The 56023-nt window shown below is 74.4% G+C and carries 55 protein-coding genes and 2 pseudogenes (1 of these 57 cut by a window edge); 31 read left to right on the forward strand and 26 right to left on the reverse strand.

From position 1 onward, the window contains the following. Window positions 1-338: pseudogene (locus ACLFMI_RS03775) on the reverse strand (threonine synthase); the annotation flags it as partial. A gap of 207 nt (window positions 339-545) precedes the next feature. Here ACLFMI_RS03775 and ACLFMI_RS03780 point away from each other — a divergent pair. The 12 genes and pseudogenes from ACLFMI_RS03780 (at window position 546) to ACLFMI_RS03835 (ending at window position 13923) form a co-directional block, all read left to right on the forward strand. Continuing rightward, window positions 546-1118 carry a cupin domain-containing protein gene (locus ACLFMI_RS03780; protein ID WP_410946309.1) on the forward strand — a complete coding sequence of 191 codons (573 nt, stop codon included), beginning with the start codon at window positions 546-548 and terminating at the stop codon, window positions 1116-1118. A gap of 90 nt (window positions 1119-1208) precedes the next feature. Beyond that, a complete protein-coding gene (locus ACLFMI_RS03785) occupies window positions 1209-1649 on the forward strand; it encodes a hypothetical protein (RefSeq protein ID WP_410946310.1) in 441 nt (146 codons plus the stop codon). A gap of 8 nt (window positions 1650-1657) precedes the next feature. Next, entirely contained in the window at window positions 1658-2569 is a 912-nt protein-coding gene (locus ACLFMI_RS03790) for a DNA-formamidopyrimidine glycosylase family protein (protein ID WP_410946311.1), read from the forward strand. After that, entirely contained in the window at window positions 2570-3826 is a 1257-nt protein-coding gene (locus ACLFMI_RS03795) for a sensor histidine kinase (RefSeq protein WP_410946312.1), read from the forward strand. A gap of 101 nt (window positions 3827-3927) precedes the next feature. Continuing rightward, complete coding sequence (locus ACLFMI_RS03800; protein ID WP_410946313.1) at window positions 3928-4809, forward strand: S49 family peptidase; 882 nt, start codon at window positions 3928-3930, stop codon at window positions 4807-4809. A 174-nt stretch (window positions 4810-4983) separates the two neighbouring features. Then, complete coding sequence (locus tag ACLFMI_RS03805) at window positions 4984-5868, forward strand: LytR/AlgR family response regulator transcription factor (protein ID WP_410946314.1); 885 nt, start codon at window positions 4984-4986, stop codon at window positions 5866-5868. A 368-nt stretch (window positions 5869-6236) separates the two neighbouring features. Beyond that, window positions 6237-7847: a hypothetical protein gene (locus tag ACLFMI_RS03810; protein ID WP_410946315.1), complete on the forward strand. Its 1611-nt coding sequence runs from the start codon at window positions 6237-6239 to the stop codon at window positions 7845-7847. A 7-nt stretch (window positions 7848-7854) separates the two neighbouring features. Continuing rightward, window positions 7855-9612: a sodium/solute symporter gene (locus ACLFMI_RS03815; protein WP_410946316.1), complete on the forward strand. Its 1758-nt coding sequence runs from the start codon at window positions 7855-7857 to the stop codon at window positions 9610-9612. Window positions 9613-9829: 217 nt separating this feature from the next. Next, a complete protein-coding gene (locus ACLFMI_RS03820; RefSeq protein ID WP_410946317.1) occupies window positions 9830-10165 on the forward strand; it encodes a DUF485 domain-containing protein in 336 nt (111 codons plus the stop codon). After that, window positions 10162-11778: pseudogene (locus ACLFMI_RS03825) on the forward strand (solute symporter family protein); the annotation flags it as partial. The gene ACLFMI_RS03820 and the pseudogene ACLFMI_RS03825, both read left to right, overlap by 4 nt. 707 nt (window positions 11779-12485) lie before the next feature. After that, a complete protein-coding gene (locus ACLFMI_RS03830) occupies window positions 12486-12815 on the forward strand; it encodes a rhodanese-like domain-containing protein (RefSeq protein WP_410946318.1) in 330 nt (109 codons plus the stop codon). 7 nt (window positions 12816-12822) lie between these two features. After that, on the forward strand, window positions 12823-13923 hold the full coding sequence (locus tag ACLFMI_RS03835) for a DUF4328 domain-containing protein (protein WP_410946319.1): 1101 nt from the start codon (window positions 12823-12825) through the stop codon (window positions 13921-13923). A 692-nt stretch (window positions 13924-14615) separates the two neighbouring features. Here the strand turns inward: ACLFMI_RS03835 and ACLFMI_RS03840 are convergent. From ACLFMI_RS03840 to ACLFMI_RS03850, 3 genes are all read right to left on the reverse strand, one after another. Then, window positions 14616-15044, reverse strand: a complete 429-nt coding sequence (locus ACLFMI_RS03840; protein ID WP_410946320.1) for a hypothetical protein — start codon at window positions 15042-15044, stop codon at window positions 14616-14618. 139 nt (window positions 15045-15183) lie between these two features. Next, window positions 15184-16119, reverse strand: a complete 936-nt coding sequence (locus ACLFMI_RS03845; RefSeq protein WP_410946321.1) for a hypothetical protein — start codon at window positions 16117-16119, stop codon at window positions 15184-15186. A 160-nt stretch (window positions 16120-16279) separates the two neighbouring features. Continuing rightward, the gene (locus ACLFMI_RS03850) at window positions 16280-17569 is read right to left on the reverse strand and encodes a cytochrome P450 (protein ID WP_410946322.1); all 1290 of its coding nucleotides are present in this window, start codon (window positions 17567-17569) and stop codon (window positions 16280-16282) included. Window positions 17570-17589: 20 nt separating this feature from the next. On the opposite strand from ACLFMI_RS03850, the gene ACLFMI_RS03855 reads away from it, so the two are divergent. Continuing rightward, entirely contained in the window at window positions 17590-18522 is a 933-nt protein-coding gene (locus ACLFMI_RS03855; RefSeq protein ID WP_410946323.1) for a DUF5926 family protein, read from the forward strand. Window positions 18523-18604: 82 nt separating this feature from the next. On the opposite strand, the gene ACLFMI_RS03860 is transcribed toward ACLFMI_RS03855, so the two are convergent. Continuing rightward, complete coding sequence (locus ACLFMI_RS03860) at window positions 18605-19141, reverse strand: ferritin (protein ID WP_410946324.1); 537 nt, start codon at window positions 19139-19141, stop codon at window positions 18605-18607. Window positions 19142-19261: 120 nt separating this feature from the next. Next, window positions 19262-20107 (reverse strand): CPBP family intramembrane glutamic endopeptidase, encoded by an 846-nt coding sequence (locus ACLFMI_RS03865; RefSeq protein WP_410946325.1) that lies wholly within the window; start codon window positions 20105-20107, stop codon window positions 19262-19264. Window positions 20108-20174: 67 nt separating this feature from the next. Between ACLFMI_RS03865 and ACLFMI_RS03870 the strand changes: the two genes are divergently transcribed. Both ACLFMI_RS03870 and ACLFMI_RS03875 read left to right on the forward strand, forming a co-directional pair. Continuing rightward, window positions 20175-20822, forward strand: a complete 648-nt coding sequence (locus ACLFMI_RS03870; RefSeq protein WP_410946326.1) for a hypothetical protein — start codon at window positions 20175-20177, stop codon at window positions 20820-20822. Further along, complete coding sequence (locus tag ACLFMI_RS03875) at window positions 20819-21142, forward strand: DUF3817 domain-containing protein (RefSeq protein WP_410946327.1); 324 nt, start codon at window positions 20819-20821, stop codon at window positions 21140-21142. The genes ACLFMI_RS03870 and ACLFMI_RS03875 overlap by 4 nt, the downstream gene beginning before the upstream one ends. A 10-nt stretch (window positions 21143-21152) precedes the next feature. Here the strand turns inward: ACLFMI_RS03875 and ACLFMI_RS03880 are convergent, their stop codons facing one another. Further along, the gene (locus tag ACLFMI_RS03880; protein WP_410946328.1) at window positions 21153-21923 is read right to left on the reverse strand and encodes a DUF2470 domain-containing protein; all 771 of its coding nucleotides are present in this window, start codon (window positions 21921-21923) and stop codon (window positions 21153-21155) included. Between the two features lie 154 nt (window positions 21924-22077). Here ACLFMI_RS03880 and ACLFMI_RS03885 point away from each other — a divergent pair, with 154 nt between their 5' ends. The 3 genes from ACLFMI_RS03885 to ACLFMI_RS03895 are packed head-to-tail and all read left to right on the forward strand — an operon-like array spanning window position 22078 to window position 24720. After that, a complete protein-coding gene (locus ACLFMI_RS03885) occupies window positions 22078-22986 on the forward strand; it encodes a hypothetical protein (RefSeq protein ID WP_410946329.1) in 909 nt (302 codons plus the stop codon). A gap of 1 nt (window position 22987) precedes the next feature. Continuing rightward, window positions 22988-23965, forward strand: coding sequence for a prephenate dehydratase (gene pheA / locus ACLFMI_RS03890; RefSeq protein ID WP_410946330.1), 978 nt, complete (start codon window positions 22988-22990; stop codon window positions 23963-23965). After that, window positions 23962-24720 carry a histidine phosphatase family protein gene (locus ACLFMI_RS03895; protein ID WP_410946331.1) on the forward strand — a complete coding sequence of 253 codons (759 nt, stop codon included), beginning with the start codon at window positions 23962-23964 and terminating at the stop codon, window positions 24718-24720. Before pheA ends, ACLFMI_RS03895 begins: the two co-directional genes overlap by 4 nt. Before the next feature lie 56 nt (window positions 24721-24776). Here the strand turns inward: ACLFMI_RS03895 and ACLFMI_RS03900 are convergent, their stop codons facing one another. Further along, a complete protein-coding gene (locus ACLFMI_RS03900; RefSeq protein WP_410946332.1) occupies window positions 24777-25127 on the reverse strand; it encodes a metallopeptidase family protein in 351 nt (116 codons plus the stop codon). Between the two features lie 10 nt (window positions 25128-25137). After that, on the reverse strand, window positions 25138-26589 hold the full coding sequence (locus tag ACLFMI_RS03905) for a septum formation family protein (RefSeq protein ID WP_410946333.1): 1452 nt from the start codon (window positions 26587-26589) through the stop codon (window positions 25138-25140). A 267-nt stretch (window positions 26590-26856) separates the two neighbouring features. Between ACLFMI_RS03905 and ACLFMI_RS03910 the strand changes: the two genes are divergently transcribed. Genes ACLFMI_RS03910 through ACLFMI_RS03920 form a run of 3 tightly spaced genes read left to right on the forward strand, consistent with a single transcriptional unit; the run spans window position 26857 to window position 29206 of the window. Continuing rightward, window positions 26857-27525 (forward strand): hypothetical protein, encoded by a 669-nt coding sequence (locus ACLFMI_RS03910; RefSeq protein WP_410946334.1) that lies wholly within the window; start codon window positions 26857-26859, stop codon window positions 27523-27525. Between the two features lie 3 nt (window positions 27526-27528). Next, window positions 27529-28704: a glutathionylspermidine synthase family protein gene (locus ACLFMI_RS03915; RefSeq protein ID WP_410946335.1), complete on the forward strand. Its 1176-nt coding sequence runs from the start codon at window positions 27529-27531 to the stop codon at window positions 28702-28704. 49 nt (window positions 28705-28753) lie between these two features. Next, window positions 28754-29206, forward strand: coding sequence for a DUF350 domain-containing protein (locus tag ACLFMI_RS03920; protein ID WP_410946336.1), 453 nt, complete (start codon window positions 28754-28756; stop codon window positions 29204-29206). A gap of 72 nt (window positions 29207-29278) precedes the next feature. Here the strand turns inward: ACLFMI_RS03920 and ACLFMI_RS03925 are convergent, their stop codons facing one another. Both ACLFMI_RS03925 and ACLFMI_RS03930 read right to left on the reverse strand, forming a co-directional pair. Next, complete coding sequence (locus tag ACLFMI_RS03925) at window positions 29279-29917, reverse strand: endonuclease (protein ID WP_410946337.1); 639 nt, start codon at window positions 29915-29917, stop codon at window positions 29279-29281. 95 nt (window positions 29918-30012) lie between these two features. Beyond that, window positions 30013-31140 carry a nucleotide disphospho-sugar-binding domain-containing protein gene (locus tag ACLFMI_RS03930; RefSeq protein WP_410946338.1) on the reverse strand — a complete coding sequence of 376 codons (1128 nt, stop codon included), beginning with the start codon at window positions 31138-31140 and terminating at the stop codon, window positions 30013-30015. A gap of 65 nt (window positions 31141-31205) precedes the next feature. Here ACLFMI_RS03930 and ACLFMI_RS03935 point away from each other — a divergent pair, with 65 nt between their 5' ends. The 3 genes from ACLFMI_RS03935 (at window position 31206) to ACLFMI_RS03945 (ending at window position 34131) form a co-directional block, all read left to right on the forward strand. Beyond that, a complete protein-coding gene (locus ACLFMI_RS03935) occupies window positions 31206-32057 on the forward strand; it encodes an HAD family hydrolase (protein WP_410946339.1) in 852 nt (283 codons plus the stop codon). Window positions 32058-32285: 228 nt separating this feature from the next. Next, complete coding sequence (locus ACLFMI_RS03940; protein WP_410946340.1) at window positions 32286-32894, forward strand: phosphatase PAP2 family protein; 609 nt, start codon at window positions 32286-32288, stop codon at window positions 32892-32894. A 232-nt stretch (window positions 32895-33126) separates the two neighbouring features. After that, window positions 33127-34131: a decaprenyl-phosphate phosphoribosyltransferase gene (locus ACLFMI_RS03945; protein WP_410946618.1), complete on the forward strand. Its 1005-nt coding sequence runs from the start codon at window positions 33127-33129 to the stop codon at window positions 34129-34131. Between the two features lie 68 nt (window positions 34132-34199). Here ACLFMI_RS03945 and ACLFMI_RS03950 read toward each other — a convergent pair whose 3' ends face one another. The 4 genes from ACLFMI_RS03950 to ACLFMI_RS03965 all read right to left on the reverse strand — a co-directional run bounded on the left by ACLFMI_RS03950 (window position 34200) and on the right by ACLFMI_RS03965 (window position 38587). Beyond that, window positions 34200-35147 carry an NAD-dependent epimerase/dehydratase family protein gene (locus tag ACLFMI_RS03950; RefSeq protein WP_410946341.1) on the reverse strand — a complete coding sequence of 316 codons (948 nt, stop codon included), beginning with the start codon at window positions 35145-35147 and terminating at the stop codon, window positions 34200-34202. A gap of 93 nt (window positions 35148-35240) precedes the next feature. Beyond that, the gene (locus ACLFMI_RS03955) at window positions 35241-37286 is read right to left on the reverse strand and encodes a DUF6541 family protein (RefSeq protein ID WP_410946342.1); all 2046 of its coding nucleotides are present in this window, start codon (window positions 37284-37286) and stop codon (window positions 35241-35243) included. A gap of 144 nt (window positions 37287-37430) precedes the next feature. Beyond that, window positions 37431-37916, reverse strand: a complete 486-nt coding sequence (locus ACLFMI_RS03960) for a DUF2304 domain-containing protein (protein WP_410946343.1) — start codon at window positions 37914-37916, stop codon at window positions 37431-37433. Further along, complete coding sequence (locus ACLFMI_RS03965) at window positions 37913-38587, reverse strand: glycosyltransferase family 2 protein (protein WP_410946344.1); 675 nt, start codon at window positions 38585-38587, stop codon at window positions 37913-37915. The genes ACLFMI_RS03960 and ACLFMI_RS03965 overlap by 4 nt, the downstream gene beginning before the upstream one ends. Before the next feature lie 146 nt (window positions 38588-38733). On the opposite strand from ACLFMI_RS03965, the gene ACLFMI_RS03970 reads away from it, so the two are divergent. Genes ACLFMI_RS03970 through ACLFMI_RS03980 form a run of 3 tightly spaced genes read left to right on the forward strand, consistent with a single transcriptional unit; the run spans window position 38734 to window position 42311 of the window. Then, complete coding sequence (locus tag ACLFMI_RS03970) at window positions 38734-39735, forward strand: putative sugar O-methyltransferase (protein ID WP_410946345.1); 1002 nt, start codon at window positions 38734-38736, stop codon at window positions 39733-39735. 25 nt (window positions 39736-39760) lie between these two features. Continuing rightward, on the forward strand, window positions 39761-40819 hold the full coding sequence (gene pseI / locus ACLFMI_RS03975; protein WP_410946346.1) for a pseudaminic acid synthase: 1059 nt from the start codon (window positions 39761-39763) through the stop codon (window positions 40817-40819). Window positions 40820-40853: 34 nt separating this feature from the next. Further along, the gene (locus ACLFMI_RS03980; RefSeq protein ID WP_410946347.1) at window positions 40854-42311 is read left to right on the forward strand and encodes a hypothetical protein; all 1458 of its coding nucleotides are present in this window, start codon (window positions 40854-40856) and stop codon (window positions 42309-42311) included. Between the two features lie 137 nt (window positions 42312-42448). On the opposite strand, the gene ACLFMI_RS03985 is transcribed toward ACLFMI_RS03980, so the two are convergent. From ACLFMI_RS03985 to ACLFMI_RS04030, 10 genes are all read right to left on the reverse strand, one after another. Then, window positions 42449-42853, reverse strand: coding sequence for a PIN domain-containing protein (locus ACLFMI_RS03985; protein ID WP_410946348.1), 405 nt, complete (start codon window positions 42851-42853; stop codon window positions 42449-42451). A gap of 3 nt (window positions 42854-42856) precedes the next feature. Continuing rightward, complete coding sequence (locus ACLFMI_RS03990; RefSeq protein WP_410946349.1) at window positions 42857-43135, reverse strand: type II toxin-antitoxin system Phd/YefM family antitoxin; 279 nt, start codon at window positions 43133-43135, stop codon at window positions 42857-42859. Between the two features lie 140 nt (window positions 43136-43275). Then, window positions 43276-43581 (reverse strand): PIN domain-containing protein, encoded by a 306-nt coding sequence (locus tag ACLFMI_RS03995; RefSeq protein WP_410946350.1) that lies wholly within the window; start codon window positions 43579-43581, stop codon window positions 43276-43278. Between the two features lie 176 nt (window positions 43582-43757). Then, a complete protein-coding gene (locus ACLFMI_RS04000) occupies window positions 43758-44411 on the reverse strand; it encodes an energy-coupling factor transporter transmembrane component T family protein (RefSeq protein WP_410946351.1) in 654 nt (217 codons plus the stop codon). A gap of 13 nt (window positions 44412-44424) precedes the next feature. Next, window positions 44425-45099 (reverse strand): energy-coupling factor ABC transporter ATP-binding protein, encoded by a 675-nt coding sequence (locus ACLFMI_RS04005; protein WP_410946352.1) that lies wholly within the window; start codon window positions 45097-45099, stop codon window positions 44425-44427. Further along, window positions 45096-46199: a thiolase family protein gene (locus ACLFMI_RS04010; RefSeq protein WP_410946353.1), complete on the reverse strand. Its 1104-nt coding sequence runs from the start codon at window positions 46197-46199 to the stop codon at window positions 45096-45098. Before ACLFMI_RS04010 ends, ACLFMI_RS04005 begins: the two co-directional genes overlap by 4 nt. After that, window positions 46196-47518, reverse strand: a complete 1323-nt coding sequence (locus tag ACLFMI_RS04015; protein ID WP_410946354.1) for a class I adenylate-forming enzyme family protein — start codon at window positions 47516-47518, stop codon at window positions 46196-46198. Before ACLFMI_RS04015 ends, ACLFMI_RS04010 begins: the two co-directional genes overlap by 4 nt. A 95-nt stretch (window positions 47519-47613) precedes the next feature. Next, entirely contained in the window at window positions 47614-48195 is a 582-nt protein-coding gene (locus ACLFMI_RS04020) for a biotin transporter BioY (protein WP_410946355.1), read from the reverse strand. A gap of 356 nt (window positions 48196-48551) precedes the next feature. Further along, window positions 48552-50144 (reverse strand): GNAT family N-acetyltransferase, encoded by a 1593-nt coding sequence (locus ACLFMI_RS04025; RefSeq protein WP_410946356.1) that lies wholly within the window; start codon window positions 50142-50144, stop codon window positions 48552-48554. 19 nt (window positions 50145-50163) lie between these two features. Next, window positions 50164-50889: a cytidylyltransferase domain-containing protein gene (locus tag ACLFMI_RS04030; RefSeq protein ID WP_410946357.1), complete on the reverse strand. Its 726-nt coding sequence runs from the start codon at window positions 50887-50889 to the stop codon at window positions 50164-50166. A gap of 83 nt (window positions 50890-50972) precedes the next feature. On the opposite strand from ACLFMI_RS04030, the gene pseB reads away from it, so the two are divergent. From pseB to ACLFMI_RS04045, 3 genes are read left to right on the forward strand one after another with little or no spacing between them, the layout of a single operon-like run. Then, window positions 50973-51956 (forward strand): UDP-N-acetylglucosamine 4,6-dehydratase (inverting), encoded by a 984-nt coding sequence (pseB, locus tag ACLFMI_RS04035; RefSeq protein ID WP_410946358.1) that lies wholly within the window; start codon window positions 50973-50975, stop codon window positions 51954-51956. Continuing rightward, entirely contained in the window at window positions 51956-53089 is a 1134-nt protein-coding gene (locus ACLFMI_RS04040) for a DegT/DnrJ/EryC1/StrS family aminotransferase (protein ID WP_410946359.1), read from the forward strand. The genes pseB and ACLFMI_RS04040 overlap by 1 nt, the downstream gene beginning before the upstream one ends. A gap of 5 nt (window positions 53090-53094) precedes the next feature. After that, window positions 53095-54513, forward strand: coding sequence for a lipopolysaccharide biosynthesis protein (locus ACLFMI_RS04045; protein ID WP_410946360.1), 1419 nt, complete (start codon window positions 53095-53097; stop codon window positions 54511-54513). A gap of 43 nt (window positions 54514-54556) precedes the next feature. On the opposite strand, the gene ACLFMI_RS04050 is transcribed toward ACLFMI_RS04045, so the two are convergent. Further along, window positions 54557-55639, reverse strand: a complete 1083-nt coding sequence (locus ACLFMI_RS04050) for a hypothetical protein (RefSeq protein WP_410946361.1) — start codon at window positions 55637-55639, stop codon at window positions 54557-54559. Window positions 55640-55709: 70 nt separating this feature from the next. Here ACLFMI_RS04050 and ACLFMI_RS04055 point away from each other — a divergent pair, with 70 nt between their 5' ends. Beyond that, window positions 55710-56023 carry the 5' portion of a glycosyltransferase family 2 protein gene (locus tag ACLFMI_RS04055; protein WP_410946362.1) on the forward strand. 592 nt of this gene lie beyond the right edge of the window, so 314 of the gene's 906 nt are visible here — the first part of the coding sequence; it begins with the start codon at window positions 55710-55712; the stop codon falls past the right edge of the window.

Genomic DNA, 56023 nt, shown 5'->3' on the forward strand with positions numbered 1-56023 from the left:
GGGACCAGGCCCTCGTCCTTCAGCAACAGGTTCGGCAGGCCCAGCCGCCGACCGGCCCGGGCGAGCGGCAGCAGTGGTGTCATGCCCTCGCCCATCGTCACAACGTGCGCGGGATCCCGGACCGGCAACACCTCGTGGTAGCGCCAGAGGTCCGGCGGCCGGGCGGCGATCTGCTCGCGGGTCACGGTGTCCCGGGCACGCTCCAGGTCGTAGCGGGCGAGCAGCGGGGCGCCGGCGGGCGAGGTGCCCTGCACGACGTCCGCGTCGCGCGGGGTGGCTTCGCGGGAGCACTCGAGGTGGGACAGCGTGGAGAACGGCGTCGGGTACGAGTCGTGCACCCGCACAGGTGATCCCGACCCGTGGCGTCGTGCAAGTCAGGACACCGCCCGGGGGATGCGCATCCCGCTGCCGACGGTGTCGCCGCCCGCCGCGCGCCACGGCGGCTGACCTCGAACTTCATCAACTCCGATCACCCGGCTCCCGCTGGCGTGGTGAGTGCCCACTAGCGTGCGGCCCGATCCGCCGCGCTCCCCGGGAGGACCACAGTGCCGAACCGTTCCCGCCGTGCCGTGCGCCCGTCCGGGGTGGTGCTGCTGGTGGCGGCCGCCGCCCTGCTCGCCGGGTGCGCCCAGCCGGACCAGCTCGGCCACCAGGGCCCCGACGACGACGCCCCGGCCACCGCGCCCGCCGAGCCGGCCGCCCCCGGGGGTCCCTCGGGTCCGGAGGCCCCCACGGCCACCGCGTTGCCCGGCGTCCCGGGCGCGCCGGTCGCCCAGGCCGGGTCGGACGCACGCGGCACCGTCGACCGGCCCGTCGAGATCAGCACGCCCGGCCCGGCCGAGCTGCTGGTACGCACCGAGGTGCTGCAGCCCGGCCAGGGCACCGGCTGGGTCCGGCACCCCGGCAGCGTGGTCTCTGCCGTCCGGTCCGGGACGGTGACCGTGCAGCGCGCCGGCCGCTGCGAGCCGGAGGGCTTCGGCGCCGGGCAGGCGTTCTTCCTCGGTGACGGCGAGCCGAACGAGCTGCGCAACGACGGCGCCGAGCCGGTCGTGCTCACCCGTTCCGAGCTGCTGGCGCCCGGCAGCCCCGAGCGCGAGCCGGTCGAGCCCGCCTGCTGATCGGCTGCCGCGCCCGGCGCGCGGACCCTCGGTTCCGCCGGACGGCTGTGGGATCATCGGTCGGGCTACGGGGCAGGGGAGCGGAAACCGATGGCGACGAAGACGGTCATCGCGGCGGACAACCGCGAGTGGCAGGTGCAGCGACACGTCGAGTGGACGACACCGGCTGTCGGCGACGAGTTCGAGCACGACGTCGACGGCGGCCGCGGCGCCGTCGTGCTCATCCTGACCACGCTAGCGTTCTTCTGGGTCATGGTGGTGATCTGGAGGCCGGATGGCGTGGTCTTCCCCTGGTTCTACTGGCTCATCGTCATCGTCGGGGTGGGGTTCTTCCCGGGCCGCTGGCTGCTGCGCCGCCCGTTCACGATCGTCGCGAAGACCCAGGGCGGCTACGACCTGCCTGCCGAGCACTGGAGCGGGATGGTGCGCGGGCTGTCGTCGGCCCGCGAGGAGACCCGGGTGGTCGTACGGAGCCTGAAGAACCGGTCGACCCCCGGCCACGCGGACAGCCCGCTCCAGCCGATCAACTAGGAGTCGCGGTGCCGGAACTGCCCGAGGTCGAGGCGCTGGTCCACCACCTGCGCGAGCACGCCGTGTACCGCCCGGTGGCGCGGGTGGACCTGGCGTCGATGAGCGCGCTGAAGACGTTCGACCCGGCGGTGTCCGCGCTGACCGGACGGGTGCTGACCGGGGCGTCCCGGTTCGGGAAGTTCCTGTCCGTCGATCTCGCCGCGCGGAGCGCAGGCGGAGCGCGCATCGGCGGCGACCGCCCGGAGCCGCCCGCCCTGCACCTGGTCATCCACCTGTCCCGGGCCGGCTGGCTGCGCTGGCACGAGCAGGCCTCGGCCACCCCGCCGAAGCCCGGCCGGGGCCCGCTGCAGCTGCGGGTGCATCTCGACGCCGTCGGCGGGCCCGGGTTCGACCTCACCGAGGCCGGCACCCAGAAGCGCCTCGCCGTGTACCTCGTGACCGATCCGGCGCAGGTTCCGGGCGTCGCCCGGTTGGGCCCGGACGCCCTGGAGCTGTCCCGGGCCGGGCTGGACGAGCTGCTGGCCGGCGACACCCGCCGGCTCAAGACCGTGCTCACCGACCAGCGCACCGTGGCCGGGATCGGCAACGCCTACTCGGACGAGATCCTGCACACCGCGCGGCTGTCCCCGTACGCCACCGCCGCCCGGCTCGGCGAGGCGCAGCGCGACGCCCTTGCCGGCGCGGTGCACGCGGTGCTCACCGACGCCGTCGAGCGCTCGGTCGGGCAGGGCGCGGCGACGTTGAAGGGGGAGAAGCGGTCCGGCCTGCGGGTACACGCGCGCACCGGCCTGCCGTGCCCGGTCTGCGGCGACACCGTCCGCGAGGTCTCGTTCGCGGAAAGATCGTTCCAGTACTGTCCGACCTGCCAGACCGGTGGCAAACCGCTCGCCGACCGGCGGCTGTCCCGGTTGGTGAGGTAGGTGCAGGTGGTACTCGCGCAGCGTGCCGTGCGGGCACGGGCTGCGGCAGACGGCACGGTGACGATCGACCCGTCGCTGATCCTTCCGATCGTGGTCGGCGTCGTCTTGCTGACGGTCGCGGGGTTCGCGTTGTGGTGGCGGCGCAACCGCCGCGACAACATGGTCTCCCCGCTGGCCAAGGCCACGTTCTCGGCGCTGCACACGGTGGCGCTGGCCGCTCCGGTGCTGCGCGAGGGGCTGTCCGCCCGCTCGGCGTCGCAGGCGCTGCCCTACCTGCGCCAGCTGCTGGAGACCACGGCGATGGCGATGACCGACTCCCGGGGCACCGTCCTGGGCTGGGACGGCAGCGCCGACCAGCACCAGCAGGACGTCCAGACGCTCGCCGACACCGTCGTGAAGACGGGCCGGATGGAGCTGATGAGCCACACCTCGATCAAGTGCAACCAGCCCGGCTGCGAGGTGCGCGGGATCGTCGTGGTGCCGTTGGAGAGCGACGGGACCATCATCGGCACGCTGGCCGCGCTCACCCCGACCACCGCCGGGCCACCGGTGCTGCGGGCCACCGGCGAGGTCGCCCGGTACGTGTCGAGCCAGCTGGAGCTGGCCGAGCTGGACGACTCCCGGGCCCGGCTGAACCGGGCCGAGGTGCGGGCGCTGCGCGCGCAGATCTCGCCGCACTTCGTCTACAACGCGCTGACCACGATCGCGTCGTTCATCCGGACCGACCCGGCCCGGGCCCGCGAGCTGCTCATCGAGTTCGCCGACTTCACCCGGTACTCGTTCCGCGCCGCAGGCGAGTACACGACGCTCAGCGACGAGCTCAACAACATCGAGCGCTACGTGCGGCTGGAGAAGGCCCGGTTCGGCAACCGGCTCAACATCCAGCTGCAGATCGACCCGGAGGTGCAGAACGTCGTCCTGCCGTTCCTGGCGCTGCAGCCGCTGGTGGAGAACGCGGTGCGGCACGGGTTGTCCGGCAAGCCGAACGGCGGCACCGTCACCATCCGGGCGGAGAACGCCGGGTCCGAGTGCGTGATCGTGGTCGAGGACGACGGCGTCGGCATGGACCCGGCCCGGCTGGGCGAGGACCTCGACGACGCCCACCTGTCCGGCGCGCACGTCGGGCTCGGCAACGTCGACGACCGGATGCGGTCGGCGTTCGGCGACAACTTCGGCCTCGTCGTCGACACCGGAGTCGGCGTAGGTATGAAGATCACGCTTCGGGTACCGAAGTTCCGGGCCGGAATCCGGGCCTGAGCCGGCCGGGCACTGCTCCGCGCGGGTGACGACGGTTCCCACGCACTGTGCCGTTCCGGTTCCCCGCCGTCACACAGCGCTCCCGCGTACGGTGGTTGGGCATGGATGTCCTGCGTATTCCCTCCGCGGTGACCGCGCGACTGCCCGGCAGGCTCGGTGAGACCGTCGGAGCGGCGTCCTCCGTGGTCTCCGTGGTCCGGATGCAGGGCGTGATCAGCGCGCAGGCCGCGCCGGTGCCCCGCCAGGTCATCAACGCCGCGTCGGTGGACAAGACACTCGAGCGGGCCTTCGCGCCCGACCGGCTGGCCGCCGTCGCACTCGTGATCAACTCTCCGGGCGGCTCGCCGACCCAGTCCCAGCTGATCGGGGACCGGATCCGCGGCCTGGCCGACGAGACCGGCGTCCCGGTGCTGGCCTTCTGCGAGGACGTCGCCGCGTCCGGCGGCTACTGGCTGGCCTGCGCCGCGGACGAGATCTACGCCTGCACCACCTCGATCGTGGGCTCGATCGGCGTCGTCAGTTCCGGGTTCGGGCTGGACGGCCTGATCGAGAAGTGGGGGGTCAGCCGCCGGCTGCACACCGCGGGCGGGTCGAAGTCGCGACTGGATCCGTTCCTGCCGGAGAAGGCCGAGGACGTCGCCTGGCTGACCGGCCTGCAGGAGCAGTTGCACGAGCGGTTCACGGGCTGGGTCCGGGAGCGGCGGGGCGACCGGCTGGCGACCGGCACCGACCTGTTCGACGGCGAGGTGTGGCTCGGCGAGCGGGCGCGCGAGCTCGGGCTGGTCGACGGGATCGGCACCGCCCGAGAGGTACTGAACGAACGCTTCCCGGACGCCCAGCAGCACCCGGTCGAGCAGCGCCGGCCGCTGCTGGCCCGGCTCGGTGCGGGCGGTGCGGCCTCGGCCACCGGACCGGGGGACGTCGCGCGGGAGCTGTTCGGGGTCGTGGAGGCGAAGGCCGCATGGGCCCGCTTCGGCTTGTGAGCCGGTCCGTCGTGGACGACCCGGCGGCGGGTGCCCCGCGTGTCCGGACGGTCACCGATCCGGTTCGTGCCCTGGCACTCCGGGCGCTCGCGCGTCACCATGGTCGCGGCGCCGGGCGATCATCGATATCGATGGGCTTCCCGGTCCCGAGCCCGGAAGCAGGATGAGGAGATCGTGGACAGCAACGACACCACTCGCGGACTGGTCGTGCTCGCGGTGGACGACGAGCAGCCCGCGCTCGAGGAGATGGCATTCCTGCTGAGGGAGGACCCGCGGGTCGCGCGGGTCTACACGGCGGGGGAGGCCACCGAGGCCCTGCGCATCCTGCACGGCAGCCGGTCCGGTTCGGTCCCCGCCGGGCAACCGGCCGGCGCGGCGGGCGGGATGCCCGGCGCCGGTGCGGAGGTCGCCGAACAGGCCGACATCGATGTCGTGTTCCTCGACATCCGGATGCCCGGGCTGGACGGCATGGAGCTGGCCCGCGTCGTGAAGGGGATGGCGTCCCGGCCGGCGATCGTGTTCGTCACCGCGCACGACGACCGCGCCGTCGACGCCTACGAGGTCGGCGCCGTCGACTACCTGCTCAAGCCGCTGCGCACCGAGCGACTCTCCGCGGCGCTGGACCGGATCGTCGCGGCCCGCAGCCAGAGTGCCGTCGAACCGATCCGCGAGGACGGCGGCGGTGCCGGCGGCGGGGACGACGAGGTCATCCCGGTCGAGCTCGCCGGGACGACGAAGCTCGTCCCGCGTTCGGCCGTGCGCTTCGTCGAGGCCCAGGGCGACTACGCCCGGCTGCACACCACCGAGGGCAGCCACCTGGTCCGGATACCGCTGTCGGTGCTGGAGGACCGATGGCGGGACGCCGGTTTCGTGCGCATCCACCGCTCGTACCTGGTCGCGCTGCCCCTGGTCACCGAGCTGCGGCTGGCCGGGTCCGGGTACGTGGTGCGGATCGGGTCCGGCCCGGAGACCGCCGAGCTGCCGGTCAGTCGCCGGCACACCCGTGAGTTGAAGGATCGGCTGGTCCGGGCGACGAAGCAGGCGTGGAGCCAGAGGTGAACAGGCCCACCGGCGGCGTTCAGCCGTCGGTGCGGCCCGCGCCCGAGGAACGGCACGACCACCCCGGGCCCGCGGGCCCGGACGACACCGGGGCGCCGCACCAGCGCTCCGGTGCGGCCCCGTCGAACGGCGCGGTTCCGGACCGCGGGGCGTCGGCCGGCACGAGTTCGAACGGCACGGCTCCGAACGGCTCTGCTCGGGACGGTACCGCTCCGAACGGCACTGCTCCGAACGGCACCGCTCCGAACGGCACCGCCGGCGACGGGCCTGATCCCGGACCGCACGGGCGCCGGCCGTCGGACGGGACGCCCGCGGCGGTCCCACCGCGCCCGCGGAGCCCGTCCTCCGGTCCCACTCCCACCGGCTCCATGTCCACCGGCAACACTCCCACCGGCCACACTCCCACCGGCTCCGCTCCTACCGGGGCCGCGGACACCCCGGAACCGGAGCGCGGGACCGGACGCCGTGCCCGGCGGGGCGCGGACACCGACGGCGGCTCCACCTGGCTGCAGGACGAGATCCGGCGCCGGGTCGCCGACGGGGCCGGTGGCAGCGGCCGGCACGCCCGGGTCGATCCCGCCGCCGGGGGCGGCACGGCCGCCCCCGATGCCCCGGCCCGGCCCGACGAGCAGGACGAGACCACTCCGGCCACTCCGGCCACTCCGGTCGCTCCCACCGGGCCCGCCGCGCCTGCCGGGTCCGCCACATCGGCCGCCCCGGTCGGGCCTGCCGGGTCCTCCGCCCCGCCGGCCGCTCCCGCCGGACCCGCTCCCGCCGGGCATGCTCCCGCCGGGCCCGCTCCCGTCGACGACCCGGACGACGATGCGCCGGCCCTCCCGGTCCGGCGCCCGCGCCCGGCCCGCCCGCGCCCGGACGTCGTCCCGGACCCGTACGCGCCCGAGGGACTGCGCCCCGGTGGCTCCGCCGCCCGGCCGACCGGCCCCGGCCCGTCGGACACCGGCAAGCAGTGGCCCCCGGCCCCCGGCTCGTCGGCCGGTCTGCCCCGCCGCACCCCCGGCGCGACGTCCTGGCCGGCCCCGTCCCCCGCGCCGTCCTCCGTGCCGTCTCCCTCGCCGTCGTCGTCCTGGGAGGTGGACCGGGCCGCCCTGCTCGGCGGTCCGGCCGCCGCCGCCCCCGCGACCCCGAGCGAACCGGCCGAGGCCGAGGCGCCCCCGGAGACCCGGCCCGTCCCGACCCGCTGGACCGCGACCGGCCGCCGCGCGCCCGCCGTCCCGGACACCGCGTTCCCGGCGCCCGCTGTTCCCGGCGACCCGCGCCGGAGCGACGACCCGGACGGCCCGGGCGACGGCCGCGATCACCACGGCCCAGATCACGACGACCTCGACGATGACGATCTCGATGAGGACGATCTCGACGAGGACGACCTCGACGATCTCGACCCACACGCGGAGCTGCGCGGTCCGGCGGCCGAGCGCACCGAGGTCCTCTGGCGGGCCCCGGATCTGGACGACCCCCCGGTCGCCCCGGCACCGGCCCCGGAACCCGGCGGCCCCGGGCCCGCCCCGTACACCGGTGCCCGGCCCCGCCGGTTCGCCGCCGCCCCGACCGACGCGCCCGTCGCCGCCGAGGGCGCCGAGCCGGAGGCCGCGGACGAGGCGGGGGGCGGCCGGGTCCGCATCGTGCTGTCCGAACGCCGGTCGACCGCGCACTCGTCGCGCGGGCTGTCGGACGTCCAGGACCCCGGACCGGTCGGGACGCTGCTGCGCAACTCCCTGGTCCGCAACCAGCTCGCGCTCGCCCTGCGGGTCTGCGTGGTCGCGCTGGTCGGGCTCGGCCTGCCGCCCGCGCTGTTCGTCGCGTTCCCGGTGCTCGGCGGGCTGTCGGTGCTCGGGATCAGGCTGCCGTGGCTGCTACTCGGCGGGCTGGTCTACCCGTTCCTGCTCGGCCTGGGCTGGTGGTACGTGACGTCCGCGGAGGCCGTCGAGCAGGAGTTCGCCGAGGACGTGACCGACCGGTGATCGTGCGATGAGCCTGACCGCGATCGTCTCGCTGGTCGCGATCGTGCTGGTCGCCGTGGTGTCCGCGGTGATCGGCTCGATCGGTCACCGGACCCGCCTGACCAGCGACTTCCTGGTCGCGTCCCGGTCGGTGGGATCCCGGATGAACGCGAGTGCGATCTCCGGCGAGTACCTGTCCGCCGCCTCGTTCCTGGGCATCGCCGGGCTGATCCTGATCCAGGGCGTCGACGCGCTCTGGTACGCCGTCGGCTACACCGCGGGCTACCTCGCGCTGCTGTTGTTCGTCGCCGCGCCGCTGCGCCGGTCCGGCGCCTACACCGTGCCGGACTTCGCCGACGCGCGGCTCGCCTCGCCCGCGCTGCGCCGGGTCTGCGCTGCCGTCGTCATCCTGATCTGCTGGCTCTACCTGTTGCCGCAGCTGCAGGGCGCCGGTCTCACCCTCGCCATCGTCACCGGCCTGCCGGACTGGATCGGGTCGGGCGCGGCCGGGCTGATCGTGGTGCTGACCGTGGCGCTGGGCGGGATGCGGTCGGTGACCTTCGTGCAGGCGTTCCAGTACTGGTTCAAGCTCACCGTGCTCGCCGTGCCGGTGATCATCGGTCTGGCCGTCTGGATGGGCGACACGCACACCTTCGCCCGCAGCGAACCGCCCGAGTTCCGCGAGCCGACCACCGTCTCGGTCGAGACGCCGGCGGTCCTTCAGGTGCGGCTGTCCGCCGACGTCGTCGCCCGCGGGACCGTCGACGGTCAGCCGGTGGACGGCCCGCTGCGCTGGGTCGCCGGCAGCACGCATGCCGTGGACTCCGGCACCGAGCTGGACTTCGCCGCCGGCGAGCCGGTCCCGGTGACCAGCGGGGCCCCCACCGACGACGAGAGCTGGCTGCGTCCGTTCTCCGGGTCGGAGCCGCACCAGGTGCTGGCCACCTACTCGCTGCTGCTGGCGACGTTCCTCGGCACGATGGGGCTGCCGCACGTGCTCGGCCGCTTCTACACCAACTCCGACGGCCGGGCCGCACGCCGCAGCGCCGTCATCGTGCTGGCGATGCTCGGCGGCTTCTACATCCTGGTGACGCTGCTGGGCGTGCTGTCCCGGGTCTACACCCCGCAACTGCTGGTCAGCGGGCGCAGTGACGCCGCGGTCCTGCTGCTGCCGACCGCGATCCTGGGCGACGGCCTGCTGGGCGCGCTGGTCGGCGGTCTGGTCGCGGCCGGGGCCTGGGCCGCGTTCCTGTCCACCGCGTCCGGGCTGCTGGTGAGCCTGGCCAGCGTGGTGTCCACCGACGTGCTCCCCAAGCGGGGCCGGATGGCGGGGAGGTTCCCGACGGCCACCGTGCTGGCCGGCATCCCGCCGACGGTGGTGGCGCTGATCCCGACCGGGCTCAACTTCGCCGAGGCCGTCGCGCTGGTCTTCGCGGTCGCCGCGTCCACCTTCTGCCCGCTGCTGGTCCTGGGTATCTGGTGGCGCGGGCTGACCGACGTCGGCGCGATCGTCGGCGTCCTGGTCGGCGGGGTGGTCTCGGCCGGTGCCGTGGCCGTCTACCTGACCGGTGTGCGTGCGGCGACGCTCGGGCCCGGCGGGGCCTCGGTGGACGTCCTGCTCTATCGTCCGGCGATCGTGAGCGTCCCCCTGGCGTTCCTGGTGATGGTCGTGGTCAGCAGGCTCACCCGGGCGCGCCGCCCCGCGGACGCGGGACAGGTGCTGCTGCGGCTCCACGCACCCGAACGGCTGGGCCTGATGCGGGATCGATTGGAGGATTCGGCCTGATCGGAGTAGCGCATTACTCACTCGGAGTGACTGAAGCAGCGCACCGGTTGGGCCGTATCGGGTGTCTTCCCGCCGGTCGGCCCACTGACGCGTCCCCCCTGCGGGACCCGGTCGTTGACACAGGGACGCTTTGTCCGGCGACCCGGCGTGGTCCCCGGACCGCGGCACGCCCGCCTCCCCATCCGCAGTACCGTCGAAAGGACCGGTGAACGGCGCCATGAGCAGCCCCGCCGAGCGCTCGACCGGGACCGTCTACCAGCAGGTGCAGGCCAGCCCGGAGTTTCGGGCGTTCCGTTCCCGGCTGCGTCGCTACGTGTTCCCGATGACGGCGATCTTCCTGGCCTGGTACCTCGCCTTCATCGGGCTGGCGAGCTACGCACCGGAGTTCATGTCGATCCGGGTATCCGGGACGATCACCGTCGGCCTGCTGATCGGACTCGGCCAGTTCGTGAGCACCTTCCTGATCACCACGCTGTACGTGCGCTTCGCCGACCGTGAGATCGACGGTCCTGCTGCCGAGCTGCGCGAGCGCGTCGAGGAGGCCCGGGCATGAGCATCACCGGACCCACGGCCACCGGACCCGCCCCAGGCACCGTGCTCGCGCAGGCCGAGTCGGTCGGCAGCGTGACCGCGAACCTCGGCTTTTTCCTGCTGTTCGTGCTGGTCACCCTCGTGGTCGTGCTCCGGGTGGGCCGGACCAACACCACCCGGTCCGACTACTACACCGGTGGGCACTCGTTCACCGGCCCGCAGAACGGCACCGCCATCGCCGGGGACTTCCTCTCCGCGGCATCGTTCCTGGGCATCGCCGGGGCCATCGCGCTCTACGGCTACGACGGGTTCCTCTACTCGATCGGCTTCCTGGTCGGCTGGCTGATGGCGCTGCTGCTGGTCGCCGAGCTGCTGCGGAACACCGGCCGGTTCACGATGGGCGACGTGCTGGCGTTCCGGATGCGCCAGCGCCCGGTCCGCGCGGCGGCGGCCACCTCCACCCTGGTGGTGTCGCTGTTCTACCTGATCGCGCAGATGGCCGGGGCCGGCGGACTGATCTCGCTGCTGCTGCAGATCCCGAAGGACGACTCGTTCTCGCAGGCGCTGGTGATCGTCGTCGTCGGCGGGCTGATGATCGTCTACGTGCTGTTCGGCGGCATGAAGGGCACCACCTGGGTGCAGATCATCAAGGCCGGGCTGCTGCTCACCGGTTCCGCCGTGCTCACCGCGTGGGTGCTCGGACGCTACGGGTTCGACCTCTCCACGGTGATGGAGCGGGCGACCGAGAACTCGCCGGACGGCGAGGCGATGCTGAGCCCGGGGCTGCAGTACACGAACAAGATCGACTTCATCTCGCTGGGCCTGGCCCTGGTGCTCGGCACCGCGGGCCTGCCGCACATCCTGATGCGCTTCTACACCGTGCCCTCGGCCAAGGAGGCCCGCCGCTCGGTGGTCTGGGCGATCTGGCTGATCGGCGTGTTCTACCTGTTCACGCTGGTGCTGGGGTACGGCGCGACCGCGCTGCTGCCGCCGGGGACGGTCACCAGGGAGAACCAGAACGACGCCGCCCCGTTGCTGGCCTACGAGCTCGGCGGCGAGGTGCTGCTCGGGCTGATCTCGGCCGTGGCGTTCGCGACGATCCTGGCCGTCGTGGCCGGTCTGACGATCACCGCGTCCGCCTCGTTCGCGCACGACGTCTACGCCAACGTGCTGCGGCGCGGGAAGGCCTCGCCGGAGTCCGAGGTGAAGGTGGCCCGGAGCACCGCCGTGGGCATCGGCCTGGTCGCGATCGGCGGCGGGATCGTCGCGAACGGCCAGAACGTCGCGTTCCTGGTCGCGCTGGCGTTCGCGGTGGCGGCCTCGGCGAACCTGCCGACGATTCTGTTCTCGCTGTTCTGGCGGCGGTTCAACACCACCGGCGCGCTGTACAGCATCTACGGCGGCGTGCTGATCTGCGTGGCGCTGATCGTGGTCTCGCCCGCGGTGTCCGGCTCGCCCGGCGCGATGATCCCGAGCGTCGACTTCGCGATCTTCCCGCTGTCCAACCCCGGGCTGGTGTCCATCCCGGCGTCGTTCGTGCTCGGGATCATCGGCACCGTGGTCGGCGGCCGGGAGAAGTTCAACGCCGCCCGGTACGCCGAGATGGAGGTCCGCTCGCTGACCGGCGCCGGTGCGGTGCGGCCCTCCGGGGAGGCAGCGCAGGCGGAGGCGCAGCGCGAGGTCACCGTCAGCTCGGTCGGGGCCATCGCCACCTACGGCGGTGTGGACGACGGTCGCCGGCGCCCGCAGGGCAGTGGGTCGCAGGGCAGCGGGTCGTACGGCAGCGGGTCGTACGGCGGCGGCTCGCACGGCAGCGGGCCGCAGGGCACCGGGGCGTACGGCGCAGGGCCGCAGGGCACCGGCGCCGGGGGCGCTGCCCCGGCCGGTGCTCCGGTCGCGCGACCGGCGACCAGCCGGGCGGCCGGTGACCTGTTCGGTGGGGCCACCGGCAGCGGCCGGTACCAGCCCGGTGGCGGCCCCGGCGGGCCGGACCCGTCCGGCAGCGGCGGCCACCGTCCCCGGCCCGGGGGCGCGCAGGGCACCGGCGGGTACCGCACCGCGCCGCAGGGAAGCGGTGCCTACCCGGCCGCGCCGCAGGGGACCGGGGCGTACCGCCCGGTGAACGGGACGGCGTCGCACGGCGAGGTCCCGCCGCCGGACGCCAACGAGATGACGGTTCCGCACGGTTCGCTGTATCGCGAAGACCGGGATCGCTGAAGACCGGGATCGCTGCCCCGGGAGCACCCGCGCTCCACGACGGCCGGGCCCGGGGCGAGACCGCCCCGGGCCGGGCCATCGGTCTCTCACCGGATGTTGACGGCCCGGCGTGGGAGGATGGCCGCATGTCCGATCCGGTACCCGCCGTCAGCGTGACCGACCTGCCCGCCGACACCCCGATGCTGGACGTCCGCGAGCTCGACGAGTGGACCGCCGGACACGCCCCGCAGGCCCGGCACCTGCCGATGTCCGAGCTCGCAGGCCGGCTCGCCGAGGTGCCCGGGGACGACCCGCTCTACGTGGTGTGCCGCTCCGGCGGCCGCTCCGGCCGGGTCGTCGCCTTCCTCGCCAACCAGGGCTACCCTGCGGTGAACGTGTCCGGTGGCATGCAGGACTGGGCCGCGTCCGGCCGGAACGTGATCACCGACGACGACAGCGCGCCCCGGATCGCCTGAGCGCGCGGTGTCCGTGCCGCCCGCGTCCACTCCCGGAGCGCTCCCGCCGTGCCCGCGCTGCGGGCGGCAGGCGCCGTCCGGCATCGGGCCGTTCTGTCCCTGGTGCGGGCGCTACCTGGCCGCGCTGGAGTGGGTGGCCTCGCCACCGGACCCCGGCACGGTCCCGGAATCCGTCCGTGCGCCGTCGGCGCCGCCGCGGGCCCGCCGCTACCCCGGCCCGCCCCGCTACCGGACGCCGCCGCGCTGGGGCCTGCCGGTCGGCCCGTGGAGGTACCCACCCGGCCCGCAGGACGGCCCGGTCCCGGTTCTGGAGCGGGTCCGCGGCCTGAGCGCGCAGCTGGTCCCGGTGCTGTGGGTGACGCTCGGGGCGTGCGCGTTGGCCGCCGTCGCCGAGGTGTGGCGGTACGGCCTGTTGCTCGCCAGCCGGGCCGACGCGCTGTCCGCGTCCGCGGTCGGCTGGTCGGACGCGCTGGTCTGGTTCGGCGGTTGGGCCTCGGTCGCGGCGACGCTGGCCTCCGGCGTGCTGCTGGTGCAGTGGAGCCTGTGGACGTCCCGCGCGGCCGCCGACCGGGCGGGGACCCGACCGGCCCGGTCGCGACGCACGGTGGTCCTCGGATGGCTGGTGCCCGGCTGGAACCTGGTCGCGCCGGGGTCGCTGCTGGCCGAGACCGAGCACGCCGCGCTCGAGCTCCCGGCCGGACGGACGCCGCGGCCGTCCCGGGAGCTGCTGGTCTGGTGGGCGTTGTGGGGCGTCTGCGTCGCGCTGGCGGCGGTGACCCTGCTCTGGCGGCTGCGCAGCGGAACCCAGGCGCTCGCCGACGGGGTGGTCCTGCACGCCTGGCTGGACGTGCTGGCCGCGGTGACCGCGTGGCGGACCGTGCGGGTGGTCCGGCGGATCAGCGGTCTGCTGGAACCGTCCCCGCAGGGTCGGCGGGAGCTGCTGGTGCGGCCGTCGCAGGCCACGGGACCGGCGCGGGCCGGGAGTCGGCCGGCAGCGGCTCCCGTGACGGACCCGCCGGGAGCATCGCCGACGGCGGGGCCGGACGGTCACCCGGTGGGCGCGGATCGGTCCGTGGAGCCGGCACCGGCGGCGGACCGGAGCGGCTGAGCACCGGGTCGGGGCCGGGCGCCGGACCGGACGGGCCCGACGGGCCGAGGACGGGGCCCGCGCCGGGAGCCGGATCGGCGCCCGGGTGCGCGGCGGCGACCGTGAACGGAGCCGTCTCCTCGACCGCGCCGGGGGTCGGCGCTGCCGGGTCCGGCGCCGTGGAGTCCGGCGCCGCCGGGTCCGGTGCGACGGTCTCCCCGGCTGCGCCCGGTGGCAGCGCCCAGCCGGGCGTGCCGGGCCGGACGGCAACCGATGGGCCCGCCGTCAGCGCGGCCGCGGACACGGCGCGCAGCCGCTTCCGGACCCGGGCCACGACGCGGTCCGGACCGCGCACGACGACCGACAGCGCGAGCCGCCCGCCGTGCGGGTCCGGGACCGTGTGCAGCACGTGCCGGTCCGGACCCGCCTCGAGGACGAGCCCGATCCGGCCGCCCGAGTTCGGAGCCAGCGCGAGCCCGATCCGGACCAGCTCGGCGTGGGCGGCCGCCCGGACCTCGTCCCGGTGCGCACCGTCCACCGGGGAGACGCCACCGGCGTCCGGACCGCAGACGTCGAGCACCATCCCGCTGTCGACGTCGACCAGCGCGGCGGACCGGATGCGGGTGTCGTCGAGCAACGATCCGAGGACGGCCGCGAGACCGTCCGTGCGGACCGAGACTGCGTGTCGATGACGTCCCACGCGGTCCGTGACCTCAGCGCTGCTGGGCGGGGAAGAACGCCTGTCCGGCCTGCTGCGGGGCTGCCTGCGGCGAGGCCATGGCGAACTGCTGCTCGATCACCCGCAGGTCGCGCCGGGCCATCGCCAGGTTCGCCTGGGCCCGGTTGAGCACCAGGTAGAAGAACAGCTGCTCCTCGGCGCCGCGGATGATCCGGATCAGGTGGTACTGGCTGTCCAGCGTGATCAGGATGTCCTCGATGGTCTCGCGCAGGCCGAGCTTCTGCATGACCTCGAGCTTGGTACGGACGACCTCGGAGTTGCCCGGCGCCGCGACGTCGAGGTCGAACTCGGGGCTGCCGCCGCGGGAGCCGAGCGTCATGCCGCTGTCGAAGTCGACGATCGCGACCGCGAACGCTCCCTTGATGTTGGCGGCCATGTCCAGCGAACGATCGATGTTGTTCATTACGTGTGCCTCCACACGGCACGGGACACGTGTCGTGTTCGACGTTTTCGGGGGAGTCCTGCGTTTCGTTCGGGGACCCGGAAGAAACGATCTTCGGTTCAGGCGGGGAACAGTAAGATTAGCCGAGAATGGTGCCGAGTCAACTCTCCGGTCCCCGCGACCCGTCCAGCCTGCGGAGTCCCTCGAGGATCCGCGCCATCGTGCTGACGTCGTCGGCCCACCGGCCGCCGGGTGGCGCGGCCGGCGTCACCCGGCCGGCACCGTCCGGCGGCTCGGCGGGACCCCGCGCGGCCGGTGCCGTGCTCGCCGGTGCCGTGCCCGACGGGGGCGTGCCGCCGCCGCGCCGGGGTAGCGGGACCTGCACCGGCGGGTCCTGCTCGGCGGCCGGGGGCGGCGCCTGCCGGGGGACCGTCACCCGTGCCGGGACGGCCGGCGGGGTGCGCGTCCGCGCGGTCGGGTCCACCGGGGCGGTCGCCGTCGTGGGCACTGGAGGGAGCTCCGGGGCGCGCTCCGGGGGGACTGGCCGGAGCGCGGCGGAGCCGGGCAGCGCCGTCACCGGCCGGGCGTCACCTCGGGTCGGCATGGCCGTGAGCGGTCGCGGTGGTGCCGTCCCGGGACGATCACCGGGTGTGCCGTCGCCGCTGCTCAGGGCGGGTTCCGGCGCTGTGGCGGTGCTCCCCGGCCAGCGGGCCAGCGCCCGGCGGGCCAGCGCGAGGTTGCCCCGCGAGCGGTCGAGGAGCAGGTAGACCAGCACGCGTCCGGACGCTCCGTGGGCGGCCCGGACGAGGTGGTACGCGCGCTCCGTGGTGATCATGGCGTCCTCGAAGCCGGCCCGGGCGTCCTCGGTGCGGGCCCAATCGAGCAGCGCCACGGCGGTGCCGTCCGGGGCGTCCGAGCCGACCGGGGTGCCCGAGCCCCCCGGGGCACCTGCACCGTCCGGTACACGAGGGCCGTTCGGAGTGCCGGATCCGGCCGGCTCGTCGGCGTGGGTGGCCGGGAAGCCGCGGGTGGCGACGACCGCGCCGGTCACCGGGTCCGCAACGCAGGCATACCGCGCGCCGGGTACCTCCAGCACGTTTCGGAGGGTCGCGGACCACGATTGCACCGGAGCGATTCCACCACGGGTGGCGCCGACGATCCACGGCGCCCCCGACAATTCCGTCCGGCCCCGTCGACGAGAATTGGGTGGTCGAATCCGAAATTGATGAACGGCTCTCGACAATGCGCCGAGTGGCCTAACTTCGAGGCATTCTTTCGCCAGAGCCGGTGAGCTGGAGTTCGGCCCAGCCCCGCATGACGAACCGGGGTCGGCGGGCCGGCGTGCCGTGCACCGCGGCGTCCGGCAGCCGGGCCGCCAGCGCCCCCAGCACCGCCGCGATCTCCACCCGGGCCAGCGGGGCGCCGAGGCAGTAGTGCACCCCCGCCCCGAAGCCGAGGTGCGGGTTGGGGGACCGGCCGAGGTCGAGCCGGTCGGCGTCCGGACCGAACGTGGCGGGGTCCCGGCCCGCCGCGCCGAGCAGCGCGCCGAACCGGGTGCCGGCCGGCACCGGGTACCCGGCGACCGTCGTGTCGATCAGTGCGGTGCGCTCGAACAGCTGCAGCGGCGCGTCGAACCGGATCAGCTCCTCGACGGCGGTGCCGAGCAGGCTCCCGTCGGCGAGCAGGCATCGCCACCGGTCCGGGTGTCGCAGCAGCGCGCGCACGCCGTTCCCGATCACGTTGACGGTCGCCTCGTGGCCGGCCATCAGCAGCAGTGCGGCCGTCCCGACCAGCTCGTCGGCCGAGATCTGGTCCCCGGCCTCGCGCACCGCCAGCAGGTCCCCGACGAGGTCGGAGCCGCCGGTGCCGGCCGGGCCGCTCGGGACGGTGCCGCGGGTGCGTCGGTCGACGAGCTCACGGAGCATCTCGACCAGCTCGCCGGACGCCCGTTCGGCGGCCCGGCGGCCGTCGTCGTTCCGCGACCCGGCCACGCCGGGCTCGTACATCCGGACGATCGCGTCCGACCAGGAGCGCAGCGGGGCGTGCAGCTCGTCCGGGACACCCAGCAGGTCGGCGATCACCTGGACCGGCAGCGGCTCGGCGACCAGGGCGATCAGGTCCGCGGGTTCGCCGTCCCGGATCCGTTGCACCAGCCCGTCCACCAGCCGCTCCGCGCGGGCCGTCACCAGCGGGGCCAGCCGCTCGGTGTGCCCGCGGGCGAACGCCGAGGCCACCAGTCGGCGTAGCCGGGTGTGCGGCTCGCCCTCACGTTCCAGCAGCGAGTTGCGGTGCAGCAGGTTGAACGCGGTGAACTCGTGCTCCGGCCGGACGTCGGACCAGATCCGGCCCAGGCCGCGGTCGCGCAGCACAGCCGAGCAGGCCGCGTGGGTGACCGCGACCGGCAGGCCGAGTCCCGGATGGTCGTGCACCGGCCCGGCGGCCCGCAACGCCGCGTACGTCGGGTAGGGGTCGGCCAGGAACGCCGGGTCGGCGGGATCGAACGGCGCGGGGTCGGACGGCGGTGCTGCCGGATCGGAGTTCTGCATCACCCGCTACCTTGCCCGGGATGGGCAAGAAGACGCGCAACCGAGCCGCCGCGACCGCCACCGCCGGGGAGAACCCCCGCCGGCCCTGCCCCTGCGGGTCCGGCAAGCGGTACAAGGCCTGCCACGGAGCCGGCGACGACGTGATCGTCGTCCGGCCGTTCGAGGGGCTGGCCGCCGAGCCGGACCTGGTCGCGATGCGGGAGTTCCTGCCGTCCGCGACGGCCGCACTGCCGGTGCGGGCGGGCGGGCCGGTGACGCTGGCGTCGGTGCTGCCCGGCGCGTCCGCCGCACTGGTCCGCGACGACGGCCAGGTCCTGCTCGGAATGCAGGTCCAGACCCGGTCCGGGGACCTCTCCACGGACCTCGCCGGCGCGCTGGCCTGGGCGCGCTCGGCCGAGCCGGGCTCGTCGCTGCCGGTCGTCGGCCCGGACCGGCGCACCAGCGAGCGGCTGCAGGACGTGCTGGAGCCGGACACTCCCCTGGAGCCGACCGTGCACGCCGACTTCGCGTGGTGGCTGCCCGGCGGTGAACCGGACCCCGAGGCCGCGGCGATGCTGGAGCGCGCCAACTCGGTGATCATGCCGACCGAGGCGGTCACCGGGCCGGGCGTGCGCGGGGCGTACTGGGTCGACGCCGGGTCGAAGGCGCACCTGCGCTGGGTGCGCACCGAGGACGAGACGACGCTGATGGCCGCGCTGGCCCGGCTCTCCGACCAGGACGGGCTGGAGCTGGGCGAGGGGTCCCGCTACGCCGGGTCGTTCCGGGCGCACGGGCTGCTGGTCCCGGTGTGGGACCTGGACCGGGAGATGCACTCCTCGGAGTGGGTGGGCCCGGCCGTCGCGTTCGCGAAGCGGCTGGACGAGGCGGTCGCCGGGCTGGCCGAGAAGCCACTGACCGACGGCGAGCACCGGGCCCGCGAGGTGCTGGCGGGCAAGCAGATCACCCTGCGGTGAGGTCCCGGCCGGCCCCGGTGCCGGGACGGCACCGGGACCGGTCCTCGGGGACCGACCCGGCGAACCTCAGACCCGGCGAACCTCAGACACGGCCGCCGGCGACCGCCGGGGCGGTCGGGTCGGTCGGCCCGCCCTTGGTGAGTTCGCGCGCCACGAAGTTCTCGAGGTGGAACAGGTCGTCGCCCGCCCGGCGGGTGACGGTGAGCAGGGTGGTCATCGAGGCGACCTCCTCGACCTGCTCCTTCAGGAACCACTGCATGAACTGCTCGCCCAGGTAGTCACCCTCGTCCCGGGCGGTGCGGGCGAGCGTGGTGATCTGCTCGGTGACCTGCTTCTCCTGAGTCAGCGCGAGGGACACGGCGTCCTCCACCGAGGTGAAGTCGTTCTTGACGTCGCCGACGCCCGGGATCGTCGCCCGGAGGTCGTTGTCGAGCAGGTACTGGACCATGCTCATGGCGTGGTTGCGCTCCTCCAGCGCCTGCGCGTAGAAGTGCGCGGCCATCTGGGGGAGGTCCTCGTCGTCCAGCCAGACGGCCACGGCGACGTACTGCTGGCTCGCGGTGAACTCGCTGCGGATCTGCTCCCGCAGCAGGGCGTGGAACTTGGTCTCGTCGGTCATGGGTTCCAGGCTAGCGATTCGCGACGCACTCTGGAGTCATTCAAGACTTGGCCTTCGTCTCAGTTGGACAGGGTGCCCTTTCCGCAGGTGAGGGGCCCTTCTGCGACGACCAGGAAGGGCTCAGAACGGGAGCCTTCCGGCCAGCAGCGCGTACCCGACGAACGCCACGACGTCGATCAGCAGGTGCGCCCCGACCAGCGGCCACAGCCGGTTGCCGCGCTGCCAGTAGCGGGCGAACACCAGCCCCATCACGACGTTGCCGACGAAGGCGCCGACCCCCTGGTAGAGGTGGTACGCACCGCGCAGCACGGCGGCGACCAGTGCCGAGCGGTTCTCCGACCAGCCGAGCTGGCGGAACCGGGTGAGCAGGTAGCCGATCATGACCACCTCCTCGGCCCAGGAGTTCGCGGCCGCGGACAGGACCAGCACCGGGATCCGCCACCAGGCGTCGGTGAGCGTGCTCGGCGCGATGTCCGGGGTGAGCCCCAGGACCCGGCCGAGCAGGTACAGGCCCAGTCCCGGGATCCCGATCAGCGCGGCCAGCCCGGCCGAAGCGAGCGCGTCCCGGCCCGGTCGTCGACCGTCCAGCCCGATCCGGCGCAGCGCGAACCCGGCGCGGAGCAGCAGGTAGGCGGCGAGCGCTCCCCAGCCGGCCAGCTGCATCGCCCGGACGAGCTGGAAGGCCAGGTCCAGCCAGGCGTCGGTGGAGGCCGGGGCGTTCAGGGCGACCTGCTGATCCGCGAGCGGCGCCGGGGCGAGCAGCGCCTCCAGCAGGGACAGCGCGCTGCGCAGCGCGGACAGCCCGAGCGTCACGGTCAGCACGACCGCGATCTCCAGGCCGATTAGCCGTCGTTCCCGCGGGTCGGTCACCGGTTCCGGGCACGCCGGTCGCTCCGGGACCAGCCAGGCCCGCAGCCGGTCCCGGGCAGCGCCGCTGCCGCGCGCGGGTGCGGCTCCGGTCGTCACGCCCCGATCATGGCAGCCCCGGAGCGGCTCGGGCGTGGGGCCGGCCGTGGTGCGTACCCTGGTCACCGTGTTGCGGCTGCTCGTGTCCCCCAGGTGGCTGACCTGGCACGTGCTCACGCTGGGCGCGATGGTCACCTGCGGGTTCCTGGCCGCCTGGCAGTGGAGCCGGGCGGGCTCGGCGATGGGCTCGGCGGTCAACGTCGGGTACGGCCTGCAGTGGCCGCTGTTCGCCGTCTTCTTCGGCTACATGTGGTGGCGCTTCCTGCGGATGGAGGCCGCCGCCCTGCGCGCGGCCGGCGACGGTGCCCCGGACGGGACCGACTCCGCGGAAGCCGCCGGTGCCGGAGCGGCCGCAGCGAACGCCGAGGCCGCGGCGAACGCCGAGCAGGCCCCGGAGCGCCCCGGAGCGGCTGCCGGCTCGACCGGGCCCGGGTCCGGCGGGGCCTCCGCGGCCGGGCGAGGGTCGGCCGGGCGGGATTCCGTGCCCGCAGGGGACTCCGTGGCCACCAGGGACTCCGTGGCCGCCAGGGACTCCGTGGGCGCCAGGGACTCCGGAGCCGCACAGGGCGACGACGGCGCCGCGCCGCGCCGGTCCCCGTTCACCCCGCGCCCCGCCGGGGTGGCACCGGCCCGGCACACCGACCCGCAGCTGCGGGCCTACAACATCGAGCTGGCCCGCCTGGCGGACCGGCACCGGGAGGAGACGTCGACGTGACCGTCGGAGGAGCGCTCAAGGCCTACCGGATCTCGGCCTGGGTCACCGGTGTCGGCCTGTTGCTGCTGACCTTCTACGCGATGCCGGCGAAGTACCTCTTCGACGACCCGCGCCCGGTCGCGCTGATCGGCATGGTTCACGGCTTCCTCTACATGATCTATATCGTGTGCACGCTGCTCCTCGCCGAGCGGTGCCGCTGGAAGCCGGTGTTCGCGGTGGTGATCCTGGCCGCCGGGACGATCCCGGTGGCCTCGTTCGTCGCCGAGCGCAAGGTCACCCGCAAGGTCGAGGCCGAGCACCTCAGCCCGGCCGGCGGCTGACCCGCCGTTCTCAGGCCGGCGGGGCCGAGCGGACCCGCGCCGGGCACCCGACCAGCTCGGCGAACCGGGCCTGCAGCTCCGCCGGTGTGCTCGCCTCCGCGGAGAACGCCAGCCGGACGTCCTGGGTGCCGCCGCCGGGAGCGGGCGCCCGCAGCCGCAGCCCGCACCGGTCGACGCCGATCGGTCGGAGCCGGCCGTCGGTGTGCCGCAGCGCGTGCGGCAGGTACCGGCGCAGCGCGCACAGCATCTCCGGGTGCGCCTGGTCCAGGTGCTCGAGCCAGGCCTGCTCGACCCGGCAGAACGGGTCCGGCTCGGCGGCACCCAGCTCGGACGGCGACACCGGCGCACACCCCTCGGCGTCGGAGTACACCAGCGACGAGGGGTGCAGCCGCAGCAGCGTCGCGCCCCGGCCGGCGTCGAGCAGGTTCGGGTGCGGCGCGATCTCGGCGAGCCGCAGGGTCCGGTCCCGCCCGGTCGTCGGGTCGGGCTCGTGTAGCCCGCCCAGCACCCACAGCAGCTCGCGCACCGGCTCGGCGAGCGGCACCGGGGTCGATCCGGTCAGTTCCAGCATCACCGGGAACCCCGCCGGGGTCACCCGTGCCTGGTGGCGCACCGGGTGGTCGTCGGGCAGCAGGAGGTCGGTCGTGCCGTCCGGCCACGTGTGGTGCATCAGCGGTGCCACCGGTTCCGGTTCCCCGGTCCCGACGAGTGCGGCGCGACCGCCGCGGGTCACGAGGCTGCGGGCGCGCTCGGCGACGGCGGGCGTCGGGGGGCGGCGCATGCGGGTGGTTCCCACTCTCACCTCCAATTAGGCTAACCTTACCTAATCAGGAGTGAGGGTCTCCTGTCCAGCGTCGGCCCACCCGGGTACGGGGCCGGGGGAGAACCCCCGTTGTCGGGTGACCGTGACCCGACCGTTAGCGTTCTTTGTCGTGATGACCGTGCCTTCGGGTTCCACCGCCGACCCGTGGCCGATCCGTCCGCTGCTCGCCGCGCTGGTCGACGACACCAGCCTCCTGCAGCCACGGGCCGTCGCACCGGGCGTCGACGCGGTGGTCTCGCGCTACCTCGCCGCCCGCGACGGTCACTACGGAGGCCTGGTCGGACGGCTGGTGTGCCCGGCTTCGCTACTGCCCGCCGTGGTCACCGAGCTGGCGCGGTCCGCGCCGGCGCGGCCGGCCGACCTCGCGCTCGTCGTCGACACCGGGCTCGGCGCGGTGCCGAAGGCGCTGTCCACGGTGTTCTCCCGGTCCAGCCTGCTCACCCCGAGCACCGTCGAGTGCCCGGCACCGCCGGACGTCGACGGGATCTGGCTGGAGCGGGTCTCCGAGTTCGTACCGGACGAGGTGACGCCGGTCGTCGAGCCGCGTCGCCCGGTCCCCGGGGACGAGGAGGGCACCGAGGCCTGGCTGGCCGCGGTCCGCAAGGTGGCCGAGCACGGCTGCACCCCGAAGATCCGGATGGGCGGGCCGCGCGCCTCGGACGTCCCGGAGACCGAGGACGTGCACCGCTTCCTCGAGGCCAGCCTGGAGACCGGCAACGGCGGGATGAGCGCGCAGGGGTTCGACCGGACGGTCCGCGAGGCCCCGTCCGACGACGGCGGCACCGGCCGGCACGGGCTGCTGAACCTGATCGTCGCCGTCGCCCGGATGACCGGGGTGTCCGCCTCTCCGGCCCCGGTGCCGGACGCACTGGAGTGCACCGACGGCGAGAAGCTCGCCCGCGAGCTGGACGAGCTGCCCGAGGCCGCCGTCGAGCAGGTGCGGACCGTGCTGCCGCGCTGCGGCGTCGACCCGGAACCGGTGCCGATCGCGGATCTGGTCGCGCTCGGACTGCTGGACTGAGATGACCTCCGGTTCCCGGGCCGGTGGCCCCCGCACGATCGGTTTCCTCGGCCCGCACGCCACCTTCACCGAGCAGGCGCTGCGCAGCCTGCCGGAGAGCGAGGGCGCCGACCTGGTGCCGCTGCCCGGCGCGCCCGCGGTGCTGGCCGCCGTCCGGGACGGGTCGGTGGACGCCGGCTGCGTGCCGATCGAGAACACCGTCGAGGGCGCGGTGCCCCCGGTGCTCGACGGCCTGGTCGAGGCGCCACCGCTGGTGATCGTCCGGGAGGCCCGGATCGCGGTCCGGTTCTGCCTGCTGGGCCTGCCGGGGAGCACTCCGTCGGGGGTGCGGACCGTCGCCTCGCACGGTCACGGGATCGCGCAGACCCGCGGCTGGCTCGCCGGCCACCTGCCGGACGCCGAGATCCGGGTCAGCTCCTCCACCGCGGAGGCGGCCGCGCAGGCCGCTCGCGGCGAGGTGGACGCCGCCGTCGCCGCGCCGCTCGCGGCCACCCAGCACGGCCTGCAGGTGCTGGCCGACGACATCGCCGACAACCCCGGCGCCGTCACCCGGTTCGTGCTGCTCACCCGCCCCGGCCGGCTGCCCGCGCCGACCGGGTGGGACCGCACCACGCTCGCGGTGACCACGACCAACCGCCCCGGCACGCTGCTCGGTCTGCTCACCGAGCTCGCCGTACGCGGGATCGACCTGAGCCGGATCGAGTCCCGCCCGTTCAAGGACCGGCACGCCGAGTACTGGTTCCACCTGGACTGCTCCGGGCACGCCGCCGACCCGGCGATGGGCGAGGCGCTCGCCGCGCTGTTCCGGCGCAGCGACCGGCTGCGCTTCCTGGGCTCCTACCCGCGTTCCGATCCCGCACCCGCCGCGCCGGCCGCCGGGACCGGGAGCCCGGTGGTGCCGCCGGGCGGTGCCGGCGCCGACGACCACGCCGCGTCCCAGCGCTGGCTGGCCGCGATCCGCGAGGGAGCGGGCACGTGAGCGAGCGTGCGGGCGAACCTGTCGGGCGGGACCCGGCCACCGCCTTCGCCGCCGTCGGGAGCGGGGCCCGGTCCGCGCAGGTCCCGCCGGACGACGGCGCGTTCCGGCTGGTGCTGGTCCGGCACGGCCGTACCCCGTCGAACGTGCGGCACGCGCTGGACACCGCGCTGCCCGGCCCGTCGCTGGACGAGCTGGGCCGCAGCCAGGCCGAGGAGGTCGCCGGCCTGCTGTCCGGCTGGCCGGTGCGCGCCGTGCACGCCTCGCACGCCACCCGCGCCCGGGAGACCGCGGAGCCGGTCGCGGCCCGTCTCGGCCTGCGGGTCGAGTTGCTGCCGGGAGTGCACGAGGTGTTCGTCGGGGACCTGGACGGGCGCGTCGACGGCCCGGCCCGCGACGAGTTCGACGCGATCTTCGCCTCCTGGTGGGACGGCGACCCGGACCGGCGGATGCCCGGCGGGGAGTCCGCCCGCGACCTGTGGGGCCGGTTCCTGCCCGACCTGGCGCGGGTGAGCGGCACCCCGGACGCCGCGGACTCCGGTGCGGTCGTGGTGGTCAGTCACGGGGCCGCGATCCGGCTCGCCTCGCTGGCCCTGCTCGGGGGCGAGGACGGTTCCGGCCCGGCTCGCCCGGACGCCCGCGACGGCCGGAACCGGCCGGTGCCGAACACCGGCCGGGTGGTGCTGCGCCGGGACCCGGACGGCTGGACGACCGAGCTCTGGGACCCGATGCCGGACCAGACCCGCTCGAACCACTGAGGCAGGCGACGCTCAACCCGGGCCCGGCCCCGGCCGGGCCACGGCTCGGTCCCGGCTCAGCCCCAGCCGAGATCGTGCAGCTTCTCCTCGGAGATGCCGAAGTGGTGCGCGATCTCGTGCACCACGGTGATCGCGACCTCGTCCACGACCTGCTCCTCGTCGTCGCAGAAGTCCAGGACCGCGTCCCGGTAGATCGTGATCCGGTCCGGCAGCTCGCCGGCGTAGTCCGCGGTCCGCTCGGTCAGCGCGACGCCCTCGTAGAGCCCGAGCAGCTCCGGCTCCTCGTCGTTCCGCGGCTCGACCAGGACGACGACGTTGTCCATCGCCGCGGCGAGCGGGGCCGGGACCAGGTCGAGGGCGTCGCCGACCAGCTCGTCGAACCGGTCGGGGGTCATCGGCACCGCCATCGCCGGCGGGTCAGGGAGGGCTCAGGCCGGGCAGCCCGGACGGCACGTCCAGGCTCGGCGGGGCCTCGGGCCGGGACGGGTCCGCGGGGTCCGGTGCCGCGGGCTGCCCGGACTCCGGCTGCTGGACCGGCGCGGGCGAACCCTCGGCCGACTCGGACGGCGCCGCCGGCGTGCCCGGAGCTCCGGACGGCACGCCCGGCGCGGTGGGTGCGGGCGGCGCGGCCTGGTCGGCGACGGTGAGCCGGCCCTTCAGCGAACCGGTGATCGACGCGAACCCGCTGCCGTCCGGGAGCAGGGTGCCCACGTTGCAGTTGACCTTGCGGCTGCCGGCCTGCCAGGACTCATCGGAGAGGTTGTTCCAGTAGACGGTCAGGCCCTTGTCGGCGATCACCTTGTCGTTGCCCGCGTAGGAGTTCGCCACGTCCGTGCAGGCCGGCTGCAGGAACTTGTCCTGGTCCTCGACGGACGGGAACTCCTCGGGGAACTCGGTCCCGAGGTCGACCACGCCGACGGTCTCGACGGCGTGCGGGGTGCCGCACCGGGTCGGGTCCCCGACGGTGCGCCCGTCGATCGCCAGGCAGGTGCCCACCGGCTGCACGGCGGACTGGTCCTGCTGGGCGACCTTGCCGGTCATCGGGAACATCGCGCCGCTGCGGGAGGCGGTCTGCAGGCCGCAGCGCATCCCCCGGTCGCCCTCGTCCCACCGCTGCTGGGACGGCTTGAGCGCGCCGACCCGGAACTTGCCGTCCGGGTCGTAGCGACCGTTCAGGTAGCGGTCGACGAGCGGGGTGCAGCGCTCCGAGACCAGCTTCTGCCAGGTCGCATCCGCCGGGAACACCGGCTGGTCGGCCAGCGCGACCCGGCCTGCCTGCTCGAACAGGTGCGGCTGCGCACAGTCGACGGCCGCGGTGTCGGTGGCATCCGCACGGGACCAGTTCAGGCAGGTGCCCGCGGTGTCCGGCGGGGGCGGCATCGGCGGGGGCGCGTCGGCCGTGGCGGCCCCGCCGGACGAGGCGAACGACCCCAGCACCGGCACCTCGGCGCCGAGCAGCGAGTCCATGGACGCGACCGCCAGCATCACGAACGCGCCGAGCAGGATCCCGATCCCGACCCGGCGGGCGCCGAGCAGTCCGCCGGAGCGACCGCCGCCGGGTGCCGCCGGCGTGTGGTCCGGCGAGACCAGCGTGGTGTCGGGCTCCGGCTCGGCGGCGCGCCGGCGGCGCGTCGGGGCCACCGGCGACGCGGACGCGCGGGTCGGGGCCTCGGCGTCGGCCGGGCGCGCGAGCACCGAGGTGCTGCCGCTGCTCCCGGCGGGGCCGCGCCGGGAGTAGCGGCCGTCGTAGCCGTCGTAGACCTGCTCCCCGGGCTGCCCGGGGGTCTCCGGGGGTCCGCCCTGGCCGGGCGCGGGGGCGGCATGCCGGCGGGTCGGGGGAGCGTCGCCGGTGGGGGAGCTGGGATCCATGGCACCGTCCATGATGCAGCCGGTCGGGGCGGCATCACCCGGCCGAGCACACCGGCGCGGCGGTCGGTCGCCGGTGTGCTGCGAACGTGCGGGGTGCCCGCGTGATGCGGTGTACCCGGCCGTGGTGCAGGCCGTTCGTCGGGACACCCCGGCCACCCGGCCCGCCCCGAACCGCAGCCGAATCGTCATCGCCGATCGGTTCGCGACGATCGTCGCGCCCGGTACGGTGCGCGGCGGGGGGTTTCTCAGAACGATGGATGTTGCGCGATGACCGACGACGGACGTCATTCCAGCGGTGACGACGGGACGAGCCGGTTCGACCGGCCGCAGGACGAGTCCGGCGGCCCGGACGGGACCGGGAACCCGACGGGGGGCGGCACGCCGCCCCGTGGCCGGATCCGGCAGCAGGACGGCAGCACCACCCCGCGCGAGCCGACGCTGGCCGAGAAGCGGGCCCGCGAGCAGCGCCTGGCCGCCGACCGCGAGGCGGTGCGGCTCAAGGAGGCCCGCTCCCGGACCACCAAGCGGGTGCTGATCGGTGCCGGCGCCACGATCGGCGTCGTCGCGCTGATCGCCGGCGTGTACGCGGCGTCCGCCCCGACCGAGGAGGTCGAGGCCCGCTGCGTCGACGAGAACCAGGTCGTCGTGCCGGACGAGAACTGCTCCGGGGCCTCGCAGAACGGGCAGGTCAGCAACGGTGGCGGGTTCGCCTTCGTGCCGATCTTCCTCGGCGGCGGCGGCCGGCAGTACCACTACAACTACGGCGGCTCCGGTGGCGTCGGCCAGGTCGCGACCGGCGGCACGGTGGCGCCGCCGTCGTCCGGAACGAGCGTGCGCAGCGGCACGTCGGGCAGCACGATCTCCCGCGGCGGCCTCGGGGTGGGCGGCAGCTCATCCTACGGCGGCAGCGGCAGCGGCTCCTCCAGCGGGAGCTGAGGCGTGCGACGCGAGCGCGGCACCCCGCGCCCGGACTGGCAGAGCATCGTCGCCGAGCAGGGCCTGGTGTTCGGCACCCCCGGCCGGGACGGGTCCGGCGGCGCGCGGCCGTACTGGGACGAGTCGGTGCACTACGCGTTCGAGATGGACGAGATCCTCTCGCTGGAGGCCGACGTCGAGGTCCTGCACTCGATGTGCCTGGCCGCGGTCGACCACGTGGTGACCACCGAGCGGTTCCGGGACTTCGCGTTGCCGGAGTGGAGCTGGCAGGCGATCACCGACTCCTGGAAGCGCTCGGACCCGCACATCTACGGCCGCTTCGACCTGCGGTACGACGGCTCCGGCCCGGCCACGCTGCTGGAGTACAACGCGGACACCCCGACGTCGCTGCTGGAGGCCTCGATCCTGCAGTGGTACTGGCTGCAGGACGTCCACCCCGGCGACGACCAGTGGAACTCGCTGCACGAGAAGCTGGTCGAGCGCTGGGGAGAGGTCCGGGCCGGACTGCCCTCGGCCGAGATGCACTTCACCTGGTCCGGGGCCGAGTCGTCAGGTGAGGACCACGTCACCGTCGGTTATCTACAGGAGACCGCGGCCGAGGCCGGTCTGGACACCGTCGGGTTGTCCATCGAGGACATCGGCTGGGACGCGGCGCTGGACCGGTTCGTCGACCTCGAGGAGGCCCCGATGTCCGGGGTCTTCAAGCTCTACCCCTGGGAGTGGATCCTCGGCGACTCGTTCGGCAAGCACGTCACCCGCAGCCTGCCGCAGACGCTCTGGATGGAGCCGCTGTGGAAGACGCTGCTGTCGAACAAGGCGCTGCTCGCGGTGCTCTGGGAGATGTACCCGGGGCACCCGAACCTGCTGCCCGCCTCGCTCGGCGACCCCGGGATCCTCACCGAGTACGTCCGCAAGCCGCTGCTCGGCCGGGAGGGTTCGAACATCCAGGTCGTCGCCCCCGGGACCGGCGCGCACGAGACCGTGACCGGTGGCGTGTACGGCGAGGAGGGCTTCGTCTACCAGATGTTCGCCCCGCTGCCCGAGTTCGACGGGTACCGGCCCTGCATCGGTGCCTGGCTGGTCGGCGACACCGCCGCCGGGATGAGCATCCGGGAGACCGCCGGTCTGATCACCGACGACGGCGCGGCGTTCGTGCCGCACCGCATCCCCACCACCTGACCGCTCCCCGTTCCGCTCCCCCTTCTTCTCCCCGCCGGAGGTAGTTCTCGTGATCCTCGCCCAGGCGCTCGACGCCACGTACTGGGGCTTTCTCACCCGTGGCATCGGCGCGATCCTGCTCTACGCCGTCATCGGCACCCTGATGATGCTGATCGGCTTCTGGGCGATCGACCTGACGACGCCGGGCAAGCTGCCCCGGATGGTCCGCGCCGGCCTGCCGAACGCCGTCACGATCACCGCCGCCGGGATGATCTCGATGGCGTTCATCATCGTGCTGGCGATCTACTCGTCGTACGGGTCGCTGCTGCAGGGCATGATCTCGTCGCTGGTGTTCGGCCTGGTCGGGATCATCGCCCAGGTTGCCGCGGTGCGGCTGCTGGAGTGGGTGACCGGGATCGACATCGGCGAGGTCATCCAGGCCGAGGAGCCGCGGGCCGCCGCCAAGGTGGTCGCGGCCGCGCACCTGGCGCTCGGCCTCATCGTCGCCGTCGCGGTGTTCTAGCCCCGGGGCTGCCGCCCCGAGGGGCACCTTCGAGGCCCCGGGAGGCGGGCGCGGCGTCCCAGGCCCGATCTTCTAGCCCCGGATCCCGTCCGCGAGGCCCTCGTCCAGCCCCACCCGGGTCAGCGCCGCGGCGAACCGGGCGAGCTCGTCGCCGTCGACCAGCCCGGCCAGCTCGTCCGGGTCGGTGGGCAGGCCGAGCCGCTCGGCACCCTGGCGCGCCTTGCCGTCCAGCGACGGGCGCAGCTCCGGCCACACCGCCTGCGCCTCCCGGGTGACGATCCCGGCGCCGGTCGGGCCGAGCCGCGGGAACGCGGTGAGCAGCTTCCGGATCCGCTTCGGGTCCCGGTCGGCCGCGTCGCGCAGCTTCCGCAGGTCACCGGCGTAGTCGTCGAGCAGCTGCGCGGCGCCGTCGCCGAGCGCGGTGGCCGTCTGCTCGTCGACCCGGGTGAAGTGCGCGCGGCCCAGCGCGTCCACCCGCTGTTGCCAGGTCGCGTCGCGCATCTTCTCCGGGGTGCCCATACCGGCGTCGATCAGCTCGCGGGTCGCGGCCACCCCCAGCGACGACTGCACCGGCGTCGAGAGCAGCGTGCCGAGCACCAGCAGCCGGTACAGCGGCGCCGGGGTGTCGCGCAGGGTGATGCCGGCCTCGTCGGCGTAGGTCGTGCCCGCGCGCTCCAGCAACGCGGACACGGTCGCGTCGTGTGTCGCCATACCGACCGGATACCCGCCCGCGACCCCCGTACGCGTGCCCGGGCGCCGCTCAGATCAGTGCTGTCGGATCAGTGCCGTCTGTCAGATCTGTGCTGTCAGATCAGGGCCGTCACCACGTCGACCCGAGCCTGCGGCGGAGGCATCGCGGCGATCTCCGCCCGGACCTCGCGGGCGGCGGCGGCCAGCTCGCCGTCGTGCACCAGCCGGTGCAGCGCCTCGCCGGTGACCGGCCCGGCGAGCCCGGCGCCGCGCCCCTCGACCAGCGCGGCGTTGTGCCGCCGGTCGCCGGGCCCGGGCAGGGCGAGCTGCGGGACCCCGGCGGTCAGCGCGGTGAGCACGCTCGCCGCTCCGCCACCGTGCACGACGGCCGCGCAGCCGGGCAGCACGCCGTCCGGCGCGAGGCGGCCGATCGTGCGCACCCCGGGACCGAGCTGCCGGGCCAGCCGTCCGGCTGGGCGGACCAGGACCAGTTCGCAGTCCAGCTGCGCCGCGGCCTGCACGGCGGAGGCCTGCAGGCTGCCGCGGACCGGCCCGCCGCCACGGGTCACCAGGATCCGCGGCCGCTCCGACGGCGCCCGCAACCAGCCGGGAACGTGCTCGGTGCCGGACGGCGGACCGGCCGGGACCGGCCGTACCGGGAGCCCGTCGCGCAGCCCGACGACGCTGGCCGGGGCGATCGTCAGGGTCACCGCCGGTGCCGGGACCTCGTGCACGCTGTGCCGGTGCCGGGCCCGCGCCACGGCCTTGGAGTCCAGGACGGCACCGAACGCGGCCGCGCCGTCGTGCAGGCCGTTCTCGTGCAGTACCGCAGGCACTCCGTGCCGGGCCGCGGCCAGTGCGCCCGCCACGGCCAGCGGCTCGTGCACCACGACGTCCGGGCGCCACTGCTCGGCCACCGTCACCAGGGTGTCGGTCAGCTCCTCGTTGACCGGCCCGAACAACGACCGCAGACCCGCCTCCGACCCGCGCCCGGCGAGCTCGGCGCGGGCCGCCGCCGGGTGCGTGACCAGCGACCGGGCCGCGAGCCGGCCGATCCGCACGTTCCGCGCGATGTCGATGAAGGGCAGCGGGTGGGTCGGAGAACCGGGTCCGGCGCCCGCCGGCAGCGCGTCGCCGCCGGCGGCCAGCAGCACCTCGTGCCCGGAGTCCCACAGCGCGTGGGCGAGCGGCAGCAGCGGCGCCAGGTGCCCCGTCAGCGGGGTCGCGACCACCAGAACGCGCACCGGTCGAGGGTAGCCATCCGGCGGAGCGTGCGGAGGGTCCCGGGGCGGGCCGTAGGCTCGTCGGTGTGATCGCCGAGAACCCGCCGCGGCTGGTCGCGACCGACGTCGACGGCACCCTGCTCGACGACCGCGACGCCGTCTCCCCGCGCACCGCCGCGGCGCTCACCCGGGCGGTCCGGGCCGGTGCCGGTGTCGTGCTCGTCACCGGACGGCCGCCGCGGTGGATCCCGCAGGTCGTCGAGCGGCTGCCGGAGGGCCTGGTGCGGCTCTGCGTGTGCGCGAACGGCGCGGTCCTCTACGACGCCGCCGACGACGTGCTGCTGGACGCGGAGACCCTGGACCCGGACGCCGTCCGCCGGGTGGCCGAGCTGGCCGGTGAGCTGTTCCCGGGGTGCGGGTTCGGCGTCGAGCGGGTGGGGACGGCCGGCAGCGGCGCCGCGTCCGGCGGGGTCACCCTCGGCTCCGTCGACGAGTTCCTCGCCGAGCCCGGCTACGTGCACGCCTGGGGAGACTCCGACGCCGGTCCGGCCAGCCGCGAGGAGTTGCTGGCCCGCCCGGTGACCAAGCTGCTGATCCGCGCCCCCGAGCTCACCAGCGAGCAGATGACCGCGCTGCTCGGCCCGAAGGTCGGCAGCCTGGCCGACCTGACGTTCTCGCACCCGTCCGGGCTGGTCGAGGCGTCCGCGCCGGGGGTCACGAAGGCGACCGGGCTGGCCGAGGTGGCCCGGCGGCTCTCCGTCACCGCGGCGGAGACCGTGGCGTTCGGGGACATGCCGAACGACCGCGAGATGCTGCGCTGGGCCGGGTGCGGGGTGGCGATGGGCAACGCGCACCCGGACCTCGCCGGGGTCGCCGACGAGGTCACGACACCGAACACCGCGGACGGCCTGGCCGAGGTCCTCGAACGCTGGTTCTGACCGGCGCCCGGGAGGGCGGGCACCGGTCGTCGAGCCGCACGCACCGTCCGGCGGCCACGGCCGACGTCGCTGGTCGAGTGGGGTTCGCCGGGCGTTCACCCGGTGCTCGCGGGCGGGTCCCGGGCCGCCCCCGGGCCGGGCCGGGATCGCGGCCGCGCGTACCATCACCGGCTGTCATCGCCCGGGAACGCGCCGGGTGCCAGCGGCACGCCTGGAGGGCACCACCCCGTGGCCGACACTCTGGACCGACCCGGTCCGCACCCGACCGGGTCCGGGCCCGACACGACCGGCACCGCCGATCGGCCGGCCGGTCCGGCGAGCGGTGAGGTCGCGGCCCTCGCGGCCGTGCAGGGCGCGGTGGCGAACCCGGCGACCGTCCGCGTGGCCCGCGCGATGTCGCTGTTCGGTGAGCACGCGGCCGGCTGGCTGGCGATCGGCCTCGCCGGTGCCGCGCTGGACCGGACCCGCCGCCGCGAGTGGCTGGGTTCGGCCGCCGCGGTCGTGTTCGCGCACGGCGCCTCGATCGGCGTCAAGCGCGTGGTGCGCCGGCGCCGCCCGGAACACCCCACGGTGCGGGTCCTCGTCGGCACCCCGAGCCGGCTGAGCTTCCCGTCCTCGCACGCCACGTCCACCACCGCGGCCGCGATCCTCTACGCCGGCCTGCTGGGCCGCTCGGCGCGGGCCGGTGCGGCCGCGACCGTGGCCACGATGGCGCTGTCCCGCCTGGTGCTCGGCGTGCACTACCCGACCGACGTCGCCACCGGTACCGCACTGGGTGCCGCCGTGGCCGTCGGAGCCCGTCGCACCATTTCTCGCACCCCGACCACCGGAGGGTGAGCGTATGACCAGCACCGACCCCACGAAGGTGCCCGCGAAGGACGCCGGCGCCACCTCGAACCGCGCCGCGCCGGAGACCGCGTCGGACGGTGCCGCGCCGGAGGGTGCCGCGTCGGAGACCGCCGGGGCGACGCCGGTCGCGACCGGCCCGGCCGCCGACTCGGCTGTCACCGGCTCCGCTGCCGCCGGCTCCGCTACCGCAGACGGTGCCCCCGCCGACGCCGCCACCGACATCGCCGTCGAGCCGGACGCCCCGGACGACGCCGGTGCTCCGGAGGGCCACGAGGGTGACGCCGCCGCGGCCGATCCGGACGCGTCCGAGGCCGAGGTCGCCGCCGTCCCCGGCCCGCCCGGGAAGCGCACCGCCGGCCGCACCGCCCGCGGCCTGCTCAAGACGATGCGCCCGCGGCAGTGGGTGAAGAACGTCCTGGTGTTCGCGGCCCCGTTCGTCGGCGGCGGCGTGTTCGACCTGCCGGTGCTGCTCGACTGCGTGCTCGCGTTCGTCGCGTTCTCGCTGGCCGCCTCCGGCGTCTACCTGGTCAACGACGCGCTCGACGTCGAGGCCGACCGGGTGCACCCGACCAAGTGCCGCCGCCCGATCGCGGCCGGCATCGTGCCGCTGCCGCTGGCCTACGTGACGGCCGCAGTGCTGTTCGTCGCGGCGATCGCGGTCTCGATCGCGGTCACCTGGGAACTGATCCTGGTGCTCGCGATCTACGTAGCGGTGCAGCTGTCGTACTGCCTGTGGCTCAAGCACCAGCCGGTGATCGACATCTGCATCGTCGCGTCCGGCTTCCTGATGCGCGCCATCGCCGGCGGTGTGGCCACCGGGATCGTGCTGTCCCAGTGGTTCCTGCTGGTGGCCGGGTTCGGCTCGCTGTTCATGGTGGCCGGCAAGCGCTACGCCGAGATGATGCTGGCCGAGCGGACCGGCGCGAAGATCCGCAAGTCGTTGGAGAGCTACTCGGCCTCCTACCTGCGCTACATCTGGTCGCTCTCGGCCACCGTCATGATCATGACGTACGGGCTGTGGGCGTTCGAGATCCGCGAGACGCACCACAACACCGTGTGGTCGGTGATCTCGATCGTGCCGTTCGTGATCGCGGTGCTGCGGTACTCGGTCGACGTCGACCGGGGCACCGGCGGCGAGCCGGAGGAGATCGCGCTCGGCGACCGGGTGCTGCAGGTGCTCGCGCTGGCCTGGATCGTGATGCTCACCCTGGCCGTCTACAGCTGATCCGCGCCGCACCGGGCCCGGCTCCCCGACGGGGGCCGGGCCCGTGGTGTGTCCGGTCCGGCGGTGGTTCAGGAGCGCCGGGTGTGCCAGGTCCAGGTGGCGGCCAGGCCCACGGCCAGCGTCGTCGGCGCGGGCAGGCCCAGCGCCGCCAGCCCGCGCGAGGGGTCCAGGCAGCTGCGACGCAGCTCGCCCGGCCGCGCGGCCTCGAACTCCGGGGCGAAGGCGTCCGCGTCCAGCCCGGCGACCCGGCCGATCGTCGCGGCCAGCTCGGTGATCGTCGACTCGGTGCCGGTGCCGACGTTGAACACCTCGCCGGCCAGCTCCCCGGCAGCGAGCCGGTCGGCGGACGCGAGCGCGGCCCGGGCGACGTCGCCGACGTAGAGGAAGTCCCGGGTCTGGCCGCCGTCGCCGAACACGGTCGGCCGCCCGCCGGTGCGGGCCCGGTCGCAGAACAGCGAGACGACGCCGGCCCCGCCCGCCGGGTGCTGGCGTGGGCCGTAGACGTTGGCGAACCGCAGCACCAGCGCCGGCAGCCCGTGCGCGCGGACGAAGAACCGGGTGTAGCGCTCCGCGGCGAGCTTGCCGAGACCGTACGGCGACTCCGGCTCCGGCGGCTCGTCCTCGGTCGTCGGCAGCGGGGCGCCGTCGCCGTAGATCGCACCGCCGGTGGAGCAGACGACGACCGCCCGGGCACCGGCGTCCCGCGCGGCCTGCAGCACGCTCAGGGTGCCGAGGACGTTCACCGACGCGTCGTGCAGCGGGTCGGCCATCGACGTCCGGACGTCGATCTGGGCGGCCAGGTGGTACACCGCGTCCGGTCGGAACTCCGCGGCGATCACGGCCATCCGCCCGGTGTCCCGGATGTCCGCCTCGATCAGCCGGGCCGCCGGGTCCAGGTTCTCCCGCTTGCCGGCCGAGAGGTCGTCGACCACCAGCACCTCGTCGCCGCGGGCGATCAGCGCGCCGACCAGGGTGGAACCGATGAATCCGGCTCCGCCGGTGACGAGTGCGCGCATGCTTCCTCCGGGGCCGTGGGGGACAGCTTGGTGGCCGTGGTCGTCGACTCCGACACGGTATCGCCACGGCGCACGCGGACCGGGCCCGGATGATCACCCGGTCGACCGGGCACGGGGACGATCGCAGGCCGTGATGCGGTAGAGCGTGCTGCCACCGCCGGAGAGGACCGGTTCGAAGCCGGGGACCTCGCCGATGCCGGCGAGTCCCGGGTAGCTGTGGGACCGGGCGTCGTCCGGCCAGAACGAAACCGGTGCGTCGATCACATGGGTGACACCGGCGGCCCGCGCGGCGGGGCACACGGTGGGATCGCTGGCCGCATCGCGAAGCCGTTCCTGCACCACCCGCTGATCGGGGGTCCAGTTCCCGGACATGTGCGGGAACGTCACGTCGTGCTCGGTCAGTGGGAACAGCAAGACGTTGCCCGTCCACGGGTTGGCGGCCACCACTGCGTCGGCGGGCAGCAGCCGCCCGGCGGACTCGAGGAAGTCCCGCTGGCCGGGTGCGAGCATCGTCGTGGCGTCGCGCTGGTAGGTGGCCGCCAGGGTGATCGCGTGGACGCCGATGCGGAACCCGTCGGAGGCGAGGACCAGGCCGGCGGTGACGACGGCGGTTGCTGGAACGACGAGGAACCGGGTCCGGCCGGGCGGGAACGGGCTTCCGCGAAGCCGCCCCGCCCAGCTGATCAGCAGCCCGGTCGATCCGAGTACGCCGACGGCCGCCAGCGGCACGCCGGTGACCGGGACCACCGCGCTGATCCGGTACGAGTCGTTGTACCAGGCTCCGGTGAGTGCGGTGGTCAGCTCGTCCTCACGGGACGCGGCGAGCAGGTAGAGGAAGCCGGAGGTGAGGTGGGCGGGCACCAGCCAGCCGGTGCTCGCCCGGCGCACCGCGAACACGGCGCCGACGACCACCAGCACCGAGATCACCCACAGCTCCGGACGCTCGTTCATGGCGTTCCACAGCACGCCGAGGAGCGCACCGTCGGTGTCGGTGAACGCGGGCCAGTCGAACGACCGCACGGAGTCGAGGACCGGTGAGGACGCCAGGAACCAACCCGTCGCGGCCACAGCTGCGACGGCACCGGCCACCGCCGCCACCGGCATCACGTACCGGCAGGTGGGGAACTGCCGCAGGGACAGCCGGACCGCGGCCCACAGCAGCGGGGACAGCCCCAGAACCACGAGGCTGACCACTGCGTTCGGATGGGCGAATCCGAGAGCGGGTACGGCGAGCAGGCCGAGTGCAACCCCTCCGGGCCGGCCGAAGGCGCCGCGACCGTCTGCGAGCCCGAGCACGGAGACGACCGCCGCGAGTCCCGCCGGGACGAGCGCCAGGCCCAGCAGGTTCGGCCACAGGACACCCCAGGTCATCACCATCCACGGCATCGCCGTGAACGCGGTCGCGAGCACAGGGGTGACCAGCGGGGCGCCCGCCGAGGGACCGATGATCTGCCGGACCAGCAGCACGCAGGACAGCGGCCAGGCGACGGCGGCGACGGCGATGGCGACGAGATTGCTCGCGACCGGGATCGTCGCCCCGGAGGTCATGACGACCAGCGCGACGAGGTCGTGCCACGCAGCCGGATAGGCGACCGGGTGACCGGGGTTCGTCAGACCGCCGAGAGTGAGGGACGAGCCGTCGCCGGTGTGCAGGATCCAGGCGACCGCGCTGTAGTGGTGGACCGCGTCGTACGTCGCCGAGATCGAGTCGACCGGGCCGAACCCCAGAACGACCGTCAGCCAGCCGATGGCGACGGTCACGACCATCCCGACGAGCAGTGCTGGGCTGGAGTACCGGTCGTCGGGTGCCGTCCGGTCCCCGGTGGCGCCCGGAAGCCCCGGACTCAGGGTGGCGAGGCTCGCCGAGGGCGAGCGGAGCGCCCGCGTGATGAGGAGGCGGACGGCCAGCGCCCCGCCGGCGACGGCCAGCGAGGCTACGGCTACCTGCCACGGTCCCCATGCGGCACCGAGGCGGCTCGCGACGACCGCGGACGTGGCGATGACGCCGATCGAGACCAGCGGGGCCGCCCCCCAGCAGGCGATCCCCCGCCAGCCGGCTGCCCGGCCGATGATCGCTCCCGGTAGCACACACCACGCTGTGGCGATCAGACCGACCGGGACCGCTGCCAGCCACGTCATGATCGGCGGCGATCCGTCAGGAACCGAGGGGCCGGAGCCTGCGGCCGATCGTCGGAGCCGGCCGTCATGACCGGTGACCGACGAGCCTCGACGTTCGCACCTGGCGGAGCATAGGACAGCGAGTGGGTGACCCGAACGGGTAGGTCAGAGCCGGGTGGTCTGCTCCGGAGACCGGTCGTCGTGGCTTCCGCCCGTCCCGTTGCCGGTCGGCGGAAGTGCCTCGGTGGCGGACCGCTGCTCGGTGAGCTCGCGGAGCCGCTCGGCCAGCTCCTGCTCGCGGCGGGACAGCTCGGCGTCCCGGACGGCGATCTGCCGGGCGAGGTTCGTCAGGTGCTGACTGATCTCCCGGTCCCGCAGGTAGGAGTTCAGCATCCCGAACACGAACGCGACGACCAGCAGGTAGACGATCAGGTCGGTGCCACGGCCGATACCCAGCGCGCGGGCCAGGACCGTGACGTCGTCCGGCCGGAGCACGGCGTAGATGTTGACCAGCACGAACGCGCCGAACGCGATCCGCTTGCTGGCCCGCACGCCGACCGTCTGACCACTGCGGACGAAGTAGAGCAGTGCACCGATGGCGGCCAGCAGCAGGATGATCTGCAGGATCACCGTGTTCGCCTCCAGGATCATCGCTGCCGCACCGACAGATCGAACAGAATGTTCACCCCGTTGAACAACGACTGCCCCTTGGACCGGGAGTACTCGGTGTATCGGATCGTTACCGGGACCTCGCGCACCCGCCACGACGATCGGGCCAGCGTGGCCACGATCTCGGACGCGTGCGCCATCCCGTTCATGGTGATGCGGAGCTCGTCCGCGGCGGCGCGGGACAGCACCCGCAGGCCGTTGTGCGCGTCGGTCAGCCGCAGCTTCCGGCTGGCCGGCGACAGTGCCGCGACCGTGCGCAGCACCAGCCGCTTCAGGGCGGGCACCGGTTCGGTGGGCTCCAGGAACCGTGAGCCCAGGACGACGTCGGCGGTGCCGCCGCGGATGAGCTCGGCCATCCGCTCGGCGTCGTGCACGTCGTGCTGGCCGTCGGCGTCGAAGGTGACGATCCGCTCGGCGCCGCGGCGCAGCGCGTACTCGATCCCGGTCTGTAGGGAGGCGCCCTGACCCAGGTTGATCGGGTGCCGGACCAGGTGCGCGGGAGTCCCGGCGACCTGCTCGGCGGAGGCGTCCCGGCTGCCGTCGTCCACACAGACCACGTTCGGGAAGACGGTCCGGATCTCGGCCACGACGTCGGCGATGACGGTCTCCTCGTTGAAGACGGGGACCACCACCCACGTGCCGGTGTCGGGCACCCTCGCTCCCTCGCGCCAGTTCGTCCCCGCAGATCTGCCGGGAGGGAGTGGTCCCGCCCGCGTACAGGCTATCCCCCGCGTTCCGGGCCGGAAGGCAGGGGAGGACGGCGAACCGGACGAAAGGTGCGTTCCGTACCGTCGGGGTCGTGGACCCCCGCGCGCTTCTCGAGCTGATGTTGTCCGACCTGGACGCGGCGCCAGAACTGTACCGGCCGACCGACTTCTGGCGGACCGGCCTGGAGAAGGTGGTCGCCGACCTGCGCGAGCGCGGTTTCGACGAGTTCCGCCGGCACCCCAGCGCCACCTTCTTCTACGCCCCCCGCTACGCCCCGGTGTCCCGCCCGGCGATGGCGCTGTCGCGGGCGTTCGCGTTCGCCGGCACGCCCGGGAAGCTGCTGGCCGAGCGGATCGACCAGCTGCCGGTCGCGCGCGGGCACCACGCCGCGGTGCGCGCGCTGGACCCGGCGGAGCGGGCCCCGCGGCTGGACGGGTTCTCCGAGTCGACCGTCGGTGCCCCGGCCGAGCAGCTGGTCTTCGGCGGACGCCGGTACAGCCGGTCGTCGCTGAACTACCTGCGCGGCCTGGTCATGCTCAAGCGTGCGGTGCCGGACCTGGAGGTCTCGACCGTGCTCGAGATCGGCGGCGGCTTCGGCACGCTCGGCGAGATCCTGGTCCCGCGCAACGAGGGCCTGCGCTACATCGACGTCGACATCCCGCCGGTCGCCGCCGTCGCCACCCACTACCTGCAGCAGGTGCTCGGCAGTAGCCGCGTGCTCGACCACGCGGCGACCCGGGAGCAGGAGAAGATCTCGATCGACGAGATCGAGCAGCCCGCGACGGTGCTGTGTTCCTGGCAGCTGCCGAAGCTGGCCGGGACCGTCGACCTGTTCGCCAACTTCATCTCGTTCCAGGAGATGGAGCCCGAGGTCGTCGCGAACTACGCGAACCTGGTCACCGACCTGGGCGCCCGCTGGCTCCTGCTGCGGAACTCGCCGACCGGCAAGCCAGGAGTGCGCGAGCCGATGCTGCGGCAGCGCTACCTGGAGTTCTTCGACCGCTACGAGCTCGTCGACTCCGACGCCGGGCTCTACGGCCAGGACTCCGAGGGCACGGTGTCCGAGGTGATGGTCCTGGCCCGGCGTTCCTGAGCACGGGCCTCGTAGGGTGGCGGCCATGCGCATCCCGGACGCGATCGAGATCGGTGGCCACCGTGTCGGGCCCGGCGAGCGGCCGTTCGTCATCGCCGAGATGTCCGGTAACCACAACGGGTCCCTGGACCGGGCGCTGGAGATCGTCGACGCGATCGCCAGCTCCGGGGCCCAGGCGGTGAAGCTGCAGACCTACCGGGCCGACACGATCACCATCGACGCCGACGGCCCGGCCTTCCGGATCCGCGACGACCACGGGCTCTGGGGCGGGGCGAACCTGTACCAGCTCTACGAGCAGGCGCACACGCCGTGGGAGTGGCACGAGCCGCTGTTCGCCCGGGCCCGCTCACACGGCCTGGTGCCGTTCTCCAGCCCGTTCGACCCGACCGCGATCGAGCTGCTGGAGTCGCTGGACGCGCCGGCGTACAAGGTCGCCTCGGCCGAGCTGGTGGACCTGCCGCTGATCCGGCGGATGGCCGGGACCGGCAAGCCGCTGGTGATGTCCACCGGGATGGCGACGCTGGCCGAGATCGACGCCGCCGTGACCGCCGCCCGGGACGGCGGGGCCACCGAGATCGTGCTGCTGGCCTGCACGGCGTCGTACCCGGCCGACCCGGTGGATGCGAACCTGCAGACGATCCCGGCGCTGCGTGAGGCGTTCGGGGTGCCGGTCGGGCTGTCCGACCACACCCCCGGCATCGGCGTGCCGGTCGCCGCGGTGGCGCTCGGGGCGGTGGCGGTCGAGAAGCACGTGACGCTGCAGCGGGCCGACGGCGGCGTCGACTCCGACTTCTCGCTGGAGCCGCACGAGCTGGCCGCGCTCTGCACCGAGACCGACGTGGCCCGGCGCGCGCTCGGCCCGGCCCGGTTCGGCCCGCGGGAGTCCGAGCGGGACACCCTGGCGCTGCGCCGCTCGCTCTACGTCGTCGCCGACGTGGCCGCGGGGGACGAGGTCACCGAGGCGAACGTGCGCTCGATCCGGCCGGCAGGCGGGCTGCCGACCGACACCATCGGAACCGTGATGGGCCGGACCTTCACCCGGGACATCGCGCGGGGCACGCCGTTGACGTGGGACCTGATCTGACCCGTTCGCCGCGTATGCGAGACACTCCCACGTCGTGACGACCCTCGAGTGGAGCTCCACCCGCGGGGCCGATCCGGCCACCGTCTCTCCGGCGGCCCTGCCGGTCCTCACCGGGGTGCTGCTCGGCGCCGCGGTGTCGTGGCTGATGCACCGGGTCCCGACCGACGACGCCTTCATCACGCTGAACTACGCCCGCCAGCTCGGCCTGCACGGCAACTGGGGGATGGTCGACCGGCTCGAGTCCAACACCGCGACCAGCCCGCTGTCGGTGTTGCTGCTCGGCGGGCTCACCGCCGTCCTGCGGAACGCCCCGCTCGCGCTGGCGGTCGCGACGACGGCCCAGTTCGCGGTCGCCGGGTACTGGCTGCACGGCATCGCGGTCCGGCTCGGTCTCGGCCGGTGGCTGTTCGCGCCGCTCGCCCTCGCGACGCTCGCCGTGAACCCGCTGCTGATGTCGGCCTACGGGCTGGAGAGCCAGCTGGCGCTGACGCTGCTGATCGGGGCCGGGTGGGCGGTCGTCACCGGTCGCGCGGGCCCGGCCGGGGTGCTCGCCGGCCTGCTCGTGCTGACCCGGCCGGACCTGGGCCCGTCGGCGCTGGTCGTGCTCGCCGCGCTGCCGGCCCGCCGGCTCCGCGCCGCCGGGGCGGCGGTGCTGGTCACGGTGCCGTGGTTCGCCGCGTCGTGGTGGTTCCTCGGGTCCGCGGTGCCGGACACCGTCGTGATCAAGGGGCCCGAGTCGTGGGGCGGGACCTCGTTCTGGAACAGCGTCCCGCACTACTTCTCGATCCTGCCCGGGCCGGTCGCGCTGTCCGTGGTCCCGGCCGTCGTCGGGGTGGTGGCGTTGCCGTGGTGGTTCCGCGAGCGACTGGCCTGGGTGTGGGCGGGCGCGGCGCTCGTGCACTACGTGACGATGTCGCTGCTGCATCCCGGCCCGTTCTTCTGGCACAGCACGTTCTGGCTGTGCGGACTGGGGCTGGTGGGATCCGCCGCGGTGGCCCGGGTGCTGGTCTCCGGTCGCCCCGTCTGCGGGCCGGTCGCCGCGCTGGCCGGGGTCTACCTTCTCGGCACCGCGTGGACCGGGCTGAACGACGGCCTGCCCCGCGACGGGTTCGCCCCGATCTCGTTCAACTGGGCCACCCCCGCCCAGTACGAGGCGCTGGCCGCGCGGCTCCCGGCCGGGACCACCGTGCTGTCGCCGGGGGAGATCGGCACGCTCGCCTGGTTCTGCGAGTGCCGGGTCGTCGACCAGTTCGCCGACCGCGGCCGCTTCACCCCGTTACTCGAGGAGCGGCTCGCCACCGCGGGGCCGGTCACCCGGACGCTGCTGGAGGCGAACTACGCGCGCTTCGAGCGTCCGGGCGCCGTCCCGCTCGACCTGCGGATCGACACCCGGCTGGCACCGGCCGGGACGCCCGGCGGGGAGCTGACCTCGCTGTTCACCCGCTCCGTCCGGGTGGTGACGGTCGGCTCGGTTCCGCCAGGAACTCCCTGACCAGGGCGTTCACCTCGACCGGGAACTCGCGGTTCGACCAGTGCCCCGCCCGGGCGGTCTTGCCGAGCCGGCTCCGGGACCGCGCGCAGGCCGTTCGCGTGCGCGGCGGTGATGTCGAGGGAGCATCGTCGTGCTCCTCATTCCCGTGGCTCGACGGGATCCGTCACGAGCAGACCCAGGTGCTCGGCGACGACCTTCATCACCGAGTCGTGCGTCGCCACCGTGACCGGCTCGCCGATCAGGAGCGCCGTCGCCAGGTGCAGGGCGTCGAGGGTCGTGACGTGCCGCTCGATGGACTCGGCGACGGTGTGCGTCCCGCGGCTGATGTCGAGCATGCCGACGCGGTCGAGGAGGGGCGCCCCGTCGACGAGCGGCCTGTCGTCGCGCCGCAGGACGCGGATCACCTCCGTGCGCAGGAGACGGGACGAGACGAAGGTCGTCCCCGTCGCCTGCATCCAGGACTGCAGCCGTTCGCGTTCGGGGACGTCCAGGATCGTGCGGAGCGCCACCGAGGAGTCGAGATAGACGAGGTCCGCGAGCACGGGTCAGTGGTCCCCGCGCATCTCGTCGAGCAGCGCGTCGGCCTCGGCTGCGGTGTAAGCCCGTCCGCCCGGGCTGCGGGGCCACGGCGCGGGCTCCGATGCCGGCGGCGTGTACCGTCCCTCGCGCTCCAGCCGCCCCAGCGCCGTGTCCGGGTCCCGGATCGTGCTGACCCGCCAGCGCGGCTTCCCCCGCTCGGTCACGACGACATCGTCCGCGTCGGTGACCTGGTCGAGCACTGCCGCGGTGCGCTGGTTGAGCTCGCGCTTGGTGACCATCTCCACGGGGCCCAGAGTACTACCTCTGTCAGACATTGGCCGAGAACCTCGAACACCTCGCCGACAGGGCATCCGACGACGGCAGCAGGCTCTCCGGCCGCTCGATCGTCTCCTCGCGGATCACCCCGGTCTCCCGTCCGGCGCGATCACAGAATGGTCAGGGCATCGGCCGCGGCCTCCGGCACGGCGGAGCGGACCACCGAGCTGTCGAAGGTCACCAGCCGTCCGCCGTGGCGCACGGCCAGGGCGAGTAGGTACGCGTCGGTGACCTGGCGGGGCCCGTGCACGCGACTCCGGTCGAGGACCCGCACGAACCCGTTCTCGGTGATGGGACACGACGCCCAGCCGGACCTGATCTCGGCTTCGAGCCACTCGCGGGCTCGCTCGTGGTCCACGTGATCGGAGTCCAGGAGCGCCAGCAGGACGTTGACGTCGAGGAGCGCTCGCTTCACTCCGCCTCGTCCTCGCGGAGCGCATCGATGACGGCGTTGGTGACCGGGCGGCCGCGCGGGGGAAGCGGGGTGAAGCCGTGGAACGTCTCGGTGCCCGGGGCTCCCGGGCCGTGCACCTCAGCGCGGTGCAGAGATCGACAACCCGCGTTGAGCCGCATCTCGCCGGGGTCGGCGGCTCAGGTGGTCGTTTCGGCGCGACTGGCCGGGTCCGGGTCGACATTCGGGTCGTCGTCGCCCCAGCCGCGGGCCGCGAGCGCCTCACCGAGCGCGTCCGCGTGCCGCAGCGTGCGGATCATGAACGGCACCGCGAACGCGGTCACCGAGCCGCCCGCGCCGCGGGCCCGCGCCGCGGCACGGACCTGCCCTGCGATGCCCGACAGCGTCCCCACCGACTGGATCGTCAGACCGACGAGAAGTCCGACGCGCTCGGGGTCGACACCGAACCGCCGGAGCGGCCCCAGGCCCCGCTCCACCGCGCTGACCAGGTCGTCCACCCGCGTCGTCAGGGTGAACAGGGTGGCCGCGCCGATCGCGGCCGCCAGCCGCAGCGCGATCACCAGTGCCCGCTCCGGACCCAGCAGCCACCACTGCACGACGCCGATCAGCACCAGCAGCAGTGCAAGCGTCCGCAGCAACGGCCGCACCCGTCGCCACGGGATCCGGGCGACCAGGTAGCCGAGCGCCACCAGCCCGCATCCCGCCCCGAGCACCCGCGGGTCCGCGGTCGCGACGGTGCCGGCGGCGAACACCAGCACCACCAGCAACGACGGCCCGGCGGGCAGCCGGTGCAGCGGGCTCGTGCCGGGCTCGTAGAGGCCGAGCGGGGTCACTGCGCGCCGGCCTTCATGAGCACAGCTTCCGGTAGTACGTGACGGCCGGCTCGGGCTCGTCGTCGGCGACGACCCGGCCGCCGTCCAGGACGATCACGCGGTCGAACCCCTCGAGCAGGTCGAGGTCGTGCGTGGCGAGCAGGACCTGCTGGCGCAGCCCGGCCAGGCGCTCCGCGAACGCCTTCTTGTTCCGCAGGTCGAGCAGGGTGGTGGGCTCGTCGCAGACGAGGACGTCCGGGTCCAGCACGAGCACGGCACAGAGCGCGAGCAGCTGCTTCTGCCCGCCGGAGAGCTGGTGCGCGGGGTGCTCGACGTGGTCGCCGAGCCCGAACTCCGCCAGCGTCTCGGCCGCGAGCCGGGCTCGCTCCGTCCGGTTCCGGACGGTGCGGCGCAGCGAGAACGCGACGTCCTCACCCGCGGTCGGCATCACGATCTGGGAGTCGGGGTCGGTGAACACGAACCCGACCCGGCGGCGGACCGCGGATCCCTGCTTCGCGGGGTCGCGGCCGTCCACTCGCACGGTTCCCTCGGTCGGGGTGACGAGTCCGTTCACCGTCCGGGCCAGGGTGGACTTGCCGGATCCGTTCGCCCCGACCAGCGCGACCCGGCGCTCGGGCAGGGTGAGGTCGACGCCGTCGAGGACGACCCGCTCGCCGTAGCGGTGCCCGATCCCGGAGAACTCGATCATCGGACGACCCTCCAGCGGGTGGCCACGCCCAGCCCGCCGCCGGACGACAGTGCGGCCAGCCCGGTCTCCCCGCGCTGCTGCACGACGAGTCGGTGGAACAGCCGGACGACCAGCACCGCACCGGACGCGCCCCACGGGTGGCCGAGGGCGATCGCGCCGCCGTCCGGGCCGGCGGTGTGCTCGTCGAGGCCGGTGGCGTCGAGGCAGGCGAGCACCTGCCCGGCGAACGCCTCGGTGAACTCGACGGCATCGGGCGGGTCTCCCGGGAGCGCGCGGATCGCGGGGACGGCGCCGAGCCCGAGCAGCTCCGGGTCGCAGCCGCGGGTCGCGGCCGCGTCCAGGGCGAGCCCGGGGACGCCGAGCTGGCGGCGGCGGGCCTCGGAGACGATCAGGACGGCGGCGGCCCCGTCGTTCACGCCGCAGGAGCTCGCCGCGGTGTGCGTGCCGTCCGGGGTGAACGCCGGCCGGAACCGGGCGAGGCGTTCCGGGGTGAACCGGTCGCGGGGCCGCTCGTCGGTGTCCGCCGTCCCGACGGGGACGATCTCGGCGTCGAACCGGCCGGCCCGCTGCGCGGCGACGGCGCGGGCGTGGCTGCGGGCGGCGAACGCGTCCTGCCGCTCCCGGGTGATCCCGGCCCGGGCGGCGACGGCGTCGGCCGCCGGGCCCATGTCCGGGTCCGGCCGGCCGGCCGGCGCGAACGGCGCGCGGGTGTAGCCGACCCCGTCGGGCCGGGTCCGGGCCGGGGCGGTGGACGGCGACTCGACGCCGCCCGCCAGGTACGCGACGCCGTCGCCGGCCCGGATCGCGGTGGCCGCGGTGACGATCGCGGCGAGCCCGCTCGCGCACTGCCGGTCCAGGGTCAGCCCGGGGACGGTGTCGCCGAGCCCGGCCGCCAGCGCGGCGACCCGGGCGGGGTTGCCGCCGGGACCGAAGACGTTGCCGAGCAGCACGTCGTCGACGCCGATGCCGGCCTCCTCCGCGAGGGCGGCGAGCACCGGGGCCGCGAGGGCGTCGACGGTGTGCTCGCGCAGCGCCCCGCCGGCGGTGCCGATCGGGGTGCGGTACGCGGCGATCACGACCGGGGTGTCGTCGGTGGTCATCGTGCGGGCCGCCGGTCGAACGGGTGGGCGTCGAGGCCGCCGTCCCGCAACCCCGACCCGACGACGCCGCGGGCGGGCTTGCCCGACCCGAGCCGGGGCAGCGCGCCGGTGACCAGCCAGCGCCGCGGCCGCTTCGCCGGGGACAGGGCGTCCCGGGCCGCGGCACGCAGGTCCCGCCGGGACACCGTCGCGCCGGTACGCGGCTCGACGACCGCGGTGACCATCATCCCCAGCGACGGGTGCGGGGTGCCGGCGACGACGACGTCGGCGACTCCCGCGACCGCGCGCAGCACCTGCTCCACCTCCTCGGCGGCGACCAGCGTCCCGCCGGAGGAGATCGTCGTCGCGGCGCGACCGAGGACGGTGAGCGTCCCGTCGGGGTGCAGCTCGGCCCGGTCGCCGACGGTCGTCGCGCCGGGCCCGGCCGGTTCCAGGACGCCGCCGCGTAGCCGCCCGAGGACGGCCTGCGGGCTGTCCACCCACAGCACGCCGTCACGCAGCTCCAGGCGCACGCCGTCGACGGGCTGCAGGACGCCGCCGTTGCGCCGCAGCGCGATCAGCGAGTGCTCGGCCGAGCCGTAGTACTCGACCAGCGTGGTGTCCGGGAGCAGCCGGGCGCAGCGCTCGCGGACCGCCGGGGCGACGTGCGCGCCGCCGCAGACGATCACCCGGGGCGCGGGGTGACCGGGGTGGTGCTCGCGGTCGTCGAGCAGCGCGGACAGCAACGCCGGGACGAGGTGGACGGTGCCGGCGGTGCGGGCGTCGGCGGGGTCGAACCGGTCGCGCGTGACGAGGCCGAGCCCGTGGTGCAGGGCGTGCAGCGCGCCGAACAGGTACAGCGTCGACGACGGCGGGCCCGGCACGAGTGCCGGTCCGGGCAGCGGGCCGAGGGCGTCGAACCCGAGCCACCAGGAGCGGCGGGTGCGGGCGAGGACGGACGGGGCACCGGTGCTGCCGGAGGTGGTGGGGAGCAGGAACGGCGCGTCCGCCGGGCCGGGTTCCGCGGAACCGCGTACCGCTCGGGTGGCGGGGAACGGGCCGTCGGCGGCGTCACTCCCGACCGGAATGACCAGGTCGGGCCCGGCGTCGGCGAGCACGGCGGCGCGTTCGCGTTCCGACCAGCCCGGGTCGGCGACCAGCGACGCCGCACCGGCTCGGTCGGCGGCGAGCAGGTAGGCGAGCACGTCCCACCGGGCCCGGGCGGGAGGGTCGAGAACGACGCGGTCGCCGACGTCGAGCCCGTGCTCCCGCAGGAGCCGCGTCGCGGCGGACACGGACCCGGCCAGCTCGCGGGGGAGCCGGGCATCGGCGACGATCACCGCCGGTTCCGGGGCGCGATGTGCGCGGGCCGGGCGGTCGGGTGCCCGGGCGGAGGTCGGCGTGGGGCGCGATGCCGTCCGGGGGCGCTCCGCCGTCACCGGACCCGGGATTCGGCGGACGACGGTGGGGGCAGCAGGTCGGGCAGCGCCCGGTGCACCAGCCCGGCGACCACCGCGGCCACCGCGACCTTGATGAGGTCGCCGGGGACGAACACCAGCGACTGCACCAGCCCCGCGCCGAGGTCCCCGACGAACAGCCCGATCACCGGGATGCCGATCAGGTAGTCGGCGAGCAGCCCGGCGAGGCAGGCGACCAGCAGCACCGCCAGCGTCCGCTTCCGGGCACGCTGCACGATCAGTCCGGTGACCAGGGCGGACAGCAACCAGCCGACGAGGAAGCCGGCGCTCGGTCCGACGAAGGGGGCCAGCCCACCGCGGCCGCCGGAGAGCAGCGGCAGGCCGAGCGCGGTCAACGCCAGGAGCAGCGCCACCGACGCGGTCCCCAGCCTCCAGCCGAGGATGGCGCCGACCAGGATCGGTCCGCCGTTCTGCACGACGACCGGGACACCGGCGACCCCGCCGATGCCGGGGAACAGGCCGAGCACGGCGAGGAACGCGGTGAACACCACGACCCGCGCCAGGGAGGCGGCGGGCAGCGCGGCGCGGGATCCGGACACGGGCGAAGGTTAGGCCACTCGAACCCGCTACCGGCACCGACGGAGGTCGGCGTCACCGCCCGAGGGACGGCTGCGCCCGCCGGTGCACGTCGACGCTCAGGCAGCGGGGTCCACGAAGACGACGGCAGCAGCGTTGCTCGGTGGCGGCACCGGGTCGCCGTCCTCGATCAGACCTTCGATGTGGAAGGCGATGGCCTCTCGCCTCACACTCCTCCCGGGTCTCGCCTGCAGCGATGACCCCGGGCAGGTCCGGAGACCAGGCGCCGAAGCTCGTTGTGCCTTCCTCGATCACTACGACATAGCCGGTCATGGTTTGGCCCTTCTTCCGCGTTGAGCAGTGGCCCGGGCAGCGGAGCTCAGAGGGTACGGCGCAGGGTGCGGAATCCCTCGGCGTCCGGCCCCGCCTCGTCGTCGCCGTAGCCTGCCCGGGCGAACAACCGGGCCGACGCCGCGTTGTCCGCGTGCACCACGGCGATCACCGGGGTGCCGGCGCCGGACCACGCCCGCACCGCCTCCTCCCCGGCCCGCAGCAGCGGTATCGCGAGTCCGGACCCGCGCCGCTCGGGCGCGACGGTGATCGACACCTCCCAGCCGGACTCCTCGCGGTCCCAGCGGACGGTGCCGACCGGGCCGTCGAGATCAGAGACGAGCAGGAGCCGCCGGTCCTCGCGGTCCAGGGACCCGGCGAGCCAGCGGCGGTGGGCGTCGAGGTCGATCTCGTCGGTCGAGCGTGACCAGCGGCGCGTCTCCGGGTCGTTGCGCCAGGACAGGAGGAGTTCGGCGTCGTCCAGCGTGGCCGGACGGGCGTGCAGGACGCCCGTCAATGTCGTGTCCTCGACGTGCTTCCGCCACTCGGTGTCCGATACGGCGCCCGCGGCGGCCGCGATCGCATCGACGATGCGGTTGGCGCCCTCGCCGTCGACCACGGTGCGGGCGCGTTCCGCGAGGGCGTCCCGTCGAGCCGGGTCGGTGAGCAGCTCGCGCAGCACTGTGGCAGCCGGCTCCGGATCGGCCAGGTCGTCGACGCCGCCCAGCCCGGCGGCGGCCCCGGCAGCGACGATCGTGCGGTAGCCCTCGGCCTGGTTGTCGGCGGCCCGGACCAGCGCCATCGGGACGCCGACGCAGCACAGCTCCCACACCGTCGTCCCGGCCGCGCTGACCACGAGGTCCGCCTCGGCCATCGCGGCCGGCAGGTCCGGCACCGGCGGGATCGCCCGGAACCGGGCCGGACCGTCGCCGGGCAGGTCCACTGCCCGGCCGTTCGGGACGACGACATCCACCTCGGCCGGGACGTCGGCGGCGGCCAGCGCGGCGACGACGCGGGGGAGCAGGCCGGCGGCGTCGGTGCCGCCCATGACCACGAGCGCCCGCGGGGTGGTGCCCGACGACGGCGCGAGGGAGCCGTCGGTCTCGCGGATCGCCCTCCGCCGCCTGGCCCTGCGGGCCGCCGACCGCAGCGGTGCGAAGCCGGGGCCGCGGAGCAGGACCGCCGAGCCGTCGTCGGGCCGCGGGTGCGCCTCGGCACCCAGGTTCGGGTCGACGACGACGTCACCCGGCCGTCGCCCGGTGCTGAAGTCCTCCACGGTGGACAGCGCGATCCCGGCCGCGTGCAGCGCGTCTCGCAGGTCGGTGCCGAGCCGGTAGTGGTCGACGTGCACGGCGTCGATCCGGTGGTCGCGACACAGGGCCATCAGCTCCTCGGTCGAGTCGGCGGGAGGCAACACCGTTCCCGGCGGTTCCGGGGGAGGTTCGGTGACGGCGCGGAGGGGCCGGGCGGCGGTCCACCGCAGGCGGAGGAGCCCGGCCCACAACCAGTCCAACCCGTCCAGCCGTCCCGACCAGACGATCTCGTGCCCGGACAGCCGCGCCGCCTCGGCGACGGCGGCACACCGCACGGCGTGCCCGACCCCGGTCGACGGACCGGCGTCGCAGCGCAACAACAGTCGCATCCGGCTCATCCCGCTGCGCTCACCCTTCAGTGAGTGATTTCTGGCGGACGTGCGCGTTCCGCTCGACCAGGTCCGGGTTCGACCGCAGTACCGACACGACCGACCGCCAGTCGGTGCGCTCGCCGAGCCGCTCCACCAACCCCTCCAACGCGTGCAGGTCGTCGGCGGTGTCCAGGGTGACCCGGAGATCGTTCGCGGGCGGGGCGACCACCACTCCCAGACAGTGGAATCGTTCCGGGTCGCCGTAGAGGCCGGACGTCACGTGGACCCGGTCGTACCCGGTCGCCGAGGACGCCAGCGCACGCAGGGCGGGCACCGTCGCGAGCTCGACGTCGAGTCCCCGGGGCAGGGTCCGGACCAGCGTCGTCGCCACGTAGTCGTGCTGCGGGGCCGCGCGCCAGGTGGCGGCGACCAGGCCGACGAGATCGGGATCGAGCAGCGGGCAGTCGGCGGTGAGCCGCACCACGGCATCGCACGGATGCTCGTCGGCGGCCTGGACGAAACGGGTGAGCACGTCGTCCTCGGAGCCACGCACGACGGGTACGCCGAGCCCGGAGGCGCGCTCGGCCACCGCGTCGTCGCCGGGGGCCGTCGACGTCGCGACCAGCACCTGGTCGATGCCCGGGGCCGCGCGAGCGGCGTGGACGACGCGGTCGAGCACCGGCCGTCCACCGAGATCCCGGAGTACCTTCCCGGGGAGCCGCGTCGAGCCCGTCCGGGCCTGAATGACCGCGTTGATCCGCACCTGCTCGCTACCTGCTTCGATTCGTCCGCCTGCCCGCGTGCCATCATGCCGGGCGGGAGAAATCCGCAGGATGTGGAGGCGTGATGTCGGTACTCGAGGGCTCGTCGGTCCTGGTCACGGGCGGGACGGGGTCCTTCGGCAAGGCGTTCGTGCGGGCCTTGCTGGACCGCTACGACCCGCGCCGTCTGGTGATCCTCTCCCGCGACGAGCTGAAGCAGTACGAGTGTCGGAGCCTGTTCGGCGACGACCCGCGGCTGCGCTGGTTCCTCGGTGACGTCCGGGACCAGCCGCGCCTGCGCCGGGCCATGCACGGCGTCGACTACGTGGTGCACGCCGCCGCGCTCAAGCAGGTCGACACCGCCGAGTACAACCCGTTCGAGTTCATCCGGACCAACGTCGAGGGCTCGCAGAACGTCGTCGAGGCCGCGATCGACTCGGGGGTCAAGAAGGTCGTCGCGCTGTCCACGGACAAGGCGTCGTCGCCGATCAACCTCTACGGCGCCACCAAGCTGTGCGCCGACCGGCTGTTCGTCTCCGCGAACCACTACGCGGCCGCCTACGAGACCCGGTTCGCCGTGGTCCGCTACGGCAACGTGCTGGGCAGCCGCGGATCCGTCGTCCCGCTGTTCAAGCGCCTGGCCGCCGAGGGGCAGTCGCTGCCGATCACCGACAAGCGGATGACCCGGTTCTGGATCACGCTGCCGGACGCCGTGCAGTTCGTGATCGACTCGTTCGACCGGATGCAGGGCGGCGAGCTGTACGTGCCGCGGATCCCGTCGATGCGGATGACCGACCTGGCCGAGGCGATCGCGCCCGGCGCGGCGACCCACGAGATCGGGATCCGGCCGGGCGAGAAGCTGCACGAGGAGATGATCGCCGGCGACGACTCGCGGCGGACGCTGCGCCTGGCCGACCGCTACGTCGTCGAGCCCTACATCGCCGGCTGGGGCTACACCTCGCCACCCGAGGGCGAGCCGATGGCCGACGGGCAGGCTTACCGCTCGGACACCAACGACCTGTGGCTGTCCCCGGAGCAGCTGCGCACGATGGTCGAGGCGCTCGACTAGTGCTTCCCTACGGCCGGCAGTCGATCTCCGACGACGACGTCGAGGCCGTCACGGCGGTCCTCGGCACGGACTGGCTGACCACCGGACCCGCGGTGACCCGGTTCGAGGACGACCTCGCCGCGGTCTGCGGCGGGAACCCGGCGGTCGCGGTCACCTCCGGCACCGCGGCGCTGCACGTCGCCTACGCCGCCGCCGGTGTCGGGCCCGGTCAGGACGTCGTCGTCACGCCGTTGACCTTCGTGGCGACCGCGTCCACAGCGGCGCTGCTCGGCGCCAACGTGATCTTCGCGGACGTCAGCGAGGACACCGGGAACCTGGACCCGGACGCGGCGACGGCGGCGTTCACGTCCTCCACGACAGTCGTCGTCGGGGTGGACTACGCCGGGCACCCGATCGACGCGGAGCCGCTGCGGACGCTGGCGCACGATGCCGGCGCGCTGCTGCTGGAGGACGCCGCGCACTCGGTCGGTGGGCGCTGGCTCGGCAATCCGGTCGGCGGCCTGGCCGACCTCACGACGCTGAGCTTCTTCCCGACCAAGAACCTCACCACCGCCGAGGGCGGCGCGGTCGTCTCGCCGCGGGCGGACCTGGTGGCCGGTGCGCGCTCGTTCCGCAACCACGGCCTGGTGCGGGACAAGGCGTCCCAGCGGTTCCCGGACGAGGGCCCGTGGCACCAGGAGGTGCACGCGTTCGGGCTGAACTACCGGCTGCCCGACCTGCTGGCCGCGCTCGGGTCGTCCCAGCTGCGGCGGCTCGAGGCGTTCACGCGGCGGCGCGCCGAGATCCACGCCCGCTACGACGCCGCCCTGGCCGACGTCGCCGAGGTGCGCACGCCGTCGACGCGAACCGGTGCCGAGCCGGCCTGGCACCTGTACCCGCTGCGGGTGCTCGACGGCCGTCGTCGCGAGCTGTTCGAGTTCCTCCGGTCGCGGGAGATCGGGGTGCAGGTCAACTACGTGCCCGCCTACTGGCATCCGGTGTTCGCGGACCTCGGCTACCGGCGCGGGATGTGCCCGGTGGCCGAGGAGTACTACGCCCAGCAGCTCTCGCTGCCGCTGTTCCCGGACCTCACTGACTCCGATGTGGACCGGGTCGCGGGCCTGGTGCGGGAGTTCTTCGGGCACTCGGTGTGAGCCGGGTGGTCGATCCGGGAGCGGCCGGCAACCCGAGCCGCGACGTCCTCGGCCGCGGCTCGCTCTACACCCTCGGCAGCGTCGCGCCGATCCTGGCGAACGTGCTGGTCACCCCGGTGGTGACCCGGGTCCTCGGCGTCGAGCAGTACGGCGTCGTCGCGGTCGGGCTGGTGCTGGTGCAGGTCGGCTCGATGATCGCCGGACTGGGGATGGCGTCGTCGATCACCCGGCACGGGATCCTGGAGCGCTCCGGCGAGGCCGGGTCCCGGATGCTGGCCCTGCAGGGCAGCGCGCTGTCCACGCTCCTGGTGCTGGCCGCGGTGCTCAGCGGGCCGCTGTGGGGCGAGCCGGTGCTGGGGACGCCCTGGCAGGCCGGGCTCGCCTTCGCCGCGCTCGCCGCCGCCGGCTTCGCCGCCATCCAGAACGCCCAGTCGTTCCTGCGCGTGCAGGACCGGCCGCTGCCGTTCGTGGCGCTGTCCACCGTGGCCACCCTCGGCGGACCGGTCGCCGGGCTGCTGCTGGTCACGCTGCGTGCCTCGGACGCCGAGGACTACCTGCTCGGCCTGCTGCTCGGCTACCTCGTCGCGGGGCTCGCCGGGATGATCCTGGCGCTGCGCGGCGGCCGCCCGCACGGCGAGCGTGGCGACCTGCGGCGGGCGCTGCGGATCGGGCTGCCCGCTGTGCCGCACCTGGTGGCGCTGCTGCTGGTGCAGAACGCGCTGGTGCTGATCGCCAACCGGTACTTCGGCCCGGAGGACGGCGGCCGGCTGCAGATCGCGCTGCTGCTCGGCTCCGCCCCCGCGATGATCGTCTCCGCGCTCAACAACGCCTGGGCCCCGGTCGTCTACCGCACCGACCCGGCCGAGCGGGGTGCCGCGCTGGAGCGCACCGCCCGCGACGTCACCGCCGTGACCGCCGCGCTGGCCGGGGGCGTGGCGCTGCTGTCGCCGTTCCTGCTGCGATTCCTCGCCCCGCCCGCCTTCACCCCCGACGAGCTGGTCCCGGCCGCCGGGGTGGCCGCGGCCGGCGCCGTGATCAGCGTCGCCTACCTGGCCAACGTGCACCTGGTGTTCGCCTCGGGCCGCAGCGGCGGGCTGGCGCTGGCCAGCCCGCTGAGCCTGGTCGTCGGGCTGGTGGTGGCGGTGTTGCTGGCCGGGACCGGATCGCTGACGGCGGTTGCCGTCGGCTTCCCGGTGATCTACCTCGCGCTCGCCGTCGGTACCTCGCTGCTGCGCCGCCGGGTCTCGGAGACGACCTGGCGGGAAGCGGTCCTGCTCAGGCCGATCGCCGAGGGCTTCCTGGCCTGCGTCGCCGGGGCGCTGCTCCCGGCCGAGGGCGTGCTGTGGCTGTCGCTGCGCTTCGGCCTGGCGCTGCTGCTGGGCGTCGCCCTGCTCGGGATGCTCCGCCGCATCTTCAAGCGCTGACGCACCCGTGAGTGGTTATCGCGGTTCCGGCCGCGATAACCACTCACGGGCGCGTCAGCGCCTCCTCGGTCGTCACCGGCGTGGGGAGGCCCTTGGGGAGCGGGCGGGGGAGTGCGGCCAGCGGGTTGCGCAGCCACAGCCACGGGCTGAAGCTACCGGCCGACATGGCCTGCGTCGCGGCCTCGGACCGTTTCGTCAGGCCGAGCACCATCGCCGCCTTGGCCAGCGGGGACGCCGCGTAGTACTGGAGCGCCGGGCCCGGCTTCGGCGCGCCGGTCCAGCCCAGCGCGGCGCGCAGGGCGTCCGGCTCCAGCAGGGCGTCCCCGCCCAGCTCGGCACGGGCCAGCGCGGTCGCCGCGGCGTCCGCGTCGGCCGCGCCGGTGCCGGGGCGGGAGCCGTCCTCCGGATCGGTGGTGTGGAACTCGGGCCAGTGCTCGCGCAGCATCGCCAGCGCGTCCGCGCCCTGGGCGCCGAAGTTCAGCGGGTCGCCCCACACCGCGGCCGGGGTGCCGAGCGCGGCCGCGTAGAGCACCGCGGTGGACAGCCGGTTCGACGACAGCCGGCTCGCGTTCCCGGCCAGGTGCATGATCCGCAGCAGGAAGTGCGGGTCGTCCCGGCGGCCCGCGGTGACCAGCCGGTGCCCGGCGTCCGCCCAGGCCGAGGTGATCTCCGGATCGGTCAGGTCCTCGTGGTGCAGGCAGACCGTGGACGGGCCGTCGACCTTCGCGACCTGGCGGGCGAGGTCGGCGTGCGCGCCGGTGACCCGCACCAGCCGGGTGCCGTGGAACGGCACGAACACCGGCCCCAGCGTGTCGGAGCGGGCCCAGCCCTGCTGGTGCAGCAGGCGTTCCAGGTAGAGCACCGGCGCGCCGACCGCAGTGGTCGGCCGGTCCTCGGCGGCCGGGTCCCAGGCCCGGGAGCGGTGCGACCACACCAGCAGCCGCCGGCTCGGTCGCCGCCCGCCCGCCGCCGCGCCGACGGTCGGGAAGTCCGCGAAGTGCGCGGCGACCGGGCTGGTTGCGGTCCACCCGTGCTGCAGCAGCCCGGCGATGTGCCGGGGCCGGGACAGGCCCGCGTAGGCGGCCAGCACCGCCGAGTGGCCGTAGTAGTGGTTCTGGATGTCCACGCGCGCTCCGGGTCGCTGCTGTCGAGGCCGGGCGATCGTAGCGATCGACGCGCTCGCTACGGTCGGCGCCGTGGCAGCGACTCCCCCCATCCGCCCGACCGTGGACATCATGCTGCCGTTCTTCGGGGACCCCTACCTGCTCCGACGGGCGGTCCGGAGCGTCCAGCGCCAGGACCGGGCCGACTGGCGGCTCACCGTCGTCGACGACGGTTACCCCGACGACACCATCGGTCCCTGGTTCGACGGGCTCGGTGACGACCGGATCCGCTACCGCCGCAATCCCGAGCGGCTGGGCGCGCAGGGGAACAACCGGTACTGCATCGACCAGGTCGAGCTCGAGTTCTTCGTGATGATGGGCGCCGACGACCTGATGCTGCCGCACTA

The organism is Pseudonocardia nantongensis, from assembly GCF_046546495.1.
Classification (GTDB): Bacteria; Actinomycetota; Actinomycetes; order Mycobacteriales; family Pseudonocardiaceae; genus Pseudonocardia; species Pseudonocardia nantongensis.

Coding starts and splice junctions, on each gene's coding strand:
- ACLFMI_RS03840 (WP_410946320.1), bottom strand. CDS start 15,044: ATGAACAACATCGATCGTTCGCTGGACATGGCCGCCAACATCAAGGGA.
- ACLFMI_RS03880 (WP_410946328.1), bottom strand. CDS start 21,923: ATGCGCCGCCCCCCGACGCCCGCCGTCGCCGAGCGCGCCCGCAGCCTC.
- ACLFMI_RS03800 (WP_410946313.1), top strand. CDS start 3,928: ATGGATGTCCTGCGTATTCCCTCCGCGGTGACCGCGCGACTGCCCGGC.
- ACLFMI_RS03815 (WP_410946316.1), top strand. CDS start 7,855: ATGAGCCTGACCGCGATCGTCTCGCTGGTCGCGATCGTGCTGGTCGCC.
- ACLFMI_RS04005 (WP_410946352.1), bottom strand. CDS start 45,099: ATGATCGAGTTCTCCGGGATCGGGCACCGCTACGGCGAGCGGGTCGTC.
- ACLFMI_RS03905 (WP_410946333.1), bottom strand. CDS start 26,589: ATGGATCCCAGCTCCCCCACCGGCGACGCTCCCCCGACCCGCCGGCAT.
- ACLFMI_RS03860 (WP_410946324.1), bottom strand. CDS start 19,141: ATGACCGACGAGACCAAGTTCCACGCCCTGCTGCGGGAGCAGATCCGC.
- ACLFMI_RS03820 (WP_410946317.1), top strand. CDS start 9,830: ATGAGCAGCCCCGCCGAGCGCTCGACCGGGACCGTCTACCAGCAGGTG.
- pseB (WP_410946358.1), top strand. CDS start 50,973: ATGTCGGTACTCGAGGGCTCGTCGGTCCTGGTCACGGGCGGGACGGGG.
- ACLFMI_RS03885 (WP_410946329.1), top strand. CDS start 22,078: ATGACCGTGCCTTCGGGTTCCACCGCCGACCCGTGGCCGATCCGTCCG.
- ACLFMI_RS03850 (WP_410946322.1), bottom strand. CDS start 17,569: ATGCAGAACTCCGATCCGGCAGCACCGCCGTCCGACCCCGCGCCGTTC.
- ACLFMI_RS03855 (WP_410946323.1), top strand. CDS start 17,590: ATGGGCAAGAAGACGCGCAACCGAGCCGCCGCGACCGCCACCGCCGGG.
- pheA (WP_410946330.1), top strand. CDS start 22,988: ATGACCTCCGGTTCCCGGGCCGGTGGCCCCCGCACGATCGGTTTCCTC.
- ACLFMI_RS03960 (WP_410946343.1), bottom strand. CDS start 37,916: ATGATCCTGGAGGCGAACACGGTGATCCTGCAGATCATCCTGCTGCTG.
- ACLFMI_RS03925 (WP_410946337.1), bottom strand. CDS start 29,917: ATGGCGACACACGACGCGACCGTGTCCGCGTTGCTGGAGCGCGCGGGC.
- ACLFMI_RS03910 (WP_410946334.1), top strand. CDS start 26,857: ATGACCGACGACGGACGTCATTCCAGCGGTGACGACGGGACGAGCCGG.
- ACLFMI_RS03955 (WP_410946342.1), bottom strand. CDS start 37,286: ATGACGTGGCTGGCAGCGGTCCCGGTCGGTCTGATCGCCACAGCGTGG.
- ACLFMI_RS04010 (WP_410946353.1), bottom strand. CDS start 46,199: ATGACCACCGACGACACCCCGGTCGTGATCGCCGCGTACCGCACCCCG.
- pseI (WP_410946346.1), top strand. CDS start 39,761: ATGCGCATCCCGGACGCGATCGAGATCGGTGGCCACCGTGTCGGGCCC.
- ACLFMI_RS04025 (WP_410946356.1), bottom strand. CDS start 50,144: ATGCGACTGTTGTTGCGCTGCGACGCCGGTCCGTCGACCGGGGTCGGG.
- ACLFMI_RS03950 (WP_410946341.1), bottom strand. CDS start 35,147: ATGCGCGCACTCGTCACCGGCGGAGCCGGATTCATCGGTTCCACCCTG.
- ACLFMI_RS03830 (WP_410946318.1), top strand. CDS start 12,486: ATGTCCGATCCGGTACCCGCCGTCAGCGTGACCGACCTGCCCGCCGAC.
- ACLFMI_RS03810 (WP_410946315.1), top strand. CDS start 6,237: ATGTCCACCGGCAACACTCCCACCGGCCACACTCCCACCGGCTCCGCT.
- ACLFMI_RS03785 (WP_410946310.1), top strand. CDS start 1,209: ATGGCGACGAAGACGGTCATCGCGGCGGACAACCGCGAGTGGCAGGTG.
- ACLFMI_RS03900 (WP_410946332.1), bottom strand. CDS start 25,127: ATGGCGGTGCCGATGACCCCCGACCGGTTCGACGAGCTGGTCGGCGAC.